Origin of the sequence: Acinetobacter psychrotolerans (assembly GCF_048552595.1) — a bacterium.
Taxonomy (GTDB): Bacteria; Pseudomonadota; Gammaproteobacteria; order Pseudomonadales; family Moraxellaceae; genus Acinetobacter.
Genome location: NZ_JBIMDK010000007.1, coordinates 1 through 57,671, shown reverse-complemented (window position 1 = coordinate 57,671; position 57,671 = coordinate 1). Strand labels below are relative to the sequence as shown.

Here is a 57,671-nt window from a genome sequence, read left to right as displayed (position 1 = left end):
CTGACCATACGCTTACGAAATCTGGGTTTTGTTTGTATCTTATTTTTTAGTGTCAGTAGCATATTAGAGTTCCTTTATCCGTATAAGTTATTATTTTTAATCTATTTATCACTTTCTAGTGCCGCTTTTATTTTAATGGGCGCACTGGGGCAACGCTATGCCACTATTTCATTTGGCACAGTGCTATTATCCATTTATACCATGTTCGGCTTAGGTGAATATTCTGATTGGTATCAGCAACCTACATACTTTGTTATGGGTACATTATGGTATGGATTAAGCTCAATCATTTTCTATTTACTTAAACCGACACAAGCTGTACAGGACAATTTATCGCAAAGTTTCATCTCCCTCTCAGCGCTATTAAAATCTAAGGCACGATTATTCGATCCTGATAATACTCATAATGTAGAACAGCTTTTATTTGATTTATCATTACAAAACAGCATGGTGGTACAAAACTTAAATACCACCAAAGCATCGCTACTCACCCGTTTAAAAGCATCTCGTGCCAATACAAATACCATTTACTGGCTCAATCTCTATTTTTTAGCACAAGATATTCATGAACAAGTCACATCGAATTATTTACATTATGAACAAATCCACCAGAACTTTAGCCGTACCGATTTAGTCTATCGGATTCAAAAAAATGTCCTTTTACAAGCCATTAATTGTCAAAAATTGGCTGAAGCTATTTTAAAACGTCAAATTTTTCAGACCAATATAGAAAATGCAGTCGCACTAGAAAATTTAGAAAGCTCGATGCACGAATGGATTCAACAAAACCCACATAATTTAGAAGTTAAAAATTTACTTTTGGTTTTAAATAATCTAAAAAATCTGCAAGAACAATTCATTAACTTGAGTATTGAACAAGATCATTACCAACAAAGTTATAGCCAACATCGTGATAATTTGAATTTATTGGATGATGATATCCACGGCATTCAAGACTTATGGCTTAAAATCAAGCAGAATTTAACTCCCAATTCAGCACTTTTCCGCCATGCTGTACGAATCGCATTTGTTTTTGCTCTAGGTTATACCATCTCGTTATTACCTTTTGCCAAGAATGGTTATTGGATTTTACTCACCAGTTTATTTGTTTGCCAAATCAGTTATTTTGCAACTAAAAGCCGTTTAAAACTGCGAACTTTAGGTACAGTTTTGGGTGTGATTTTAGGTATTCCAATACTTTATTTTGTCCCAAGTATTGAAGGTCAGTTGGTTTTGACTATTGTTTTTGGAGTCTATTTTTTCTATTTACGCTCTAAAAAATATGCCATGGCAACGTTAATGGCGACACTGATGGTCTTACTGATTTTCAACCTAAAAGGTGCAGGTTATGAGATTATTTTACCTCGAATTATTGACACTATTTTAGGCTGTTTAATTGCATGGTTTGCCGTGAGTTTCATCTGGCCAGATTGGAACTTTCGTAATATTTCCAACAATATTTTAAAGACTACTCAAGCGACTTTAGATTATTTCGATGCTATTGTTGAGCAATATCAACACGGTAAAAACAATAGTGTGGATTACCGCAAGGCTCGACGTTCTGCACACAATGCCCAAATTGAACTATCGAATATGATTTCGAGTCTAAGTACCGAACCCAATCCCAATCAGGATTTAATTCACAATGCTTTCAGGTACTTGGTTTATAGCCATAGCCAACTCAGCTATGTTTCAGCTTTAGGTAGCCATCGTGAGCAAGTATATGAGCAACGAATTTTAGATTTAATGTTGTGGTGTAAACAAACGCTTAACGATGCACTGCTGAATCAACAACCATTAGATGAACAAATAATTCATGCCAAGCTGAATGAAATTAAGCTCTTGAGTAAACAAGATAACTTATCTGATAATTTATTATTAGCACTCAAACAAATCAGCTTATTATTGGAAACCTTACCTGAGTTGTTAAAATTAAAAACAACATTACTCAAATTAGAGATTAAATAAATCTAAATGTGATCAAGAGGATCTCATAAGAATGGCGCGATTGAATACTTTAAAAATATAGCGATGTAAGTTCATGCTGATTATTGAATTTAAAACACGCTTGCTCTCTTTATTTTTGTTCAACTTTTCATCCAATTCAGCTACACTCGATATTCATTCTCATTTGACTAAGTGACCATGAGTATCAAAACGTTACGTATTGTTGGTTTTATGGAAGGTATTTCCTTTCTTCTTCTACTGTTTATTGCGATGCCTTTGAAATATATTTGGGATAATCCTATTTTAGTAAAATATGTCGGCATGGGGCACGGCGTACTTTTCATTGTATTTTTAGCTATTTTATTTGTAGTTTGTGAAAAGCAAAAGTGGTCAATCAAAATGTTTATATTGGGCTTGACCGCTTCTATTTTACCTTTTGGACCCTTTGTTTTTGATCATAAATTGAAAAAAGTTGAGCAAGTCTAAACTGCTTTCTCATCCAATTTTATTTGAACTTTCATCCCAATAAAGATAATGCCAAGCGCCCCCTCCTTCGGGAGGGGATTCTAAGCAGTGAAAAATCTAAAACTCACCTCTCGCCTGTCGTTCTTGCATAATTTTTTTCAAAAATATTCGTGGCAAAGTAAACCACAAGAGAATTAAAACCAAACAAGACAAAGCATAAGCCCAAAGGTGGAAATGTTCATACAGCACACGTACAACTTCTATCACAAAAAAGAAAGTAAACATCATTAACACCGAAACAGCAGCAGCAACCGTACCTTTAGAAACTTCAGATGACATCAAAGCAAAACGATAAAGCACAGAAAAGCTAATCCCCTCACCAAAGCTCACTAAGGTCATACCCAAAATAACGCAGTAGAGAAAATATTCTTGCCAAATCACGCCCAGTGCAACAATCGCTGTGCCCAAGAGCATCAGCGGTAAACCAACCAATACCGTTTTACCCAAAGCATAACGATCAATCACTTTGATCAGGACAATATTACCTACAATCAAGCCGCCCAATACAGGAAATTGCGCTAAGCCATATTGCATACTGGTTAAACCCAGTTCTTCCACCAGCATGACTGGTGACAATGCGATCCAAAGCATTAATGGCATGGCGAGCATAGGTAAACCTAAGGTCATGACCATAAAAGTTTTATTGGTAAAGATATTTTTAAAGTCATCCCAGATATAAATTAAAGGCTGCTTTGCTTTATTGACTTGACGATCGGGCATTTTTGCTTTTAGTCCAAACCAACTTAAAAAGGCTAAAAATGCGATACCAATAAAGCCCCAATGCCATGACACATGATCAATCATGAATGCACCCAATACAGGGCCAAGTAATGGTGCAAGCAGAGAAATATTTGCCATGAGTGCCATGACTTTAATTGCATCTCGTTCTTCAAAAGTCTCTTGAATTGCAGCATAGCCAACAGCAGCAATAACAGATAATCCGAAGCCTTGTAAGAATCTTAATGCCAAGAATGTTTCAATATTGTGGGTAAGTAGAATGAGTAAACAGGTGACCACAAAAAAAATGACACCTGCCAATAAAACTTTTTTACGTCCTAACCGATCTGACAATGGTCCCATGAGCCAAGCGACACATGCTCCGCCCAATAAATAAAAGGACATGGAAGATGGAGCCCAAACACTGTCCACACCAAATTCTTTGGTGATCGCAAGCATGGCAGGTTGCACTAAATCATTACCGATATAGACTGAAAATTCGAATAGAACCAATGCCAATGGAAACATCAGCGTGGCACGACTCAACTTGGTCATTTGTTCTTTTTGCACTAAATTTTGCATTGTTTTCTACATATCATTTTTGGCTTGATAGACTGAACGCTATTTTTCGGGAGATAAACGTCAGCCCAATGACAAGCACTGAGAATTTAAATATTAAATTGTGAGTTTTGCTTTGAAATAAAGCGACTAAACACCGTATTCACAAGGTGTCTAAATCAATAGGTAAAATAATTGCTGAAACTATATTTGTGAGATTTTTAACTTGACCCGATCTATAAGAAAGCTCATAGAAGTACACACAGGGTTAAGTTTGGGTAGTCTAACACAGACAAATTTTCAGGGGAAGTTGAACATTTATTATTCTTCAGCTACTCTAAATACTGGTTAAGCTGATATAAATAATTTAAATGAAAAATAAAAATCCTGTATCAATGATCATTATTGGCCTGATTTTATTGTTGATTAGTGGAGGAATTTATTTTATAAGTTCTTCACCAAATATTAGCGCTGAAGATCAGGCTCGATGTGAGCAATTGGTTCAAAAGAAATATGCGGAAGATTCGAGCTCAGTGATTGAAAGCTGTAAAACAGATACAGGCTTTGTGGCCTTGATGGATGTTCAGGCCAATGGTACTGGGTCGGCTGAAGATACGGCAAAGGCAATTAGTTCAGCCAACCATAAAGAATTGGGTTTTGGTATATTTGGCAAGTTCTTGATGGGATTATGCGTAGGTGTCGGGATTGCGATGCTAATCAAAGGCTTGATTGCACTCAAAAACAAACAACAATCGATAAATTAGCTATCAAAGCAAATTGTAATTTACATAGTTTACTTTATTCATCATGTAGCACTTTTGATTTGATAAATGTGCCACGTTTAATATCGTCATATGCTTCAAGAATTTCAGCGTAGCTGTTCATGACGAATGGGCCATGACCGTTGATGGGTTCTTGAAGCGGTTTGCCTGTCAGCAGCAGCAATTTACACTGTTGTAATGCCGTTATTTCAAAGTCTTGTTCCAAGCTCGACATCACAGCAAGCCCTTGCTCTTCAAATATCTCATCTTCAGCTTTAAACTGTGCCTTACCCGTTCGTAAATAGACCAGTGTGGTTTCTCCTGCGCCTGCGGGCAATCTGACCTTATGCCCTGCTTGGATTTCAATATCCAAAACTTGAAGTGGTGAATGCGTTTTTGCTGGCCCGTGTTGCCCTTGGTAGTCTCCAGCAATCACTCGTACCGTTCCAGCACTATTCGGAAGTTCAATCACTGGAATATTGGCTTTTCGCAAACTCTGATAACGTGGTGGATTCATTTTATCTTTAGCTGGTAAATTCACCCACAGTTGTACCATTTCAAAATAGCCACCCGTTTTTGAAAATGCCTCACTAAATACCTCTTTGTGTTCCACACCTGAGGCTGCGGTCATCCATTGCACATCACCCGCTGAAACAATACCACCACCTGATGAATCACGATGTTCTAATTCACCAGCAAAAATCAGGGTAACCGTTTCAAAACCACGATGAGGATGCTCACTCACCCCTTTGCGTAAATTGGTCGGTTTTAAAACACCAGGTCCTAAATGATCCAGTAACAGAAAGGGAGAAACGGTATTGCCCAATTCATAGTGTGAAAATACAGAAAGTACAGGATAAAAATCCCCTATCGCAAAGCGGGTGTCATTACGATGAATAAAGGCAAGGGTTTTCATAGTGTCACTATTCTCTGATTGAGTAAAAGCATTAGCCATAAAAATGTTGCTTTAAATTAAAGCTATATTCAGTGAGATATTGTTTTAATTTTTCAATATCGTTGGTCGGTTCAATCGCTCTTAGATTTAAGGCCTCAATTTTATCGTCTAACAGTTTTAAGATTTGTGCTTGTTCCGCGACAGGTAATTGCGCTTTTTCTTTCTGCTGTTTTTTGATTTCTAAATAATCTTCTGCCCAATGCCGTAAGGGATCATGGGCGTCGATTTGATCAAACAATTGCGTAATCAGGAGTTCAGGCATAATTTGCTGTGTTGCCAACTCTGCTGACATCAGACCACGAATAGAATAAAACACTTTTTTATAGGTAAAGTTATCTGCAGTTTGCATGACATGCATACCGCCTTTAGCCAGCGACAAGTAATGATAATACAGAGCTTTATAGTCTATTCGTTCAAGTAAGCCATCTCTAAAAATTTCCCATTCAGGAAATTGATTGAAATAGACAATATGTGCACGTACCCACTCTAAAACAGTCGGATTACTTTTTGCCAAAAGTCCAAACATTTTATTTAAGTCGAATGAAACGAAATCAAAGTCTCCATCCATGATCTCGATTAAATCACGGTGTTGGCGATAATCGTAATATTGTGCCTTGGAGGGTAGATGAAAACCACGCACATCGTAGTCGCTGTCTGGACTTGCCATGCCCCATAAACGACTACCGCTTTCGATATAAAACAGTGGATGTTCATCTCGGTTTTGGAATAAGTTTTGAATTTCTTGTTGGATGTTCATTGTGTTCACATTTTGGGTAAATCTATAGGTTTTATATCATCAATTTCAGTGCTTTTTAAATTTTCTTTGAATTCAAGATCGACTCCCCTTTATTTTTAATTCAAAAGCTTTATCAATAATCGCTTTAATTCATTCTGATACTTAGCATTATAATTTGCTTTATAGCCAACCTGTCAGAAACTCAGACACAAGAATAGTATTTCTCTTAATAAATATTTTTAATTAAATCAATTTAATGAAAAAATTGTTTCAATATAAAAAGTTTGCAATGCCATACCTTACAGCCAAAGTTTAAATACCTTTACGTAAGCGATCCTCACTTTTCAGAGATGAAAAGATGACAAAAATCTTCCGCAAGGCGAGGGGTACGTCTTGTACTCCCGCCCAACCGCGACATCCATGTCGCCACTCGATAGAACAGCCCTCTATGATTCAAAAGTAAACCAAACGAATTGATAACCAAAAATTTTAAACGTTCACACAAAAACATAAGCTTTATTGATGATTAATGACTCGATGGAAATCACTTGTATGAATAATGAGGTGGTTTGGCTATAAATTTTATATATTCAACTTCTTGTATCAATCAAAAATGCAAAAGATCAAAACCAATAACTACAATTAAAATATTCATTTATTGTGATTTCCCAAATAAAAAAACGTACCAAATCTGATACGTTTTTATCCAGCACTTCTATCTCTTTTTCAAGCATAAATCAAAAAATCATTAAGGACATTTTGCCTTTTGGAATGTCTTGATGTTCTTACCACGATAACACTGATATTCCTTCTGCATATCTATACGTTTCCACTGACCATCAATATTTTTAAAGCTATATACGCTACGAATAGAACGTACTGAATCATCCATCAAACCCGTTTCAGTCAACTTCACTTCTGCAACAGTAGGTGATTCCACACTATTAAAATATTGGCGCAACTCAACAGTCGCGAGATCCTTACGTAAATCAGGACGTTCATTTAAAACCTGACTTAATGGGGTCTCTGAACCAGTAACTTTACTCACTATGGTTTGCGTTGTCGCACACCCAGATAACATTGCAATACACATTACAGAAATAGACACTAAACGAGACATTGTTATTTTCCCCAAATAAAAAAGGTATCGCATATATCATGCAATACCTTTCCAATTTACACTATGGAAACTATGTTTCCATTACATATAAACTTTATAAATCAAATAGCTTACCAGGGTTCATAATACCATTTGGATCAAATACTTTTTTCAAAGCTCTCATATATTCAATTTCTTCGGCAGAACGTGTGTATTCCAAATATGGTTTTTTGGTCATTCCCACACCATGTTCAGCAGAAATTGAACCATCATATTTTTTCACAGTTTCAAATACATATTTATTCACAACCTGACATTTTGCAAAGAAGTCATCTTTAGATAAATTTTCAGGTTTAAGAATATTTAAGTGTAAATTACCGTCGCCAATGTGACCGAACCAACAGATTTCAAAATCTGGATAATTTGATTCAACAATCTCATTAATTTCCTTAATAAATGCAGGAACATGAGTAATAAGTACAGAAATATCATTCTTATAGGGTGTAAATGGAGCAATCGTTTCAGAAATATCTTCACGTAAACGCCATAAGCTTTGTACTTGCTCAAGGCTTTGGCTCATTACACCATCGAGTACCCAACCTTGTTCCATACAATGCTCGAAGATTTCCATCGCAGCATCCATGATTGGTTCATACGGCGCTTCAAACTCAAGTAAAACGTAGAATGGACATTCGGTTTCAAATGGGCGTTGCACATGACCACGCTCTAAAACTTTTTGCATTGCCAATTCACCAAAGAATTCGAATGCAGTTAAGTCAATTTTATTTTGAAATGCATGTAGAACTGGCATGATTGCATCAAAATCTGGCACGCCCAAGACCATCACCTGTAAATCGTGTGGCGCACGTTCAAGTTTAATTTCAGCTTCTGTGACTAGACCTAATGTACCTTCACCACCAATAAATAAATGCTGCATTGCGTAACCAGTTGCATTTTTAATCATGCCTTTGTTTAAATGCAGTACATCACCTTTACCTGTGACTACGGTTAGACCCAACACCCAATTACGTGTCATACCGTACTTAATCACTTTGATACCACCCGCATTGGTACCAATGTTGCCACCCATTTGTGATGAACCCGCAGATGCAAAATCGACTGGATAATACATGCCTTTATCGGAAGCATAGTTCTGTAATTGTTCAGTTACTACACCTGCTTGAATACGCACCATGCGATCTGCTGGGTAAAATTCCAGAATCTGATTCATTTTGTCGAAGCTAATGACAATTTCACCATTTGCCGCTACAGCACCAGCCGATAAACCTGTACGACCACCCGATGGCGTAATTGCAACATCAAACTGATTCGCAAGTTTAACAATCGCTTGTACTTGTTCTGTGCTAGAAGGAAAAACCACAACGGATGGATTTGGCTCGAAATGCTTAGTATGGTCTTTACCCCAGTTTTCTAAGCTATCAGCATCGGTTTTAATACGGTTTTCACCAACAATTTGCGTCAATTGGGTCAATAATTCAGGTGCTATTGTTACTGGAGCATTCATCGTTTTGCGGACCTAGCAAGAAATAAATAAGGGGGTCTGGTACTCGAATATTCAGAATACATAATCAGGCTTTGAGAATATTTTCAGCATGTTTCCAATGCTCAAATCATCAATATTGCCGATTGCACTACTATTTTACCTAGATGACAGCTTCTGATAAAGCACATATTTGCATAACACTCGCTATACTTTGTACATCGTGCATTGTGCGAGCACTATAAAAATCAATAAATTAGTAATCTATTTGATTTATATATAAAGCTTATCAGAAATCGTAGATAAAATATGCGCTGTACTAGCATAAACGAAATATCTATAGCGCTATGTCTATGTTATCATATCGCGACTAAATTTGGCCTTTGTAGCGGAGCCGTAATGAGCCAACATCTTTCACTACCAAAAGATAAAATTCGTTTCTTGTTGTTAGAAGGCGTTCATCAAAACGCAATTGACACGTTAAATGCTGCTGGATATACCAATATCGATTCCCGTAAAACTGCGCTTGAAGGTGAAGCGTTGAAAGAAGCGGTTAAAGATGCACACTTCATTGGTATTCGTTCCCGTACACAATTAACTGAAGAAATCTTTGAAGCTGCGAATAAACTGATCGCAGTGGGTTGTTTCTGTATCGGAACAAACCAAGTGAATTTAAATGCAGCGATGATTCGTGGTATTCCTGTATTTAACGCACCTTACTCAAATACTCGTTCAGTTGCTGAACTTGTACTTGCAGAAGCGATCCTTTTACTTCGTGGCGTACCTGCTAAATCTGCTTCTACTCACCGTGGTGGTTGGAACAAATCTGCTGTAGGTTCATTTGAAACACGTGGTAAAACATTAGGTATCGTGGGTTATGGCTCAATCGGCTCTCAACTTTCAGTTTTAGCTGAAAGCTTGGGCATGCACGTCATTTATTATGACGCAGTGACTAAATTACCTATGGGTAATGCACGCCAAGTCGGTTCTTTAGATGAACTTCTTGCAAATGCAGACGTTGTAACGCTTCATGTTCCAGATGTTCCTTCTACCCGTAATTTCTTCGGTAAAGTTCAATTTGCGAAAATGAAAGAAGGTTCAATCTTTATCAATGCTGCACGTGGTACGTGTGTCATTATTGAAGACTTGGCTGATGCGATCAAATCTGGTCATGTTGCTGGTGCTGCTGTTGACGTATTCCCGAAAGAACCTAAAGCAAATGGTGAAGAATTCGTTTCTCCACTTCGTGGTTTAGACAACGTGATTTTAACACCGCACGTTGGTGGTTCAACCATGGAAGCGCAAGCAAATATTGGTTTAGAAGTTGCTGAGAAATTTGTAGCATATTCTGATAAAGGTATGACTTTATCTGCTGTGAACTTCCCTGAAATTGCACTTCCATTGACTGAAGGTAAACATCGTTTACTTCACATTCATAAAAATGTTCCGGGCGTGTTGTCTAAAATCAACAACTTGTTTGCAGAACACGGTATCAATATTTCTGGTCAGTCTTTAATGACGAAAGGTGATGTTGGATACTTAGTGATGGATGTTGATGCAACTGCTTCTCAAGAAGCACTTGATACACTTCAGGAAGTTGAAGGTACAATTCGCGTACGTGTATTGTTCTAAGATTTTTTAGATTCAAAAACCACAGGTCAATGCCTGTGGTTTTTTATTTTGGTTCTACGCCAAACACAACCTCTCCTCTAAACTTCGAAAAGAATGCCTAATTTAAAATCTGCGCCACACCTACAAGCCATCGTCCTACTTTTTATCGCCATGATTAGCATACAAAGCAGCGGTGCACTTGCAAAAAGTCTTTTTGATCAATTTCCTGTATTGACCATTTCCGCTATGCGTCTTTTACTCAGTTCATTGATCTTGGCTGTTATTTTCAAAATCTGGCAAGTTAATTTTAAACAGGTGAAATGGTCTGCAATCGCCAGTTATGGCATTGCACTCGCAGGAATGAATGGTCTATTTTATTTGTCGATAGAACGCCTTCCTTTAGGCATTGCAGTATCGTTTGAATTTATTGGACCTTTAAGTGTTGCACTGTTTCATGCACGACAGAAATTTGATTTCGTTTGGGTTGGATTAGCCATTCTCGGATTAATTCTTCTGTTTCCTTTCGATCAAGCTGCTCAAAGTCTTGATCCGATTGGTATTGTATTTGCATTAGGTGCTGGCGCTTGTTGGGCACTGTATATTGTGGCAGGTCAACGACCTTCAGGGGTATCAGGTAATCACACAGTCTGTTTAGGTATGTTTATTGGCATGTTATGTTTAATGCCTATCACCTTATTTTCGGGTATGCCTTCCACCATTTTTGAACCATCAAATTTAGTTTATTTTATTGTATTGGCGATATTAGCAAGTGCTTTACCTTTTTCTTTGGAAATGGTCGCACTTCGAAACTTAACCGCTTTAAGTTTTGGTACATTGATGAGTCTTGAGCCTGCTATTGCAGCTTTTTCAGGGTTTATCTTTTTAGGTGAGCAGTTGTTGTGGACACAATGGTTGGCTTTAATAACGATTATTTGTGCATCCATTGGCTGTACAGTGACTATCCAAAAAGCAAGGCAAAATAAATCGGCAACACCTTCAAATTCACCATGATTCGATAACAAAATTATTGTATTTTTAGTGAATTTTGCTTTATTTCAACCACACTTAATTCACCATTTAGATATGCACCCGTGTCTAAATAATAACAATTGTCTCGCTGAGTCACAGCATCAACCACCGTATGACCAAGAAAAACCTGATCAATTCCTTTTACTGTCCGATACCGCATAAAACCTCGATGTTGAATGCGTCCTCTGCCCCATAAAGCAGCTTCTCTACCTTTAGATCCAAGTGCTATTTTGAAAGCATTCCAATCGTTTAAAGGGATATCTGCATGGACAAAACCATACTTTTTATCTTGATGATGGACTTCTAAAACAACAGGTAAATGACTCAGTTTCTCAATCACGTTTTGCTGTTGATCTACATCTAACTGGTAAAACCAGTCACCACCATGTCGTGCATGCATTTCAGCCATCACAGTCTCTTTACGAGACAATAAACACATCTCTTCATGATTGCCTAAGATGACCTTAAACCATCGCTCGCCGATTAAATTGACACATTTCAAACTATCAGGACCACGATCGACAATATCCCCAACCGCGATCAAAACATCAGTTTGGAAATCAAAATGCGCTTGCTCTAGCTTTTGCATTAACAGGTCATAACAACCATGAATATCACCGACAGCAAAAAGCCGCCCTGAAGAGTGTGTGTAATATTCTATGAAACTTGGCTTCGACATCAATATTTTATCTAGAACTCAATCGCAGCAGCTTCGATATGTAAATTTTGTTTGGCTAGGTTTAAATATTTTTCTGCAATTTCCTTATTTTTTCTAACACCGATACCATCCTTATAAATTTTGAATAATTCAAAAGAAGCATCTGTCTCACCTAAATCTGCTGCTTGTTTATAATATTCAATACTTTGTTCTAAGTCTAAAGGAACATCTTCACCCAATTTAAAAATCTCAGCCAACAGAAAATAGGCTCTTGGGACATTTAAATCTTTGGCTTGATTCAGCCATTTCATTGTACCTTCAAAATTTTTCTGACGTTGCTCATACCTTGCCATACACAAAAGTGCTTGCTCATGTCCTTGTTGCGCTGCAGACGTCAATAATGAAATATGCTGTCTATGCTCAAGCGGTAATAGCATAGACAGCTCAAATTGAGCTGTCGCATCACCAGATTCAGCTTTTTTGAGTAAGCTCTGATCTATATTGTCTAGATTCATCATAATTAATATCCCTACTGACATCTTTTAGAAATTGAATGTGTGTCATGTGTCTGTCACTTATTGCTTCATCATAGCGCAGAAATCTAAATCTCCAAGCAAATATTAAAATTTTAACTATAGACTTTAGGAATGGGAGTTTTCTCATCAAGTGATGATAAAATCTAAAAAGACCGTTTTCTTTTTATTTATTATGCCAAATTCTCAACTTACTGCTGTGCTGTTTATGGTTTTATCCATGGTGGCATATCAAATTAGTGCTTCATTTGCCAAACAGTTATTTACCGTATTAGATCCACTGACCGTAGTGACTTTAAGACTCTGTTTTGCATCTATCTTAATTATTTTAATGTTTAGATCTTGGAAAATAATTAAACGACTTCCTTATTTAAAATGGAAAGATTTACTGCTTTATAGTGGCTCAGTCTGCTTAATGAATGTGTTGTTTTACGCATCACTGGGCAAATTACCACAAGGAATTGCCGTAGGTTTAGAGTTTTTGGGTCCTCTGACTTTAGCGCTTTTCTCAATTAAACAAAAAAGTGATTATCTCTGGGTTCTTCTCGCCGTCATTGGTATAGCTCTGTTAGTCCCTTGGCAAGATGCATCCGCAGATAATTTTTCATATCTTGGGGCAGCTTTTGCTTTAGGCGCAGGTGTCTGTTGGGCAGTTTATATCTATTATGGTCAAAGAGTTGTTCGTCAAAATATTGGCATGCATGCGCTTAGCATCGCCGTTGTATTATCAGCAATGGTAATGTTACCCATTAGTGCGGTGCATAATCCTGAAGCACTCATGAAAACAGAATATTGGCGACAAGCTTTAATTATTGCACTATTGGCAACCGCCATTCCCTATGCTTTAGATCTCATGGCACTTAAGCGATTAAGTAAACTAAGTTACGGCACACTGTCCAGTTTATCCCCTGCAATTGCTGCAATTTCAGGTATGCTTTTATTGAATGAGCATATTAGTTTTTGGCAAAGTATCGCCTTAGTCTGTATCATGGTTGCATCGGTAGGTGTCACTCTACGATCCAAAACCGATCCTGAACTAGCAATAAAAGATCAATAACAATTTCCACATTTGTGCATAGATAAGCTTAGATCAAATCTATAAAAAAACCGAGCACATAACATGGCTCGGTTTTTACGATAATACGGTTAATTTTTAGAACATGACGGAATGTATTATGCCGTCAACATCTGATATGCCAAACGACAAATCAAAATACTCACTAAAATTAAAAACAGAATACGAATAAAGCCACTACCGTATTTTAAAGCCATTTTCACACCGACCAATGAACCTACCACGTTAGCAACTGCCATCATTAAACCCAATTGAAACAACACATGCCCTGTAGGAATAAAGAAACTCAATGCTGCAAAATTAGTCATAAAATTGCCAATTTTAGACAATGCAGAAGCATGTAAAAAATCAACTTTTAAATAACGAATGAAAAAGAAAATAAAGAAACTGCCTGTTCCGGGTCCAAATATTCCGTCATAAAAACCAATCGCTAAACCACCAATACCTGCGATCAATAGCATCTTATTGGTGGTTTCTTGTTGGATATGAACTTGCCCAAATTGCTTTTTAAAAAATGTATAAATCGCAATCACTATCAGCATGAATAATACAAAGGGACGCAAAATTTCTTGTGGAACAAGGGACACACAAGCAGCACCGCCAAAAGAACTGACAAAAGCGGTCACACCAATGACAGCCAAAAGTTTCCATTGCAGTTTGACTTGGCGTAAATACGAAAATGCAGCAGAGGCTGTACCACAAATCGATGCAAGTTTATTGGTGCCAAATACAGTTGCAGTTGCGTAGTTCGGCAAAGCCCCCATCAATGCAGGAATTTGGATCAATCCACCACCTCCGACAGCTGCATCTATCGCACCTGCACAAAAAGCAAAAAAGATCAGACTGAGAATCAGATCAAATTCCATACAACTTACTCTTTGGTTTTCACAATGTGAGAAATAATAACAATATTGCCATTAAAGTGAGTGATTTTTATTAGAGATTAAGCACACGTTTTGGTATTAAACGCTTTTTATCACTAATTTCTGCCAATCCTAAGCATTTTTCACCATCAAATACCAAGACTTCCGCTTCGGCAGGATGATCAATATTACTTTCCATCCCACGGCTAAAAAATTCGGCACGACCTTCTGGGGCTTGAATTTTTAGAAAATGATCAACAGGTGCATAAACAGGAAGCAACAAAGCTTCACGTTCCTGCTCAGTCAAACCTTCCAAATACTCAATGGTATATTCTGGAATTAGATCGAAATGCCCTGTTCGAATCCGATGTAAATAAATTAAGTGCCCATACGTTCCCAATGCTTTGGCAATATCTTCACCTAAAACACGGATATAAGTCCCTTTAGAACTGGTGATATCCAAAGTAATACTCTGTTGTGAAAACTCGATCAGCTGAATCGCTAAAATATGAATTGGACGTGCTTCACGCTCAATTTCTATTCCTTTGCGTGCCAACTCGTATAAAGGACGCCCTTCTTTTTTTAAGGCAGAATACATCGGTGGAACTTGCTGAATATCACCAGTAAATTGTTGTAAAACTTTGAGAATCTTTTCTTCATTCAACTCTGGAACAGGTTGCTCATGCAGTACTTCACCTTCAACATCACCCGTTGTTGTACTGTGTCCCAACTGAATCGTGGTTTGGTAACGTTTGGTCGAGTCCAACAAATAATGTGAAAACTTAGTCGCCTCGCCCAAGCAAATCGGTAAAAGACCTGAAGCTAAAGGATCAAGCGCTCCTGTATGTCCTGCTTTCTGTGCTCGAAAAAGCCAACGTACTTTTTGCAATGCAGCATTTGAACTAATGCCCAAAGGTTTATTCAATAAAAAAACACCACTGAGATGGCGACGCGGTATTTTCTGAGCTTTTGAGGACATATTGGGTCTTTGCACATTGGATGACTACTTATTTTAACAAAAACCATTCATCTATTTTTACAAATTTTATATTTGATACTGCGAATTTTATGTCAAATTATTTTTTCAACAAAAATGCTAAAAAATAGGATGTTAGATGGAATCATCTAGGAAAAAAATGTTTGGGATCGCATTGGGTATTCTCTTAATCATTATTTTAGCACTCATTTTTTGGCTAAAGCCAAGTAAAGAAAGTTCAGAAACATCAACAACTTCAGCCGATGCACTTCAGCAAAACAATGGGCAATTGGCTACAAATCAACTTTCAGCCTCTGAAGCCAATAACTTTGCCAGTAAAAGCCAACAAGATACGCAAATCAATTGCCAAATCAAGGTGGATGCCGCTAACCGCATGATTGTGAATGAGCAAACCAAAGATTGCTTTGAATACTTCATTACCCAATACGGTGAAAAAACCATTCCCCAAATCAAAGCTGACTTTCTAAGTTATGTAAAAATCAGCTACCAAGAGCCTGTACTGTCAAAATTGAGTGATTTATGGACGCGTTATGTCGATTACAGAAGTCAGTTAGGCGACTTGCAAGCGCCGACAGCAGATAAAGATAGCGCAAAGTATTATCAACAAATTGTCGAAAATACCAAAAGTTTAAGACAGAAATTTTTCTCAGACTATGAAATACAAGGCTTATTCGGCACACAAGATATTTATGATCAATACACAGTTGACCGTATAGCAATCATGGATGATAAAAAATTATCAGCCAATGAAAAAGCACAAAAACTCAAAGAACGCTTTGAAAATCTTCCAGAGGATTGGAAAGAAAATTTAAAACAACTCAATCAACTTGAAGACTTAAGAAAACTCACTGCCGAAATTAAAGCTCGTGGTGGCTCTGCGCAAGAGCTACATCAGATGCGTACCAGTCTTGTCGGACCTGAAGCAACACAACGCTTGGAAACGCTGGATGTGCAAAGAAATGACTGGAAAGGCAAAGTCACGCAATATCTATCTGAACGTGACACAATTATGAACAGCAATATGAGTGATTCAGCCAAACAAAGTGCAGTTAACCAATTAAAATCACAACAATTTTCGAATCAACAAGAACAGTTAAGATTACAAACATTCGAAACTGTGCATGATCAAGGAGGACAATTACCTTTCGCAAATTAGGACGTAACGTATTTTTAATAACAGGGAATCTCATGAGAAAACGTAAAACAAAAAATATTTTAGCGTTGAGTTTATGTAGTGCATTATGCCTAGGAATTGGCAGCCAAACTCAAGCTTCACAAGGCCTTTTGCAAATTAAACAAACTGCAAAATCTAACTATGCACAAACCAAATATCCAATCGTCATGGTTCACGGGTGGTTGGGTTGGTCACGAATAGGGAACGATGGCTTTAATATTGATTATTGGTATCAAATTTTACCCGACATGGCTCGCAATGGCTCAACTGTATTTGCCGCACAATTATCACCAACAAATACAACCGCTGTTCGTGGTGAACAACTCATTGCTCAGGTGGAAGAAGTCATTGCTCTTACGGGCAAAGATAAAGTCAACCTGATTGGTCATAGCCATGGTGGTCCAACTGTACAATATGTCGCTACGGTTAAACCACAGTTTGTTGCATCAGCAACAGGCGTGGGTGGAACGTTCCGTGGTTCAAAAGTTGCCGATGTCATTCAGAATAATTCTGGCCTCAAAACCTTTATGAATATTCTGGGGCAATATATTGTTGGTCCTCTAATCGCATGGGCAGAGGCTAATCCCGACACCCCAATTGATTTTGATGGTTCAATGAAATCACTGACTGAAACAGGTTCAGCAGCATTTAATTTTAAACACCCAACAGCAGCACTGGCTACAGACTGTAATAAAAGTGGTGCAACGAGTGAGAAAGGTATTTATTACTACTCATGGGGTGGTACAAAACAAACGACTAACCTCTTGGATATAGACACCATTTTGATGCAACTTGGTCCATTGGCATACGGTAACAATGACAATGACGGCATGGTTGCACGTTGTAGCACCCATTTTGGTAAAGTCATTCGTGATAATTATGCGCTTAATCATACGGATCTCGCCAACATGATGTTTGGATTAAGAGGACTACTCTCTCCTGACCCTGTTGATATGTATCGTCAACATGCAAATCGCCTGAAATTACAAGGGCTTTAATTCCTTACTTCACCTGACAGAAACACACATTCTGTCAGGTTACTTTTCCCAAAAATTAAAACGCAAATAAAAAGAGTAATTGTAATGAAATTTAAAATGAATGCCCTCGGTATTGCTCTAATCCTTGGTCTAAGCACTATGACTGCATCTGCATCGGGTTTACAAACAGTCACGGCAAAATCTAACTCTGATTATGCAAAAACTAAATATCCAATCGTGTTCAATCACGGTATGTTCGGCTTTACTCGCCTAGGACCATCAAGTTTTGGTGTAGATTATTTTTATCAAGTACTACCTGATCTTGCGAGAAACGGTGCAAAAGTTTATGCAACCCAAGTATCACCCTTAGAAACGACAGAATTACGGGGTGAGCAACTGTTACAACAAGTCGATGAAGTCATTGCACTGACAGGTTCACCCAAAGTCAATTTGATTGGGCATAGTCACGGCGGACCAACAATTCGTTATATCGAAATTGTCGCACCTGAAAAAGTTGCATCTTTAACTGCTGTTGCAGGAACAATTAAAGGTTCAAAAGTTGCAGATGATCTATTAAGTAATCAGGGTGCGAATGCACTCTTTACCATCGTTGGACAATACATTCTCGCACCCATCATTACCTTACTCGAGGGTAATCCTTCACTACCCAACAGTTTAGAACATTCCTTCAAAAGTATCAGCGAAAAAGGATCTACTGAATTTAATGCAAAATACCCAAGTGCTGCGATTCCTAAAGATTGTGGTCATGGGCAAAAAGTCACATCAAATGGTGTTTACCACTATTCTTGGACGGGTACCGCTCAATTTACCAATCTATTTGATGTGATCGATACTGCAATTTCACAACTTGCACCATTATCGTATAGAAGTACTGACAATGATGGCTTAGTCAGTCGTTGTAATACACATTTCGGGCAGGTCATTCGTGACAACTATAATCAGACGCATCTCGATGAAGTGAATCAACTTCTTGGTTTAAAAGCCTTATTTGCACCAGATCCTGTTGCACTCTATCGCCAACAAGCCAATCGACTCAAACTAGATGGTCTGTAAGTAGTGTTGATAAAAAGTGAATCATCCAGAAGTGGATAAACAATAAAGATGCTGTAAATGCAGCATCTTTATTCATGTATTTTTAGTTTTATTACCCATTCATATACTGCTCATAATCATAAATATTAGATCAAACCATCTCGAACACTTCACACCAAATACCACCCACAATCATAGCTTTGTCATAATGTTGATGAATATTTATATAAATTTTATAATTTTCAAATAATTAAAAATATCAACTTTGAGAATATAGCGCACTGCTTTTATTGCCAGATATTTTATTATTTTTTATAAAAAAAGCATTTGAACTACAGTGAATATTTACATGTTCATTCATCGATTTTTAGATGCTTTTCTCCCATTTTTCTTTAATATATTTATGACAATTCTAATTGTCAAAATTTAAAGGATATAACAATGAAAACAAAAAATTTACTGGCAAGCTTGCTCACAGCGAGCAGTATGATGAGCTTAACTACACATGCTTCTGAAATCATGAAAGGGACATCCACTTTCGTCACCTCAAACTATGCGACCACAAAATACCCCATTGTTTTTGCACATGGTATGGGTGGTTTTTCTCGTATTGGAACAGATACCTTAGGTGTTGATTATTGGTATCAAATCATTCCTGATTTAGCCCGAAATGGTGGTAATGTTTGGACAACTCGCGTGTCACCTTTTAACTCAACCGAAGTCCGTGGTGAACAACTTTTACAACAAGTTGATGAAATACTTGCAATTACCGGACAGCCAAAAGTGAACTTAATTGGCCATAGTCATGGTGGACCGACGATCCGTTATGTGGGTGGAATTATCCCTGATAAAATTGCATCAATGACTGCGATTGCTTCACCACAAAAAGGCTCACCGATTGCCGATTTAATTTTAAAGGCTGAAGGAACACCTATTCAAAAACCACTTCTTGCAGTGGTGAATTTACTTTCTTCTGCAGTTGTCTGGGCACAAGGATTAGACCAAAATAAATTTCCGAGTGACTCTTTAGCAGGTGCTAAAAGTTTAAATACGGCGGGTTCAACTAATTTTAGTAACAGATTCCCATTAGGTGTCGCAAACTCTAGTTGTGGAGAAGGTGCATACCAAGAAAAAGGAATTTATATGTACTCATTCTTAGGTAATAGAAAACTTACCAATGCTTTAGACCCCGATTCTGCAATGCTACTCACAGGTACACTCATCAACGGCGATAGTGATGGCTTAGTGCCAAAATGTAGTGGTAAGTTTGGTAAGACCATTCGTGATGATTATGCTTGGAACCATTTTGACGAAGTCAATCAAGTTTTAGGTTTACGCGGATTATTTTCACAAGATCCTGTGCAAGTTTATCGTGAACATGCAAATCGTTTGAAACTTCAAGGTTTATAACGGTAGGTTATTCATATCATTTTATAAAACTAAGATATAAAAAATGCGCCATTAGGCGCATTTTTTTAACTCGTGATAAAACTTAAAATTAAGCTTTAACTTTACGAGCTGGTAATTTTTCACGAATACGAGCAGCCTTACCAGACAATTCACGTAGGTAGTAAAGTTTAGCACGACGAACAGCACCACGACGTTTCACTTCAACTTTAGCAACGATTGGTGAGTGAGTTTGGAATACACGCTCAACACCAATACCGTTAGAAATTTTACGAACTGTGAATGCAGAGTTTAAGCCACGGTTTTTGATTGCGATTACTACGCCTTCAAAAGCCTGAAGACGCTCACGATCGCCCTCTTTTACTTTTACAGAAACAATTACAGTATCACCTGATGCAAATGCAGGAAGATCTGTTCTTAATTGTGCATTTTCAATAATTTGTACTAAAGGATGCTTACCGCTCATGGGGTATCTCCAAAGTTGCGAGTCAGAAGAGGTCTGATCATCGCTGGGTATAGAGGCTAAAGCGCATACACCCGATTATCTTTCCCTTCATTGTTGACCATCTCAATCAACAAAGGGCCTATTTAAAGAATACTTAAATTGAATTTAAGTATTTAAATCTTTTAGCCATTTTTTCTGCTGCTTGGTCAATTCCACTTGTTCCACCAACTCTGGGCGGCGCTCAAGTGTACGTTGATAACGCTGCAAAAACCGCCATTTTTCAATGTTTGCATGATGCCCTGATTTTAAAACTTCGGGAACATCCAAACCTTCAAAATGATCTGGCTTAGTGTATTGCGGGCAATCTAAAAGACCATCCACAAATGAGTCTTGTACGTGTGATTGTTCATCAGACATAGCATTCGGCAAACGTCGAATAATACTGTCCAATAAAACCATCGCAGGTAGCTCACCGCCAGATAAAACGTAATCGCCTATTGACCATTCCTGATCAATATATTGTTGGATCAAACGCTCATCGACACCTTCGTAACGTCCACACAACACAATCAATCCATCATATTCGACAAATTTCTGTACCGCAGGTTCATTTAAGGTTTTTCCTTGTGGCGACATATACACCACAGGAACATGAACTACACCTGCTTGCCGTGCAAGCTCTTTGGCATGATTGATCGCTTTTGCCAAGGGCTCAGCCATCATTACCATACCTGGACCACCACCAAATGGACGTTCATCCACTCTTTTGTAGTTGCCCTCAGCAAATTCTCGTGGATTGATACAATGAACTTGTACAATGTCACGTTTTGCTGCACGCCCGCTAATACCGTAGGCTGTAATCGCTTCAAACATTTCAGGAAAAAGCGTTATGACTGCAAAAAACATCGCAGACTCCTCTATTTTCCGAATGCGTTCATCCTTTTCAGGATTAGTAATCTACGCCCCAATTAACGTAAATACGACCAGCTTCTAGATCAACACGCTGCACCACATCTTTATGCCATGGAATCATACGCTCTTCAGCATCAACGCTGTCTGGTGTTGCGTGAACCACCATTACATCGTTAGCACCTGTCTCAAACATTTCATGGATTTTACCGAGATTTACTTCTTGTTCAGCATCATCCAAACCTAACACTGTTAAGCCCTTCAAATCTGTCCAGTAAAACTCATCCATTCCTGCTTTCGGAATTTGCGCTTTTGAAATCCAAACATCTGTACCAACTAAGTTATCTGCCCCAGTGCGATCAATCACACCTTTTAGCGAAACAACCAAGCCTTTACCATGTGGTTTCCAACGTTTTACATCTACACTTTGCCAACCCTCTTTGGTCTCAATGTACCAAGGAAGGTAGTCAAAGATGTTGCTCATAGGTTCTGTATTGGAATAGACCCAGAGCCACCCATTTAATCCATATGCTGAACGTAGCTGTCCAATCTGAATACGATCTTCGGGAACATTCTGTGTTGGTGTCATGGGCTTTCCTACTACTTAATTTAGAATTACGCAGCAGCTACGGCTTTCTTAGCTTGAGCAGCTAAAGAAGCAACGCGTTCAGACGGTTGAGCGCCTTGAGAAACCCAATGTGCAAAACGATCAGCATCTAAACGAAGTTTTTCTGCTTGACCTTGAGCTGTAGGGTTAAAGAAACCAATACGTTCGATGAAACGACCGTCACGTGCATTACGACTATCAGTTACGATAATTTGATAGAACGGACGTTTTTTAGCACCACCGCGTGCAAGACGAATAACAACCATGATAGAACCTTATAGTTTTTACGGATTATCCATGCATCGACCATCGACAACATTTCAAACCCCTTTCATAGAGGGCAATATTTTACGTTATATTTACTGCGAAAGAAAGATCAAAAAGTGTTTATCCACAATTTTGAATTTAATTTACTTGCCGTCCCAGTTGGTAGAGGCTGAAGGCGTGCAAGTAGAGCCTTTAATCCAGCATTTTTGACCTTGGTCATTTAAAACGATAGAGCCGTTATCTTTTTGTAAAGTCCCTGTTTTTGGGGATGCCTTCAAATTCCAAGTTGAAGCGGTAGTTGTTAGATTTAAATCATATAAAGCTTCACCATGAGTAGGAGTAACGTTTCCTCCGTAAACTTGAGTAATTGTTGCATTCGTATAATTATTGTTTGTTGCTTTATATTGGCTCAAACTATGTGCTATAGCCATCATTTCCGCTTGTGTATCGGTTCTATTCACACGTATTTTATAGTTTGTATATGATGGATAAGCTATAGCTGCTAAAATAGCAATAATCGCAACGACAATCATTAATTCAATTAAAGTGAATCCATTTTTGATCATTATTACCACTCCTCCGTACCCGAACCACAAGAGTCATAATCAATATTCTCTTTCGTAAGATTCTTACAACGCACACCTGTACTTGTAAGCAATAAAGAATAATTATTGATATCCTGACTTATCGCTTTAATTGACCAAGCTTGTCCTAGAGCATCACTATCTGTCAATAAAGGGTTCCCTGTCATATTATCAACCAATGTAATCTCATACTTAGAGTTTAAATTTAATACCTGAGTAGTTGTATTAAAATTAGTATTGCTTGGGTATAAATAATTTGCATTAAATCCTTTAAAACTAAAGTTTCTAGACTTATATCGTTGCAACTGCTCAGCTATTTTACTCACTTCCTGCTGAGCTTGTGCAACATTGCCACGTCTCACAAAGTGCTGATAACTCGGAATAGCAATTGCAGTAAAAATAGCAATAATAACAACAATGACCATCAATTCAATCAAGGTAAAACCTTGATTGAATTGATTTTTATCAGTTTTCCCGGCAGGATTATTTTTCATATTATTCCGCCTTGGCATAGCGTTCATACCAACGATTAGGGATAAATCGAATCGAACCACCAGCAGTAATAAACTTTGATCCAGATTGACATTCAGTACCAACACAGCCTGCACCAATATCTTCCGGGTCAGGAACAACGATTGTTTTCTTCCCATCATCGCCATAAGGGCCTACATTTAAGTTCACAATGCCAGCACCAAGATTGTATACATAATTTGCATTTTGCGGACATACACCAGTAGGTAAACATAGACGTTGAGTAAAACTATGCCCTTTTACACCAGCACCGCAACTTGAGGATGTACCATTATTCGAAGCATCATATTGAGTAACATATAAATTACCCTCCATTGCCACAAGTGGTGTTAACCCTTTAATAATACTTGCACCAGCATCTTCACGGCTTGTTAAGGTTTTACTAAATTTTTTCTTAAATGGATAATACCACCCACCCCACCCACTCTCAGAATTTGCTGTCGCTCCCAAAACAAGCGTTTCAGCACTATCAGCACGTACAACATTATCATTACTAATATATTTAAGTTCACTTGTTAACGCTGTCGTACTTGTTTCTGTTGCTAGAGTACGTGCACCGATATGTGTTTGTGGATAAAAAGACCCATCAGGATGAATATCATAATCATAGACTGCGTAGACTGCATCATACTGTAGACCTAAAGGATCTTTTTTCCCTGTAGCAGATGGTGAATCATCTGTAGCAAGTAATGGTGAACTTTTGTTTCCAGAGACAAAACTAACCACAACAATGTTAGCTCCTTCTTTTTTCCCTGCACTATGGTGCGCAGTAAACACTGGTGCCATATAGAAACGAGGGCTTGTACCTCCAGTTTTTTGGTGCAAATTTAAAACCTGAGTCACTTGTGAGTCAAAACTATCACTATCACCATCATTTTGAAAATCAACACGGAAAGCTTGGCCAGCTAAATCTGCAAAATAAATATGATCTACAACACCATCATTGTTACGATCAATCGTTTTAATATCACTTGCAATACTATACGCTAGGTTTGCATTGGTTGAATGTTCGACACCAGTATCACTTGATGTTGTTGCAGAGTCCGCATACCAAAGCAAATCACCATTGTCTGCATCGAACATGTATACACCTGAACCTTTTTTATTGTTCTGTGCATAATTATAGTGCTCATATCCTGCATAGCCTGTACGAATATTGTTTGCAAACAGCCCATCACCATGATCACCACCAGCATCGTAACCACCACCAACAAACATGACTAACTTACGCTGACCTTTCCAATTGACATAATCGAGCTTTGGTTTTGACCAACTTTGCGCCATATTTTCAATCGCTTTATATGCTTTACCAGTTGAATTTTCTTTGGAATAAACTTTACCTGTATTGGGATCAATATGAAACTTCAGTTTCGGGCTATCAATATCTGTAAGATCTAGGGAATAATAACTACGCCCCCCCATACGCATCCCACCGTAAACCCATTGTTTACCACTTAAGTTTTCAACTTCATCTTTAGCACCACCAACAACATCACGTACTGCACCATTAACTGTCAATGTTCCGTCAGACTTGGTGACATATACTGTGTGAGCAACCCACTCACCATCTATACCGTAATATAAGGCATCTTTACCACCAGCAAGATTACCTGCATTTTCTCTAAAAGTTTCAGCTTGATTTTCAACCATCTCTTTCGGAACAAAACTAAATTTTTCTATACCATCAGCATCTACAACACTTAATAGACCTTGAGTAGTCCCAAACATCACATAATCTTTACGTCCAACAGAACTAATCTCAACTTTATTAGTTGTCGCATTGCGTTTTGCAACGGCCTTACCTTCTTGCGTCAATAAAACAGGTAATGAATGGTAAACACTACCCATTTGTCGGACATTTGCAGTCACAGCAGTCAAATTTAAATTATTGGTCTCTGTTTCAGTACTAATGTTATAGCCGAGTAAAGTCATTAGACCTCTAACACGAGCCGCATCATCAGTTTTTGTTTTAGCATCAGTTGTATAAGTATAATCAATACGTCTTAAATCGAAGTCTTGGCTAATACGCTCAGCTTCTGTTGTCTTAGTACCATCATAAGCATAATTAGTAAGTAGTTTTCGACCAGCTGAAGTTACGGTCTTTCCTTCATCATTAGTACTCGTTATAACTCCTAAATTTAACTGACTAAGAACTCCACCCTTCTTATAAATTGGTGTGGTTTCAGAATAATTAACTCCTGACTTAGCCCACATATCAGAAAGGTCTTGTAGCTTGCTTTTCAATACAACGGTTTGGCTTGCTGTTCCATTCGCATCCGCATAAACACCACCATTAACAACATAGTATTTCTTTAAATTCCCAAACCACAATTGACGTGTATCAGCTGGATCAACTTTTGGCTCAAATTGAGGGAAGTATGCATATTTTTGGATAATTTCAGGATTTAAGGCATCCATAGGTACAGTCGAAGAACCAGTACTCATTGATGGAATATCTTTACTAATTTCGTCAATAAAGTTATTGATACTATCTACAACACTTTGGGAGTTTGTACCGACATACCATTTACCACCACCAATAGTCCCCCAATCCTTAGCATCTTGTACATCTACATTGCTATTACTACTGAACCCATTACTAAACCCAACTACAGCAGTTTTAATTTTTAACCCTAGTGGGTTTTTATTAGGATCTAAGAGTGCTTCTGCATAATTACCTATACAAGACCAAGCATTATTCGAATTTTTATAACCTGACCGCTTCCCCAGCTGACTATTTGCACAACTAAACAAATTACCTTTATCAGCTAAAGCAGTACTCATAAGTTCATAAGCTGTACCTGTTTTCCCAGTACTACCTGGAGCAGTACCTCCTGGTTCAGGCTCACCATCAGTTAAAAAATAAATTCCTTGTCCACTACATTCTCTTTTATTTTTAGCAGCTTCTGATGTTCCTAATTGCGCTATGATGGAGCTGGGCGTGTTATAAACATTACCCTTTTTAGAACTTATAACTGATGAATTCCAACCTGAATATGCACTTACTGCACTATTTAAAGGAGTAGATTTATAAAATAATTTACGACCAGCATCTGTGTAAAAAACATTATATCCATAATTTAAAACACTAGATGGTACAGACTTTCCTGTGCCTGTTTCTGTTGCACACCAATCTATATTAATTGTTTGTCCTTGATGAACACCACTACCATTAACTGTTCTAATATTTCGTCCATTTATGCTATCACATCGCCAATAATCAGAATTATCAGCTTTTGAATTCCCAACCAACTCATAATAAGTGGAAGTATTAACTGTAGTTGTACCCATCATATATGCAGCTGCCTCAGCATAAGCATATGGAGTTGGAGTACCGCCACCTGCAGATAATGCATTAATTGATGTAAGTAAAGTATCTCGATGTGTCTCATCTCTGTATTTTTTTATTTCATCATAAACAAAGCGGCAGTCACTTCTATTTCCATAAGTGCAATCACTATTTGTAGTGTATTTATAAGGACTAGAATCTGAATAACCTGTGGAAGAAGTCGTATCACCTTTCCACGTTAAACAGTTGTAATTATTAGAGTCCCAAGTTGTACACTGATTATAATTAGTAGTCGTTTTACCACTCACTCTATTACTATATTTTATCCAAATTGGTTTTTTATACGTGGCTTCTAATACTTCATTACCCGTTTTATTCCCTAATGCTTGAGCTGGAACCAATATACGACCATTATTCGTACTAAAGTCCGACAAGCCAATAACAACTTTATCATCAACCCTAGGTATAGTTGCTGTACCTGAAAGCACATCATTTAAACCTTGTTTTAGAATAGTTAGGCGCTTTAATGAGTTATTGGACGTAGTTCCCCCAGCCATGGTCCAATCCATACTTCCAGAAGTATCTAACATCAACAGCAATGTTGCAGTACCAGTGCTATCTTCTGGAATCTTATAAATTTCCAGATCTGCCGCAAGTGTAGGAACACTCGCACAAATTAATGCAGTAATACTAGCCGCAACCATACTGACTTTAAATTGATTTAACCCATTCTTCAAATGCACTTTTTGCTCAAGTGCATCTAGGTCAGATTTTTTCATTTGATACTTTTTCATGATTCATTCTCCTATTACGATGCACGTACAGCTTTCATGGTGTATTCCATTTCTTGCGTACTATATGGAACATTTTTTGAAGATAAACAATCCGTTACCGTTTCATTTTTAATAACATCATCTACAAAACTGGTATAACCCTTTAAACAAGCATTAATCTCAGCTTTAGAACTATCACTTAAATTAGGAAGAATAGATGTCGCAGTAATTGCAACTTTTTGAATTCCTGTACTTTTTGAACTTTCTTTATCATCGCCTTCCATCATATGCTCCCAATCTCTGTTATTTTCAGAAGCACGTACAGTCACTTGTGTTAGAACCGCATTTCTTCCACTTAAAAAATCAGTTAATCGCTCTAATTTACAAAAACCATTTGTACCCATTTCAGTATTCTTAATGGTAGAACCTTGCCAATACACCACACTCGCTAAGCGACTTCCTTCAAAATTATCTTTTGTCTCACCACGAATACAAAATACCAATTCTTTACCTTTATTCTCAGGACGTAAAGTGTAGTTCAACATCCCATCTCCAATACGCATATTCGTAAAAACCAACTCATCATCTGTTTTATTTTCTAAAGTAAAAAATACAGAATCACTGGTTTGTTTTAACAACGCTTGAGCTTGAGCATTCGTGGAAATTTTTAACGATGTGATACTCCCACGTATCGCCCACGTCCCTACCAAAGTCAGTAGTACTAACATCACTAAAACAACGATTAACACAGAACCATGTTGAGAACTTTTGAAATTAATAGTTTTCATCTTATGCCCTCACTCCACACCAAAGCCATTTCTAAATGCGATCGTTTGAGTAATCACACTACGTAAATACAACGAGTTCCGGTCACTTTTAGTTAATTTCGTATCTACATTTAAAACACGGTAAGAATGATTTTCATCGAAATATTTATTAGTTCCCGTTGTATCTGTTGACCGAACCAACAAACCAATTTGTACCCCTACAATTTGTGGCTTAGTGATAGTTAAATTACGGTAATCTTCAATATTCATATAACTAAAACAATCAAGCTTAGAATCTGGCTCAAAATTAGTTATAACGTCTACATCATCTTTTTTTTCTGTTTTCGTAATGCTTGAGCAATCTGCACTTGCACCATCAAAAGCAACCGCTAAACGTACACTAAAATGATCAACACGAGGAATAACAACAACACCATCCCCTTCTAAGTCAGCCAATGAAGTATTTGTCTTTGCAGTCTCTTCAGTATATCGCGCTGCTTTACAGGCTAAAACTAAAGGTTTATTTGGATCATTTTTACTCGCAGTATTCTCATCATCTTCTTCTCGAATAAAATAACGCTCAACAACATAATCATTTGCTGTTAAGCCCATACCCTCACAATCAAATTGATTTGCAGTATTTACACGATATTGAATTACTAACTGATCACTACTTTTACCATCTAGATTTGAACCACCAATTCCACCTCGAGTCAGCAATTCATCATCTACATTAAAATTAGACGTACCATCTGTTACATTATTTGAAATATTATTAGCTGATAGTACAACGCCACCATATAAAACTTTGTCATCTATATATGGCTGAGAAGAATTTAAATTGGCTAATCGAATTGAATCTACCATTCCCCCAAGCCCAAACAAGGTTGAGTTCTGTAAGTTCATCATTCCTTGTTGCACTGTTGTACTCTTTTGGCTTGTTAAAAAAAGTTGCAAAGCTATAGCACTTACCAAAAGACCTAAAACTAAGGAAATCATTAATTCCAATAAGGTAAAACCTTTCTGTTTTATTATGAGTTTCATTTAAAATGCCTCCAAAACTAAACATTTTGAGTCCACCAAATAAGTGCCTGTCGTTGTATCTACACATTGACTCACATCATCTGCTGAAATCTCTGTTTTGCCCCATGAAACATAAATACAACTCATTTCACTTTTTACACAGTCATCAACCACGATTGTTTGTCCATTGGCTGTAGCTTTTTCTAAAATCTCTCCCGCATCTTGCTGAGCAAAATCTGCTTCATTGCATTTTGGTATAGCTAACGCTTTAGGAGAGGTAATATTATTTGTACCAATGCATGTATCTATTGATTTCTTTGTATTTATCGCTGTCTTATAATCCGACAATGCTGTCCGATTAATTCTCATACGTTCAGCAAGGTCTCTTGCTGTATTCATCGCCACAGTTTGTTCTGTCGCTTCTTGTGCAGCATCTAATGCTCTTAATTGCAATGCAGCAAAGCCCAAGACTCCTAGAGCTAAAATAACCAAAGCAACCAATACTTCAATCAACCCCACCCCTTTTTGATTAAGCCTATTCATCAGCAAGCCTCCTTCATTACACTCTCAACAGCCCCATTTTTTGCAATCGTTATTGTTCTACTTTCAGAAATTTTTGAATTACATAATGTGAATGTAAGCGGAAGTATTTCTTCAATTTTTTCAGGATTTACTGGCGGGGTTTTGGTAATATCTGTGTCTTGATTTACATCATAATTCGGATTATCTATCAACTTTGTTCTTTGTTTAGCATTGCCTAGTCCTGAAAATACAACATCGACAGGATCACTTGTTAGAGTGATGTCGGGTTTCGTTGATACCCATGTCATTGTTGTTGCCTTATCGAGTGGACATTCTATTTTTCCATTCGTTATAGGGCAGGATAATTTAATAGTTATATTCTTTCTCAAAGAAATTGCTTGCCCTCTTGCATCACCAAAAACGAGTACAAAATCTTGAGTCAGAGTATCTAGTTGCTTACGTGCAACCAAATTCCCAAAAGAAGGGGCCGCCATCATCGCGATAACTGCAAGAACAGTGATCGCGACCATTAACTCAATTAAGGTGAAGCCTTTGACAAGTCGCATGAAATTGTCCAAATTACAAAAGGATACAATTACAATACTATTCATTAATTTTTAAAATACAAATTATAGCGAGATAAACGGAAGATTTAAGCGACACTCGGATTAACACAATGTTTTTATTAAGATTAACTAACAATATATTATTCAAAACAACAAAAATAATGATGCTTAATTATCTAAATACAATAATAATAAGTCTTAATTAACGTTAATAATGAAATATAACCATTATAAAGCTCTCTTAATACAAATATGCAAATTGATACTCAAGAATACTTGGCATGATTTATTTTGTTTGAACTGATATATTTAGGAGTAGGAGCTAAAAATACAAAGCACCTTGAATTACACATTTTTACAAGGCAGATTCAACTAGCAAGTGCGACAGTTAAAAAACCATCCATAACGTCATTGGGTGTATACCATCCAAGGTATTTACATGTTAGCTACATAGAATATCCAAAGAAAAAACTTCAGCACACATTAACTTCGATGAAATTACCTACAAAAAATTACAATTATTCACATTAAAAAACTTTAGGAACTAAATTAGCATTTATTAAAATGTTTGCTTTAATCAAAATTCAAGCAGTCACGATTTTTAATTTATAAGGTCTCATAGGAAGGGAAAATAACAAAAACTATTTATGCAAAAATTCCAATTATTAAACTAAGGTCTTAGAAAATAAATTCATTTTTATAACTTTGACAACTTGTAAATAACTTACACTACCTTCCATCCCAACTTGATATTAAAGAAAGATTACAAACTGTAACTCCTTTAGCCCAGTATTTTTGACCATCATCATTTAAACAAACTACACCATTATTTTTTTGAAGACTTGTCGATATAGGTATTGCTGTTAATCGCCATGATTGTGTACTAAATCCTACTGTATCGTTACCATCATTATTTTTTGGATCCTTACCACTGCCATCTGTTAGCTCTATGGTATATAACGCAGTTCCTGTAATAGGAAAAGTCATAGAACGGCCCACTCCTCCTACTGTTGTAAAATCTAATGTCGCATAGCTATTATTAGTGACTTTATAGGATTGAAATCTATGAGCGATTTCCATCATTTTTGTTTGTAACTCAATTCTATTTGTTCTAATTTTATATTGCGCATATGAAGGGTATGCAATTGCGGCAAGAATCGCAATAATTGCAACAACGACCATTAATTCAATTAAATTAAAGCCTTTTATATTTTTTTTAAAAACTACCATCCCATAACCCCACCTGCACCACAATCACTATATGACATGACTGTAAAACTTTTATTTTTACACTTAAAACCATCATTTGTTAAAATGAAATTAAATTTATTCGAATAAGGATCATTTGAATTAGCTTTCATTGACCATTTTTGACCTACAGCCGCCGCGACAGTCAATGTGGTTGTGCCAGATATTCCATCTATAATCGTTATCGTATAGCTTGTATTCGGAATACTATAAATTGTTGCCCCTTTAGCAAATCCAATATAAGTAAAATTCCTGCTCCTATGTCTTTCTAATTCTTGCGAAATTTTTAACATTTCTTGATTAACTTTTGATGCTTCGGCTCTCCGTATATATTCTTGATAACTTGGAATGGCTATTGCTGCTAAAACAGCAATAACCATTGTCACAATCATGAGCTCAATTAGAGTAAAACCCTTTCGAATAGATTTTTTCATCTTGTATTCCTAGGAGTTTTTCTCAGACCACTTTAATGGTTCAAACCTTAAAGGTGTTTTATATTGTGCTGAAACAGCTCCAGCTTTCCCTGCTAAAGGACCAATGGCAGTGCCACCTGATGTATTCATCCCACCAATAATAACGGGTATCACTCCAGCCCCTACATCACTCCCAATTGCAGTTGCACCAGAATACAATCTCCCATCCATTGCCACACCGCAATTCATGCCATCTGCCCCCATACTCCCAAAAGGCAGACAATAATTTTTGATATAAGACCGTCCTTTAATACCAGCACTACAGCTCGTAGAAGAACCATTATCTGCTGCGTCAAAATAGCTTGTAAACAATGTATTCTTAATTGCAGTGAACTTACTTAGTACTTTAAAACGAGCAATACCTCCTGTTAATGCAGGATCTAAATTGCTTGTTGCTGTGGTACCCAATGTACTACCTGCAAGGGTATTAAACCAACCCTTTGTCTCTGCGAGTTGCATATTTGCTAATGTTGCTGCACCCGTAGTAGCTGCTGTGGTCACGGCTAAATCCAGCATATTTGACACTTCTGCTGTGCCCGTCAATAACCCTTTACTTGTTGTATCAGCATCTAACATGCTATATAGATCTTCACGCCCTATATCTTTATCAAAAATACCATAAACCCGATCTGGCATTCCGTTTAAATCATTTAAACTATTTAACACTGGATTACTTTGGTCTCCAGAACCAACACTAATAACAGCAAAACGAGTCGCATTAATGACACCTGCTAAATCGCCAATACGATGAACTGTAAATATTGGCATTGAATAAAATCTTGGCGCCGTTTTCACTGCCCGTTCTGTATCTGCTACAAAATTACCAATTCGGACAATTCGCTTGACATCGAACAAGGTAGTCGTTGTTGATGTTAGATTGTTAATGTCTGCCCTAAATACTTGACCACCTAAATCTCCAAAATATAAATTATCTATAAAACCATCACTATCTCTATCTATAGCTTTAATTTCACTTACAACACTATATTTAAGATTTGAATTTGTCGTTTTTGCAGCTTCAGTATCTGTAGCTGCAGTTGCAGTTGCACTACTACTCCCCCACCACATTAAAGCACCTGCTGTTAACCCTGTATCTGTATTGGTGTTGGCTGCAAACATATATACGCCATTACCTTTTGTTGCAGTGGTATCCGATTTATAGCTATTCGTATCATAGACAGGATCATACCCCCCTCCAACAATCATCACGAGCTGAGGTTTACCTTTCCATTTTACCCAGCCGATTGTAGGTTTTGACCAACTTTGCCCCATGCAAGTCAATGGAGTTGTATTACTACAAGCACCTGTAGGAATACCTGTAATCGGATCTATAGCAGTTGTTCCCAAGGTTTTAAACAATATTTTAGGGCTACCAGTTTCAATATTCTTTAAATCAAGCCCATAGTAATTTGCACCACCACGGCGCAACCCACCGTAGACGTTTAAGGTGTCCGCTTTTAAGCTATTACTTTCATCGTTTGTTACATAGTTGGCATAAACTGACCATGCACCATCAATTCCTGAATAAAAATTTGGCAAAGTTGACTGAAGTGATTTAGCAATGAATCCTTGTTTTTGACGATCTATCATTTCTTTAGGTAAAAATGAAAACTTTTCCTCACCAGTTGACGAATCTACAACCTGAAGTAAGCCCTGAGCGGTTCCAAATAAAATATAGTCTTTACGATTGATATAATCCCCAACATTGAGCAGTGTCGCACCAGAACCCGAAGCCTTGGTGGCTATTTTACTTTGTGTCGTAAATGCGACAGGGGTCGAATTAATTGTAGCCCCCATTTGGCGCAACTGAGTCGCATTTGTCAGTGCCGCTGGCACTGATGAAGTCGATATTCCAAAACCTAATAAATTAAGTAAATATGCTTTATCTGGGTCTGAGCTTGCACTTAGTACTTCAGCTGTTCCTGTTGTAGCAGTCGTATTATTTGAAGCTATCAGTGTTAAAGCGGTATCAGCTGCAGTTATTTCAGAAACAGTACTACCAGTAACTGATCTGTTTGTATAAATTTTTCTTCCAACTACTGTTTGCACAGGTAACTTAGCAGAAACCCCGCCACTTATAGCATTTGCACCATCGGTACTTATACTCCAAAAATCGGTCGTAGAAGCCAAGTTACCATTGGTGTCAATAATATTATTCGAATTTTTATCTTTAAAGGTATTATTAAAAGCTTGGAATTTTTTAATATTTCCAACCCAAATTCCCACAGCCTGACTAGATCGTGTATCTGATTGGAATTGTGAATAATATGCAAAAGGAAGTTGCTGTGTTGTATTTAAGGTGTCAGTTGGTATTGCGGGAAGACCGCTATTTAAAGAAGGTATGCTTGTTTGAAGATCTGCTACAAAACTTTTGATGCTATTAACTAATTCTTCTGGCGAGACTATTGGATAAAAACCTCCTTCTCCAAAACCACCAACAATACCACCATCATTAAGACCCGCATTATTATTCGCTTTTTCACCTAAATTACATGCATTAACAGTATCTTGTGTCAATATTGATGACACTCCATTAACGGTATAAGATTGCCCAACGGTTAGGTTATTACATTTATAATATTTTCTTAGATTACCATTGGAATCTGAATATTGAGCTGATGCTGTTGCCCCCATATAAGGCATAAAATTATTACCAAATCCCGCCACAGCAACTTTAATATTACTTCCACTATTCTTAAGTCGTTTAGCAAACTCTCCCATGCATGTCCATGCATAATCCTTACCTTCAGAAGTAACGCTTTTTAATACTGTACCACCACTACTAACAGGGCATGTAAAGTTAGGATCGAATAATGCATTCCTCATCAGACCTTGTGCTACAACAGACTCCGTTTGAGATGGAGCTGCATTTGTTAAAAGAAAAATACCATTACTGTTACAAGATGCCGTATTGCTTGTAATTGGAGATTGATAATTACTTCCACTTTTAGAAGTATCTATTGATGAATTAAAACCACTCGCTTGGAATGCTGTCGTAGAATTACTTGAAGCACTATTCGACTTTGACTGCCCTGTTAGCACAGTTCCTCCAGGACTCGTCCCATCACTATTTAATGTCGTTCTCCCCAGCATATATGCTCCTGATTCAGCTAATGCAGCAGCTAGAGGTGTTCTACTGCCACTATTTAGTGCATTAACTGCTACCCGCATTTTCCACCTTTGATCCAAACTTAAAGGTGCAGCAGGTAAAAGAATTTTTGCTGAAGCACCATCTCCACCACCCAAGCCTTTATATCCATCATTTTGTGTATAAAAGTATTGCGTAACACTTGGTAAAGAACCTGTATTATTATTCTGTGCTGTTTTCGCTGAATCAATAACGTACTGTTTTGAAGTTTGGGTAGAAAATTGCCCCATTCCCATAACGACATCATCCGAAATATCTGTACTACTTAAAAGTTTTGTCATCGCTACTTTCATACGATCCATCCGACTATATTTAAATTCAGATGTACCATCATCACAATATGGCATTGGATATACAAAAGTTGGCTTAACCCTCCCACTACTATCTTTTAATGTATTGCTAAATTGATATTTACTATCCAAAGATGTCACTGATTCAGATTTTAAATTACGAGTTACGCAAGTTGGATAATCTTTTGCAATAGATCTAGTTGGCTTACCACTCTGTTCATCATCCATTCCTGCTGTACTATCTATCATTAAAAGTAAATTGGTTTTACCTAATGTAGGCTGTTTATACATATTTAAATCATTTGGGACTGCACTACCAACACCCGTTGAAAAGCCTCCGCCTAAAATCACATACCCAATAGCTATACACAGTGTTTTTTTATTGAAGTTGATACTTTTATTGTCAAATTGATTCATTGCTTATCTCCAACTTACACACTATAGAGGTGAATTACTCTGCTTGTATTCGGCAACTTGGGCGTTATAGGGAATATTATTTGTATTCAAACAACTCGTTTTCGTTACCACCCCACTTGCAGCTTCTGCTGGATTGTCTTTTAAGCAACTTACAATGATTGTATTCGTCACATTTGCCATTACAGGTATGAGCGATAAGACATTTATTTTTATACGCATAGCAGGGTTGACCAACTCTGTATCCGTTCCTTCAATAAAATTTTCCAGCGGTGCACTTGGTTTATTTTCAACTTTTATTGTCACTTGCGTCATCACAGCTTTACGACCACTGGTAAAACTATTTGCATTGGAAGGATCGCAATACCCTTTACTTAATCCAGTTCCAGAAATAAATAATCCGACTGTATTTGTATCAAAAGCCTGTTCATTATTTTTAGTAAAACAATAGGAGATTTCCTGCCCAATATTCTGTGTCTGAGAAGCGTAACCAATAGGTCCAAATTTACTTGCATTTAGAACTTTTTGAGCAGCATTGGCAGCCTCAAGTTTAAAAAAATACGCATCAGTATTTTGCAGGAGTAACGACTGCGCTTGGCTATTGGTCGCAATTTTCAAACTAATCACCCCCTGACGTATAGCCAAAGTCCCAACAATTGTAATAATCACCAATAAAACTAATATAACAACAAGTGTATTTCCAGCTTGTCCCAAAGATCGCTTTATCATGATGCAGCCCCCATCGCATTCCGTAATGCAATTGTTTGCGCAACAACCTGATGCAAAAATATTGTATCTTTAGTTTTTAAAGTCACATCGGTATCCAATACACGAAAAGTTGCTTTATTTTTATTTGCCAACTCGGTAGTGGATGAAACACTCTCATTTGCTCTCATCAATATACCCAGTTGCACACCTCTAATTCGTGGCAAAGAACCAGTCTTGGGATAATCACCTATTCCAATATAACGTAAGTTTTTTTGAGCCAGCCCATCTACAGGCAAATTAGACTGACTTCCTGTTGCAGTATCGTTATCTTCACTTACGGCAAGGAGAATACGCATATATTCAACATTTTTTAAAATAGTTTGTGCATTCGAACCAAATCCAGTCAACGCATATGTTACTGTTACAGCAGGTTTATCTTTCAAGTACTGGCCAGAATCACACTTTAAATTACCACTATCAATAAAATATCGTTGAACAATAAAATTACCTGCAAGAACATTATTCCCTTCACAATCTATTGTATTTTCTGGAGTATAATATTGCACAACCAATTGATCGCTAGCCGTACTCGTAAGCGCTGAACTTGCTTCTTCTACAGCTGCTTTTGACAACAATGTCACTCTCGGTTTACCTGCTAAATCATTTGGAAAATTATCAGTACTTAATACAATTCCACCATTTTTTGTCGTACTGTTTATAATAGGTTGGTCAGCACCATAATTTGCTTTCCTTAGATCAGAAGCTATAAAATTTATTCCAAAATTGGAATTATCTTGAATATCAGCCATCGCTTTTTGTAGGTTTAAACTTACCTGTCCAGTGATAAATAATTGTGTAGCTGCTGCAACAATTAATAACCCCAGAGCTATAGCAACCATTAACTCAACTAAAGTAAATCCTTTTAAATTTGATTTCTTCATTTAATATGCCTCCAAAACTACACATTTAGAGTCATCTTTATAAATTCCATATTGGGTACAATCATCTGCTCCCGAACCATCTACTGGCAGTGTTTTATCCCAAGCAACATAAATACACTTACGGCTATTCGCAATAGCTAAAGCTGAAGTGGTTTGCGTTACATTACCTGCTGCATCATTTGAACTATTCGTTATCGAACTTTGGCAATTTATTAGATTCATTTTCATGCCATTTTGAGCAGCCTTATAAGTGACTTGTAAAACATCCTCAACAGCCATTTCAGCACTCGTACATGTTTTTGTTTCATAGCATTTGTCCCAAACGTATACCGAGACAGCATCTTTATTATCAGCAACAGCTTCTATATATGCAGACTGATCAGTATCAGTTGAAATCGCTGTATTGTCTTTTTTTAATACCGATAATGCATAAGGATTAATTCGAATACGTTCCGCAAAATCACGAGCTACAACCATTGCTTGAATACGATTAAATGCTTCACTAGTTGCTTCAACTGCTCTCAATTGCAAGGCTGTGAAGCCCAAAACACCAATTGCAAGAAGAACTAAAGCAACTAATATCTCAATCATGCCTGTCCCTTTTTGTTTTTTTAATATTTGCATTAGCAACTACCCTCAGCTCCTAGAGTTATTGTGCCAACCCTTGTTAAAGTCACTGTTTTTGAAAAATTCATACTACATATAATAAAATTTGTATCTGTAAATTTCGTATTTTTAGTTGTGTTTTTTAAAGTACCATCAGATTGAAAGACAATACTTGGGATTGTTGTTGGAGCAACCAAACTTCCTCTACCTTCCATGCTCCAATAATAATTAATTTCGGTATTCTTGTTCGTATTATTCAAAATTACAGTTACATCTTTTCTTAACAGTATTGATTGACTACGTGCATCCGAAAATGTAGCTAACAATGTTCTAATATTCGAATTTAGATTTTGTTTTACCAATAAATTAGTAAATGAAGGTGCAGCTAACATCACAATAATGACCAAAATACTAACAGTCACCATCAGCTCGATTAACGTAAACCCCTTTTTTATTCTCATTGCGACATCCTAATCACAGAGACTTTTTAATAAATACTAGAACACATATTATTTAGTAAAACTTACAAAAGCACTCAACTCCTGATAAAAGGCACAAAAAAACCGACAACTGATTAACAGAGTCGGCTTTTAGTTTGAGGAAAAACTACTTTTTAAAATTAACTGAAGATCTTAACTCTTTAGGTAAGCTAAACGTGATATTTTCCTCACGACCATTCAATTCTTGTGGTGCAGTAGCCCCCCAGTCTTGTAAACGCTGAATCACTTGCTTAATTAATATCTCCGGAGCAGAAGCACCCGCAGTAACACCAATTTTATCTGTAGACTTAAACCACTCCTGCTGCAACTCATCCGCGTTATCTACAAGATAGGCATGTTTTCCCATACGCTCTGCTAGTTCACGTAAGCGATTAGAATTGGATGAATTCGGAGAACCTACCACTAAAACAACATCACATTGCGTTGCTAAATCTCGAACTGCATCTTGACGATTTTGCGTTGCATAGCAAATATCATCCTTACGAGGCCCTTGAATTTTTGGATATTTCTCACGTAAAGCATCAATTACTTTTGCAGTATCATCAATTGAAAGTGTCGTTTGAGTGACAAAGGCAACTTTTTCAGGATCGTGTACGGTCAGAGAAGCAACATCACCCTCATCTTCTACTAAGTAAATTTCACCACCACGCTTCTTATCATATTGCCCCATTGTTCCTTCAACTTCTGGGTGACCTTCATGCCCGATCAAAATAGCCTCAGTGCCTTCGCGCGCATATTTGGTCACTTCTATATGTACTTTTGTGACCAATGGACAAGTGGCATCAAATACTTTTAGACCACGGCGGTCAGCTTCTTGCTGCACCGCTTTTGATACACCGTGTGCACTAAAAATAACAATATTACCATCTGGAACTTCATCCAGTTCTTCAACAAAGATAGCGCCGCGCTGACGTAAATCATCGACCACAAATTTATTGTGTACTACTTCATGGCGCACATAAATGGGCGGATTAAAACATTCAAGTGCACGATTGACGATGGCAATTGCACGGTCTACGCCTGCACAAAATCCACGTGGATTAGCCAATACAATTTCCATAAAATCCTCAATAGTCACTTTAATGGTCGAATAATTTTATCGTGAAAACACAAACAATCTACAAAAACCATTAAAAACTGTTTTGTTTGTGTTCCGTCTACTCTAAAATAGAGAAGATATTTTATCATATCAGGAAAAATATCATGTCGGGTCTATTGTTTGTCGTTTCTGCGGCATCTGGAACAGGCAAAACATCTCTCGTTAAAGCGCTCCTTGAACGTGTAAGCAATTTGCATGTTTCTGTGTCTCATACGACTCGCGGTCAACGACCTGGCGAACTCGACGGTGTTCACTATCATTTTACTTCTAAAGAGAACTTCCTAGATCAAGTGAATCAAGGTGGTTTTATTGAATTTGCAGAAGTTTTTGGTAATTATTATGGCACAGCTCAAGCCACTGTAAGAGAGCAACTCGCCAAAGGGCATGATGTTCTTTTAGAAATTGACTGGCAAGGTGCTGAGCAAGTTCGTAAACTTTTTCCTGAATCTAAACAGATATTTATCCTTCCTCCTACTCAATTTGATTTACGTCAGCGTTTGTCTAATCGTGGCACAGATTCGGTTGAAGTGATTGAACATCGTTTAGGTTGCGCTGTAGCAGATATGCAGCAATATGTTAATTTTGAATATATTATTATCAATGATGACTTTAATAAAGCGTTGCATGATTTAGAGTCAGTCATTAACGCAAATCGTTTAAAGTTAGATCAACAAGCAAATCGTCATCAAGTTTTAATTGAAAAATTAATTACACCACAATCTTAATTACGCTGCTTTCTAAATAAGCGTCGATTAAAACTTGAGTCTGGACTGAAAGCATTTTATACTGGACAGTCTGTTTAAAAAATTTATATTCAATCGAGAATTCTTATGGCACGCGTAACCGTTGAAGATTGTTTAGACCATGTAGACAACCGCTTTGAGCTTGTACTAGTGGCAAGCAAACGCGCGCGTCAATTGGCACGTCAAGGCATTGAGCCTACTGTAGAGTGGGATAATGACAAACCAACTGTTGTTGCTTTACGTGAAATTGCGGTTGGTCATGTAACGAAAGATATCTTGAAACAACGTGATCAAGACTATCAAACTTCGAGTCTTGACCTTGCACTTTCTGCAAACAATCTTAACCTTGAAGGCTTCTCTTTCCAATAAGTTGAATCTTCTTAAAAAAGCCTAGTGACCACACTAGGCTTTTTTATTGCAAATTTATATGAAATAGTTATGCCAACACATCGACAAACTGTTAAATATTTGTTAAAAAAATAGATATTTTTTATTTCTAGAAATTGACAAGTGACTCAATATGCTTTTCATTAAGGTATTAGGAAAAATCGTTCAACTTCGCAATTTATTATAGGTGTTCTATGCCAGGCCAAGAGGTCAGCCAAGCTAAGCAGCAGCTCAATATCATAGTCGATGCATACTTAAAACCAAGTGATGTCGAACGGGTTCTTGCAGCTTGTGATTATGCCGATATTGCACACGATGGTATTACTCGTAAGAGTGGCGAACCTTATATCCTACATCCGATCGCTGTGAGTTGCATTTTGGCGCATATGCGAATGGATGCAGAAACACTCATGGCTGCCTTGCTGCATGATGTGATCGAAGATACTGATTTTACTAAAGAAGATATTATTGAGAAATTTGGACGTACTGTTGCCGAGCTGGTAGATGGTGTGACCAAGCTCAGCCATTCCAGTGATAAAGAATACAATAAAGCAGCGTCTTTCCGTAAAATTCTGCAAGCCACCCTGCAAGACCCACGCGTAATCATTATCAAACTGGCAGATCGTTATCACAATATGACCACTTTGGGCGCATTACGTCCAGACAAGCGTGCTCGTATCGCTCAGGAAACGTTTGATATTTTCGTGCCCATGGCGCGTTTGGTCGGCATGAATGAAATGGGCGATAACCTTGAACATTTGTGTTATCAAAATCTTGATTTGGATATGTATAACAACGTGCAAGAGTCGTTGTTAAAAACCAAACCTGAACGCTGTAAATATCAATCAGTTTGGGAACAGAATTTAGCTGAGTTATTGAATAATTACCATATTCAAGGCCGTATCAAAAAGAAAAATAATAATATTGAGTTGTTACGCCACTTTGTCAAAAATGAAATTGATTTACAAGAACTAACCAATAGTCATGCTTTTGAAATCATTTTACAAAGCATTGCGGATTGTGACCGTCTTGTAGATGCCTTACGTGAAAATTTTCAAGTATTGAGCTATGACGACCATATTCGTCGCCCGCTACCAGGTGGCAACCAATCTTTAATGATTCGTTTGAAAGGTGAAAAGACCACATTATCACTCACCATCCAAACAGAATTGATGCGTAAAGCTGCACGCTTTGGCGTGGTTTTGGGTGAAAATGCGCCGCAAGCCTGTCGCTCTGCGATTCAAGCATCGATGAAAAACCTCAATATTCTTGTCGGTGGTGATTGTGCCAAAACGACTTTCAGCGACTTATTAGATTATTTACATCAAGAAAAAATTTGGGTTTACACGCCACATGGTCAGTTGCATGAGCTTCCTCAAGGTGCGACTGCTGTAGATTTTGCTTATTCAGCCAGTTTATTTTTAGGCAACCATGCTGTAGGCGTTAAAATCAATGGTGAAAGTAAACCTTTATCCACCCCTCTTGTAAGCGGTCAAGTGGTTGAAGTCATTACCGATGTTTTAGCTACACCAAATCCAGACTGGTTGAGCTTCATTAATACCCAAAAAGCCCGTAGAGCCATTCAAAACATTTTGCGTGAACAAGATATAGAGGAACAACGGTTAGTCGGGCAGCAAGCGCTAAATCGTGCATTAAAATTATTTAATCGCTCTGTGTCAGATCTATCTGAAGCCGATTGGGTAGATTTACTGCAATGGCGTCATATTCAAGATAAAAATACTTTATTTGAGCAAATCGCGGTAGGTGATTTACTGCCTCAATTGGTTGCAAACCATTTATTTGCACAGTCGCAACCGACAGATCATGCTGTTTCTGAGCGCTTAATTCAAGGTACGGAAGGTGTCGACGTTAAATATGCACATTGTTGCAACCCTGTGCTTGGCGATCAAATTCAAGGGCATTTATCTCGACGTGGTTTAATCGTTCACCGTGCTCGTTGCCACAACTTGATTCATGAACAACATTCACACCCTGAAAATATCATGTCTTTGAATTGGACGTCTGAGCAAGAAGATGATGTCAATTTCAATGCTTATTTGAGTATTGACCTTATTTTGAATGATGAACAAATCTCTGAACTAATCTACTTGTGTCGTAAAGCAAAAACTGGTGTTGAATCTGTTCGCTCACATGAAGGAAAAACCTACGTCAATATCGTAGTGAATAATCGTAAGAAAATTGCTCAGATCATTCGTGAATTACGTATGCAATTTGGTTTCCCTCGTATTGAACGCCTTGCTATGCCAGTTGAGATTAATGACAACATCAAAGCAAAAGCGTGCTAAGGTATATTCGATTAGATTGAAAATGCGACACGCCCTTGCATGTAGCACATTCATATATCTGACGAAGAAAAGCCAAAACCTAGGAGAAATCGATGTCCCGCCAAGTAATCCATACTGAAAATGCCCCTGCTGCAATAGGCACCTATTCTCAAGCTATTTTAGCGGGCAATACATTATATCTTTCAGGGCAAATTGGTTTAGATCCTTATAGCATGGAACTTGTAGAAGGTTTTGAAGCACAAGTTCGTCGTGTTTTTGATAATTTAAAAGCCGTTTGTGAAGCTGCTGGTGGTTCTTTAGCAGATATCGCAAAACTGAATATCTTCTTAATTGACCTTTCACACTTTCAACTCGTCAACCAAATTATGGGCGAATACTTTGCTCAACCTTATCCAGCTCGTGCGGCATTAGGCGTTGCGGCATTGCCAAAAAATGCTTTAGTGGAAATGGATGGCATTGTCATCATTGATAAATAGTGCTTTGAGCAAAATTAGGTAAATTGTTAATTTCTAAGATGTTTAAAAATTAACCATCAGTACCACCGATCAGGTGGTATTTTTTATTCAAAAAGCCAATCAAAATAAATGCGAATTTAAATGAATTCCATTGACAAATGATAACAATTATCACTAATATTAGATATCCCATTTAACCTCATGGTTGATTTTCATGTACGTTTGTTTATGTCGTGGTATTACAGATCAAGATATTAAAGATGCGATGGAAAATGGTGCGGAAAGCTATCGTGAAGTTCGTGATCTCTTAGATTTAGGTACTTGCTGCGGTCGCTGCGTACCAGAAGCAAAAAGTATCATCAATGAAGAGCTGGCAGAAATTGCTGCACGTATCTCGATTGCTGCCTAACAAATATGCTTAGAATATTCCAAATATAACGATAATAATTTTTTAATGATCTGCGGATCATTTTCCTCCCCCGCTTCGACTCAGAGCGGGTTATTTTTGTCTAAACTTCCACTCTGTTAAATGTAGCCCAATTGTTTTTGATTGCGATTTTCATTTGCCGTTCTATAAATCACTCGAAACTATTGATAAATTTGATTAAGATAGTGCTATGGATTGCCTTACCGTTTTTAAGGCACACAACTGAATGGAGCTTTGACCATGAAAGGCAATCGAGACGTTATCAATCAACTTAATCAAGTTCTTTACCACCATCTAACTGCAATCAACCAATATTTCCTTCACTCACGTATGTTTAATGATTGGGGCATTGAGCAACTCGGTTCTGCCGAATATAAAGAATCCATTCGTCAAATGAAGCACGCTGATAAGATCATTTCACGTATTCTGTTTCTAGAAGGCTTACCAAATTTACAGCATTTAGGAAAGCTTTATATTGGGCAACACACTGTTGAAGTTTTAAATTGCGATATTCGTAAAGTAAAAGAAAATATCGAAGCACTTAAAGCTACTGTTGCACTTGCAGAGACACATTTAGATTACGTTACACGCGATCTTGTGCAAGAGATTCTAGAAAAAGAAGAAGAATATTGGGATTGGACAACGACGCAAATCGATTTAACAGAAAGTATCGGAATTGAAAATTATATTCAAAGCCAAATGTAATCTTAAATTTCTTATTTCAGACCAATAAAAAATCCCCAAAAGAATGGGGATTTTTTGTGTATATCGATTATTTTCCAGCAGATGTTACCAATAAATCTTGATAGCTATTTTCTTGCCCATGTAATATTTTCAATATCCACAACTGATGTTCTGCTTCAGTTTTTTTACCATTAAAAGCCAAAACTTGCGCATATTTATAAATATCGTATTTAGAGGCTAAGTTTGCCACCATTTTTCCAATGTGTGCGAGCTGCTGATCAGATACATTGCTATGCGGATTAAAACCAATCCACCACACACGTTCTTTAAACTGGGTCAGGATTAAAATATCCTGATTCATGATCTGTTGTTCTGATGCTGATAATGATGTTTTCTGTTTAATCAAAACACTTTGTTCACGATATAGAATATAGTCACGGTAAATCACCCCAATCAAAACTAAACCAATAACAACGATACTCACCGTTATTGCAGGTTTTAAATTTACTGTAGGTAATTGTGCGTATTGTGCTTGAATAATCCCGAGTAAAAACCCAAGTGGTAAAAGGAAATACGCATAATGAATTGGGTATTCCAATAAAGCATGAATGAGAACTGCGCAAACCATTAAAATTGCAGCAATAGAAACAGGCTCTTTAGCACCACGATTTAACCAAAACAACCAGCATATGACATAAAGAATAATGATTATCGCAATAGGTATACCATTCCAAATGGTTAAATCTAAAACAACATTGTGCGCTGTCTTATACCACTCATGAGAAGGATAGAGATCAAAAGCAGCGATTTGCGCCATCCCAGTTTGATTCCAACCATAGCCCAACCAAGGATGCTGTGTAATCGCGATTAATGCTTGATTCCACATATCTAAACGTAAGTAACCTGTTGATGCTCTTTCAACAACTGAAGCCGTCTGGGCTACATCTTGAATAGCAACAGCAGCAATCCATTGGTTAATCATTGGCAAAGTTGCAATAATAGCAATAAATACGCCGACCCAAGCCAATAATTTAGTAAAACTAAAACGCTTTACTTGTCCAAATTGCTTTATTACTAAATAAACCAGTGTAAATAAACAGACCACCCATGCGGTACGTGACTGTGTTAGCGCAATTGTGAATAGAAAAATAAGTACGGAAGGTGTAATGATATAACTGGGTAAAATCCGTTTTTCATAGAAATATAAGCAAGCAAATACTCCCATGCACATAAATGTCGCTAAGTTATTCGGTTGTGCAAAGTTAGCGTAAGGACGATTACCACGCAGTAAATTCATTAAAGGACTGAAATATTCATTCACTGTGAGCCATTGACTCAATGCGATCAAACTTGAAAAGATTGCACCTATAAAAATAATCAAACAGAAAATTTTAAAAACTTGCTCTCGCTGCCCTTTTTCTCCAACTCCTAAGTTATAGCCAACGACTACCATAAGCCAAAACATGCCGATATAAGCCGTACACAGCAGAGCATTACTAAAATATAAAACTTGACCAAACCCCCATTGAATTAAAGGAATCACCAAGATTGGCAAGATCAGTAATTGCGGCTTTGCAATATTTAGGTTTTTATTGATAAATGTTGAAAGCAATACTAATGCTGAAAGAAATGTCAGCACTTCACTACCAAACGTTGTCCATGGCATTTTATGGAATGGAAAAAGCCATGCAAGTAAAAGCAAGATGGCTGAAAGGATGTATGGGATGACTTTCATTAGATTAGGAATAGAAAAACTAAATTATCATATAGTTAATCTATAAAAAGATACATTATTTTTTACTGATTTGTGAATTATAATGAGTATTCACCTTATAATAGATATCTCCAAATTTTTTATGGTTTTCATTATTTAACAAAGTTAGAACTTGTATTGTATATGGGCATTTTTGATAAAAATCATAATGACAAGCCATATCAAAATATAACAATGATTTTTCTTTTTGATTATCAAATGCTAAAAACGCTCCTTGTTTAATAAGAAACCTATAATCAGGCGAATATTCAACTAACCTCTCTCCTATGATAAGCTTATCATTCAAAAGAAACTCATCACGATCAGCTGCTTCAAAAAAAAGAAGATCTTGAAAATAGCTAAACCCAAAAATAGGGTCAAGATTTACTGTAGCAAGCATCTTATTTCTTTGATTTTCATTTTGATCAAAAACGATATCATTAATATATGCAACTTTTCTATATTGCATCGTGTAATAGACAGATGAAATCATTAAAAATAAGCAAGGAACATATATTAAATAATCTTTATCAACTTTATATTCATATGCTTCACTTTTATCAAGCAATGATAAAAATATTGAAAAAACAAATAAATATCTAAAATACCACAATGGATATTCAAAACAAGAATACAGAATAAAAATACATAAGATTGTAAAAACAAAAATATCTTGAATATTTTTTAATTTTTTTAAGTTCTTAATAACAATATAAGTAAATAAAATGAATATCAAACCTCCTAAGACACCAAATTCTGCTAGAAGTTGACCTATAATAAAATGTGAGTGATCTGTGAAGCTCACCCACTCTAATTGATTATAGTAAATAAAATTACTGCTTGCAAAATTTTTCCAACCAATTCCTGTTAGTGGTTGATTCACAAAACTCAACCATGACTGACTCAAAAGAGATAACCTTGGATCATCTAAGCTTTGTGAAATTCGACCAACAATACCATTTACTGCTAGCTTATTGTAATAATAATTCCCTATAATAAAGGACATTAAAGCAAAATAAAACTCATATATTTTTAATAAACTATTTTTTTTATCATAATTTTTATATAAATTAAAAAATAAAGTCATTGATAATAATATAATTAACCCTGATCGACTTGCTGTAAATGCAATTCCAACACTCAAAATAAAAATACATATGTAGTTAAAGACTTTTTTATTTTCATCAAAGATAAACATTGATGAAATTATTCCTAGTGAAAAAATAAATGCAGCTTGATTAGGTTGAAATATATTACCTGAAAACCTTTGTACTTGTAATGGTAACCGCATTAATTCAACTAGAGGTAAAATTTTTAAAATATGAATAAGTTGCGTAAGGAATAACAGCAAAGATGATAAAATAAAAATATAACCAAAAAAATAAATTACTCTTCTTTTATTATCATAATTTGAAATACTTATTGAAACTAAAGTTATCAATAAAATTATAGCTATAGGAAATATCAATGAATCAGTATAAATAATTTTATTGATGAAAGGTTGAATTAAAAACACACACAATACAAATAACCAAAAAATATTATTTATATATAGTCTTGTTTTATTTTTTATAAAAAATAAAACAAGAGCAAAAGCAACTAATATATAACAAATTGAATTGATATAAAAATCATGCTGACTAGGACTGTAATGTTGAAAACTTAATACACCAAAACAATATCCTATACCTAAAATTAGAAGATACAAATTATTTTTTATACAAATATTCATAATACTACTTTCAGTCAATAAAAAAGCCAATCTTGATTAGATTGGCTTTTAAAATAAATCAATTAGTTACGACATTCAGCTGGCGCATATTTAGCAAGAAGCGTACCATTACTTACATTCGCAACAGTAGGGCTGCCTGCACTAGCACACTTCCAATTAATTGAACCATTAGTAGGAATAGTACTTGTAGTAGCAGTACCAACTAAAGCAGCTGTACCGTCTAAAGGAGTTAAAATTAATGTATGACCACTATCAATATTACTAGCATATGTAATTGTGATTGCACCATTAGTTGAAGAAATCCCAACACTTGCTACATTTTTTGAAGGAGCTGGTGCATTCCAACCTGAACTGAAAGGAGCACCATTCGCAGCATTTTCAGACACAGCAGTTTTAGCTGATGAAGCTAGTGATAAACCTTCTGTTACTTTTGCACGTACCGTGTAATCTTGATAAGCAGGGATTGCAACAGCAGCAAGAATACCGATAATCGCAACAACGATCATTAATTCGATAAGAGTAAAACCCTTTTGAACTGATTTCATAACATTTCTCCAATGTTTTTAAAAATTTTTATAGCTTTTTACAGCAATTTAAGAATCTGTTTATTATGTGGAAAAACAACAGACCTTTAGTACAGTCTGATTCTAAAGAGAATGTAACGCTTTACAAGTCTTTTTTTTCATCATATTTTTTTAAGTAATTAAACGTAAAAAAGTGACACTTCTTGTCACTTTAAAATAAAACAAATCTAAAATTTTTCTTAATTAATTCAATATTATGGGTTGATTTGCCAACTCGTTCATCATATCAGGTTTTTGCAAACTCTGCTGTTGATTATAAAATAAATTCAACACTTTACCTATTTCAACAACACCATTTTCCACAGCCATACGATATTGCTTATTTTTTAGCTGTAAAATCATTTCATCACAAATTTGTTGCCAAATATCTGATGTAACTGCTTGATCTATTCCTCGATCCACCATAATTTCTACAGTCTGTTCGCACAAATTTAAATATAACAAAACACCACTATTATACTCTGTATCCCAGACACCAAGTTCAGCAAAAAGCTGCTGGGCTCTCAAACGAGTACTTTGGTGATAAGCTTGATTGCTTGGAATATGTCCTTCAATCACCACTTGAATTTCCCCGACATGACCTTGCTCCGCAACTGTAACAGCTTGTGTGATAGCATTTTGATCTTGCTTAGAGAAATAACGTTTAGATGCAGGCATATATAAAAAATGCTTTAACCATCGCTTAAAGCTTGGTTGCACTTTTTCCTGTAATTTTGGTTCTGTCAAAATTTCTGTTGTTTCAGTTATTGTTACCATGAGCCTGATGCACCTCCACCGCCAAAACCGCCACCTCCGCCACTATAACCGCCTCCCCCACCAAAACCACCACCGCCGCCTCCACGCCCACCACCCGATAGAAACATTTGAAAAATCAGTTGTGCAAGCGAGGTAATTAATAAGAAGAATATTCCAAACCCCATGATTAGGCTCATTATTATACCAGAGCCATAAATCATTCCCGCTGCTGCTGCCGTGACACCTGCAACAGCAGCACTCAAACGATTACCAATGATAAATGATGCGAATATTCCCACAATCAAAATTACCATTGCAGCTGTTAGTGTTCGGTCTTTCGCTTCCTGCTCTTTCTCCGCTTGAGCTTGTCTCTCCTTCAGCTCATCGGCAGCTTGTTTGGCTATTGCAGGATCTAAATTGAGAATACGTTCAATTTCAGTCACACCCGCTTGTAAGCCTTGCCCATATTGTCCCAGCTTAAAATCTGGTGCAATTTGATTACGGATAATTCGATTGACTAAAATATCAGGTAGTACACCTTCTAAACCATAACCTGTTGCAATATGAATTTTATGATCATTTACTGCAACAGCAATTAACATACCATTATCTTGCTTCGCCGAACCTAGTTTCCATTGTTCTGCTACACGCATGGCAAAATCGAAAATATCTTCATTTCCAGTGGTTGGTACAATAATTATCCCAATTTGTGCCTTACCTTGATTATAGATATTTCGAATTTGCTGCTCTAAATTTTGTTTCTCACTTACAGAAAGAACATTCGCTTGATCAACAATGGGTTGGTTCAATGTGGGAATATTGCGTGTGGTCTGCCCTTCTGCCATATCATTCGCAACTTGGGGTACATTCGGCGCTTGATTATTCTTAGGATTTGGAGCAGTTTGTTGTGGATTAGCCGCCTTTGGATTTAAAATATTCGGTAAATTTGCATTTGGTACAACTTTACCCAACACCACAGCATCTTGAACCTCTTGCTCATCCGATGCCGTCGCAACCTCAGCCCACACAGTGGATTGAATAGAAAAAATCAGTCCAAATAGCACACATAAAAATGTACTCATTTTTTTTAAAACTGATTTTTTATTCCACTCAATCATAATTCACCTTGTTTTCATGCTTAGCCATTTTCAAACTGTTCCAATAACAGCCATCTATGAGCGTTAATTTGATTGATTAAAATTTACTGTTGGTGCTTTTGCCGCACCAGCTTCTGCACTAAAGTTTGGCTTCGCTTTCATACCAATCACTTTAGCCGTCATTGCTTGAGGGAATTGACGCACGTAAGTATTGTAATCTTGAACCGATTCTACATAACGTGTACGTGCGGTACTAATACGGTTTTCCGTACCTTCTAATTGCACTTGCAAATCTCGGAACTGTTCATTGGCTTTTAAATCTGGGTAGTTTTCAGTGACCGCCAATAAGCGTGATAATGCGCCCGTCATTTGCGACTGTGCTTCTTGGTATTTTTTAAATAGTTCAGGATCGTTTAAAACTTCTTTATCAACCTTTAACCCCGCAACATTTGCACGTGCTTCAGTCACTTCAGTTAATACTTTTTCTTCATGTGTCGCATAACCTTTTACCACATTTACAAGGTTCGGCACTAAATCTGCACGACGTTGATATTGGTTTTCAACTTCAGACCATGCAGCAGTCACAGACTCATCTTTCGCTTGTAAGGTATTATAACCACAGCCTGAAAATACCAATGTGCTTGCAAGTGTTAACGCTAATAAACCTTTTTTCATTGAATTCATCATGTTTTCCTCAAAGATATTTATTTGTATTTGTTCATATAAAAATCATTCTATAAGATTTTTTTTAATTTTTTGTTGAGTTTATGAAAATGAAACAATCATATAAGTTTGAGTATTAGCCTAAATAATGAGTTGTATCAATATTCAATACACGTTTGATAAATACATTGATAATGTTTCAATTTATTTTGGAATTTGAATAGATTAGTTATATTGAGGTGTCCCAATTAGCAAAATACAGCTATTAGATATTTAAATTTAAACGCATTTTCAAGACACAAAAAAAGCCACCCAAAGGTGGCTTCATTTTATAACAACTTATTCGTTATCTTGCTTTTCTTCTGAAGGAGGTAAATCCTTCACTGCTTCTGCAATCAAACCGAACATGTAGTTACCATAGGCATTGGTTTTATCATAATGAAAACGCAAACGCGGTGTGACACGAGTTTTGATCCGACGACCTAATTCATGACGCAAGAATCCAGATGCCTTATTTAAGACATCTAAAGTTTCTTTGTTTGCAGATTCACTTTGATCATCACCTAATTCACGGCCCATAACAGTAACGTAAACTTCGGCATAACCTAAATCTGGGCTAACTTTCACCGCAGAGATGGTCACTAGACCACCTAAGCGTGGATCTTTCAGCTCTTGGCGAATCAGTTCTGACAACTCACGTTGTACAGTATCACCCATACGCTTTAGACGTTGACTACCCGCCATTAAAGACTCCGTTTAATCAACTGAACATCATAAACTTCGATTTTGTCGAGCGCTTTAATGTCTTTATAACCTTTAACCGCAAGACCACATTCCATACCAGCACGGACTTCTTCAACCACTTCTTTAAAGCGACGAAGAGACTCAAGCTCACCTTGGAATACAACCACATCATCACGTAATACGCGAATTGGTTTGTTACGATGTAATACGCCTTCAAGTACCATACAACCTGCAGCTGCACCGAATTTGCTTGAGTGGAATACTTCACGAACTTGCGCAACACCCAGAATCGTTTCACGATGTTCAGGTGCAAGCTTACCGCTCATTGCCGCTTTAACATCATCAATCAATTGATAGATAATGCTGTAATAACGGATATCCATGCCATCAGCATCAGCTTTTTGACGCGCAGTTGTATCAGCACGAACGTTAAAGCCAAGAAGCACTGCTTCAGAAGATTCTGCAAGCGTTACATCAGACTCAGTAATTGCACCAACACCCGAACCAATCACACGTACACGAACTTCATCTGTTGAAAGATCAGAAAGGGCAACAGTCAAGGCTTCCAAAGTACCGCGTACATCAGTCTTAAGCACAACATTCACATAAGGCACATCTTTTTTGCCCATAGATGCCATGATGTTTTCAAGACGCATTGCACTTTGACGCTCAAGACGTTTTTGACGTTCACGATCCATACGCGCATCGGCAACTTCACGTGCTTTCTTCTCATCGCTTACAACAAGAACTTCGTCACCTGCCATTGGCGCTTCAGGAAGACCTAAGATTTCCACTGGAATCGAAGGACCTGCAGATTGGATACGCTGACCATTCTCATCAGTCATCGCACGGACACGACCGTAAGATGCACCAGCAAGAACAAGGTCACCTACTTTCAATGTACCATTTTGCACAAGAATAGACGTTACTGCACCACGACTGTTGTCAACACGTGCTTCAATAACAACACCTTGCGCAGCACCTTCTTCAGATGCTTTCAACTCAAGCAATTCTGCTTGGATTGAAATAAGATCTAGAAGCTCATCGATACCTTGACCAGAGTGTGCTGAAACCATTGCAACAGGTACGTCACCGCCCCATTGTTCAGGCACGATTTCTTTCACTGTCAATTCATTCAATACGCGATCTGGGTCAGCAGATTCTTTATCCATTTTGTTGATAGCAACAATAATTGGCGTACCCGCTGCACGTGCATGATCAATTGCTTCCGCAGTTTGTGGCATAACACCATCATCTGCTGCTACAACAAGAACCACGATATCAGTCGCTTTCGCACCACGTGAACGCATTGCAGTAAATGCAGCATGTCCAGGAGTATCAAGGAAAGTGATCATACCTTTGTCAGTTGTAACGTGGTAAGCACCAATATGCTGTGTGATACCGCCCGCTTCGCCTTGAGCAACTTTTGCACGACGAATACGATCAAGAAGCGAAGTTTTACCATGGTCAACGTGCCCCATGATTGTAACCACTGGCGCACGTGTAGATTGAGCACCACGCGCTTCTTCAGCTGCTTCAAGTAAGTTATCTTCAGCTTGCGTATCAGAAACTAGAACTGGGTTATGACCCATTTCTTCTACGATCAATGCAGCAATTTCTTGTTCAATCGCTTGGTTCTGAGTAACAAGCTCACCCATTTTCATGAGTGCTTTAATTACTTCACGAACTTTAATCGCCATTTTCGCTGCAAGATCTGCAACAACAATAGTTTCACCAATTTCAACATCATAAACTTGTTTTTTAACAGGTTTTTCAAAACCGTGTTTACCTGCCTGACTTGTTTTCAGACCACGTTTAGGTTGTTTGCTGAAGCTTTGCTCTTCCTGACCACGACGACCACCTTTTTTCGGTGCACGTGCAGTTGGCGTATTGGTACCACGTTTGATGTCACGGTCTTCTTTCGCAAATGAATCTTCATATGCTTGACCAACCAAACCTGCTGCCAATGGAGAATCATCTACAACACGAATCGTTGCAGTTGCTTCTTCACCAGAGTATTTAGTCGCCATCTGACGCATTTGCTCAAGCGTACGCTGTTGCGATTCTTCAGCCGACTTACGACGAGCTGCTTCTTCAGTCGCTTTCAACTGCGCCGATTGCGCTTCACGCAGACGTTTTTGCTCAGGCGTTTCTATCGCCTTAACAGTCGCTTTAGTAATTGGTTTATTCGTAGATTTACGCTTAACCACAACTGCAGCTTTCGGTGTTTCTTTCGCAGCGGTCTGCTGTTTCGCAGCAGCACGCATTTTTTCAAGATTGGCTTTTGCTGAACTTTCTACTTTTACTGTTTCAACTTTCGTTTCACCAGATGTAGTAGTCTGCGCATTTGTCGCTTTTGCCAATGCTTCAGCTTTAATCTGCTCAGGATTAGGCTTAGTAAACGTATGCTTCTTGCGAACTTCTACGTTTATCGTTTTTGCCTTACCTGAAGTACTCGCAACTTTCGCTGTACTGGTTGTTTTACGTTTCAACGTGATTTGTCCTGCTTGCCCTACGTCTTGACCATGTGATTTTTTCAAATGGTTGACGAGCGCATCTTGCTGTTCAGTAGAAATTTTATCTTCAGCCTGCTTTTGTGGCAATCCAGCTTCACGCACCTGATCAAGGAGCTTTGCAACAGGAAGTCCTACGCTGACCGCTAACTCTTGAATTGACTTATCCGTCATGTATTACCTCCTAGTTAAACCATGATTCACGCGCTTTCATAATCAATTGACCAGCTTTTTCAGCGCCTAAACCTTCAATATCAGAGATATCGTCAGTGGCTTGATCTGCTAAATCATCGACTGTGATTACACCACGAGCGGCTAAAGCATACGCAATTTCAGAAGTCATTCCTTCCATCGCAACAAGTTCTGGACTCGGGTCCTGAATATTTTCTTGTTGTTTCAATGCATCTGCTAAAGCTGCGTCTTTTGCACGACTTTGTAGTAACTCTACTGTATCTGCATCTAATTCGATTTCATCGAAAGTTTCCGCAGGTACATAAGCGATTTCCTCAAGCGAGGTAAAGCCCATTTCTACTAAAGCCATTGCAAGATCTTCTTCAATATCTAAACGTGAAACAAACATGTCTAAATATTGTTGAGCTTCATTTTGTTGACGAGCACGATACTCATCTTCAAGCATCATATTAAGCTTAAAGCCTGTCAATTCTGATGCAAGACGTACGTTTTGACCTTGTGAGCCAATTGCACGTGCAAGCTGATCACTCGTTGCAAAAATAATATCCGCTGTATGTTCTTCTTCGTCAAGTACGATACCCGATACATCTGCAGGCTCTAAAGCACTTGCGATATATTGAGCAGGATCATCAGACCACACCACAACGTCAATACGTTCACCGTTTAACTCTGACTGTACCGCTTGAATACGTGTACCACGCATACCAATACATGCACCCACAGGGTCAATACGATGATCATTGGTTTTCACTGCAATTTTTGCACGAACACCAGGCTGACGCGCTGCTGCTTTAATTTCGATGATTTCTTCAGAAATTTCAGGAATTTCTTTCGTCATCAAAGCAATTAACATATCAGGTTTAGCACGAGACAATAATAACTGTGCGCCACGACCTTCACGATTTACATTATATAAAATCGCTGTCACACGTTGTTTTGGACGAAGAATTTCTTTAGGAATCATTTCTTCACGTGCCAAATACGCTTCCGCATTGTCACCCAAGTCGATAATAAAGCCATCTTTGGTTTGTTTTTTCACTTCACCGTAGATTAACTCACCGACTTTAGACTCATATGCATCTGCAACAAGTGCACGCTCAGCTTCACGAATTTTTTGCACAATGACTTGTTTAGCAATTTGTGCAGCAATACGACCGAAATCGATTGAAGGCACTTCGAGTTCACGAATATCACCAATTGACCATTGTTCAGGATCTAAATCAGAAATAGCATCTTGGCATGCAGGCATTTCATGATCTTCATCGGCAACCACTTCCCATTGACGGAAAGTACTATATTCACCTGTTTTACGATCAATCTCTACACGTAACTGAGCTTCTTCCGAATTCGTTCCTTCGTAGTATTTCTTTTTTGTCGCCGCAACCAAAGCCTGTTCAAGCGCCTCAAAGATTGCTTCGCGACTTACACCTTTTTCATTACTAACCGTTTCAACGACGGTGAGAATTTCACGTGCCATACGTCACCTATTTATTCAGATTTCTATTTCTGGATTAACCCTGAAAGATCAAATTCGCTTTGTCTATATTGTTGCTATCAATCTCAAGTACCTGTTGATTCTCAACTTCGACTTGAATGAATTCACTTTCTAAATCTACAGCAACCAATTTTGCTTGGAATTTACGACGATTTTCAACCGCAGAAATTAAACGCAATGCAACTTGTTGACCAATATAGTTTTGTAATTGTGCCAATTGGAAAAATGGTCGATCCCAACCTGGTGATGATACTTCTAAAGCATACTCACCTGAAATTGGATCATGAACATCCAAAGTCGCACCTACCTGCTGGGTCACACGTACACAATCTTGTACGCCAATCCCACGACCTTGCTCAAGCTCGCCATCTTCACCGTGCACAGCTTCAGCTTCTCCAGCAACATCTTTATCAATATAAATACGCAATAAAGATCGTTTACCCTGAGGAACAAATTCAATTCCCCAAAGTTCTACATCACAAGCTTGCACTGCAGGAGTGATTAAATCTTGAAGTGCTTGAGTTTTATTTGATAGCTTCATTTACTCTCGTCATATTTGTGCGATTCAATCGCTCATCGGACCAATTCAAACTTTCTATAGTGAAGCATGTCTTTTTGACCAATTGATGTACACACCACACGATAGCCAATAAAAAAGGGCGTAATCGCCCCTATTATCGCACAGTAAACCTTAGTTCACTATGCAAAAAAGACCCACCTATTTGTGAGCCCTTTTAGAAACTTGGTAGCGGGAGCTGGATTTGAACCAACGACCTTCGGGTTATGAGCCCGACGAGCTACCAGACTGCTCCATCCCGCATCAACGTTGCAAATTATACTCAAATATGAATTAAATTTCAACCAAAATGATTCATATTTAAGCTTAGTTAAGTTTGCATCCTAACTAAAATGGTAGCGGGAGCTGGATTTGAACCAACGACCTTCGGGTTATGAGCCCGACGAGCTACCAGACTGCTCCATCCCGCAATTACACTGCAATTTTATAGACAACATTTAAAATGTTGTTTTTAACCAAGTTGCATCTTAGTTAAAATGGTAGCGGGAGCTGGATTTGAACCAACGACCTTCGGGTTATGAGCCCGACGAGCTACCAGACTGCTCCATCCCGCAACTATACTGCAATTTTATAGACAACATCTAAAATGTTGCTTTTAACTAAGTTGCATCTTAGTTAAAATGGTAGCGGGAGCTGGATTTGAACCAACGACCTTCGGGTTATGAGCCCGACGAGCTACCAGACTGCTCCATCCCGCA

The 57,671-nt window shown here is 37.5% G+C and carries 54 protein-coding genes and 4 tRNA genes (1 of these 58 running past the window's edge); 16 read left to right on the top strand and 42 right to left on the bottom strand.

Annotated features, from left to right (window positions below; all coding sequences use genetic code 11):
* Nucleotides 1–1,968 carry the 3' portion of a YccS family putative transporter gene (yccS, locus tag ACG94X_RS08330; RefSeq protein ID WP_419383261.1) on the top strand. 183 nt of this gene lie to the left of the window's left edge, so 1,968 of the gene's 2,151 nt are visible here — the last part of the coding sequence; its start codon lies beyond the left edge, outside the window; the stop codon is at nt 1,966–1,968.
* Nucleotides 1,969–2,145: 177 nt separating this feature from the next.
* Complete coding sequence (locus ACG94X_RS08325) at nt 2,146–2,433, top strand: DUF3817 domain-containing protein (RefSeq protein ID WP_419383260.1); 288 nt, start codon at nt 2,146–2,148, stop codon at nt 2,431–2,433.
* Nucleotides 2,434–2,529: 96 nt separating this feature from the next.
* Here ACG94X_RS08325 and craA read toward each other — a convergent pair whose 3' ends face one another.
* Nucleotides 2,530–3,771 (bottom strand): chloramphenicol efflux MFS transporter CraA, encoded by a 1,242-nt coding sequence (craA, locus tag ACG94X_RS08320; RefSeq protein ID WP_419383259.1) that lies wholly within the window; start codon nt 3,769–3,771, stop codon nt 2,530–2,532.
* Nucleotides 3,772–4,118: 347 nt separating this feature from the next.
* Here craA and ACG94X_RS08315 point away from each other — a divergent pair, with 347 nt between their 5' ends.
* Nucleotides 4,119–4,511, top strand: coding sequence for a hypothetical protein (locus ACG94X_RS08315; RefSeq protein WP_419383258.1), 393 nt, complete (start codon nt 4,119–4,121; stop codon nt 4,509–4,511).
* 34 nt (nt 4,512–4,545) lie between these two features.
* On the opposite strand, the gene ACG94X_RS08310 is transcribed toward ACG94X_RS08315, so the two are convergent.
* The 4 genes from ACG94X_RS08310 to ACG94X_RS08295 form a co-directional block, all read right to left on the bottom strand.
* Entirely contained in the window at nt 4,546–5,424 is an 879-nt protein-coding gene (locus ACG94X_RS08310; protein WP_419383366.1) for a pirin family protein, read from the bottom strand.
* A 31-nt stretch (nt 5,425–5,455) separates the two neighbouring features.
* On the bottom strand, nt 5,456–6,220 hold the full coding sequence (locus ACG94X_RS08305) for a nucleotidyltransferase domain-containing protein (RefSeq protein WP_419383257.1): 765 nt from the start codon (nt 6,218–6,220) through the stop codon (nt 5,456–5,458).
* A 727-nt stretch (nt 6,221–6,947) separates the two neighbouring features.
* Nucleotides 6,948–7,319 carry a hypothetical protein gene (locus tag ACG94X_RS08300; protein ID WP_419383256.1) on the bottom strand — a complete coding sequence of 124 codons (372 nt, stop codon included), beginning with the start codon at nt 7,317–7,319 and terminating at the stop codon, nt 6,948–6,950.
* A 94-nt stretch (nt 7,320–7,413) separates the two neighbouring features.
* Entirely contained in the window at nt 7,414–8,823 is a 1,410-nt protein-coding gene (locus ACG94X_RS08295) for a D-2-hydroxyglutarate dehydrogenase (protein ID WP_419383255.1), read from the bottom strand.
* Between the two features lie 375 nt (nt 8,824–9,198).
* Here ACG94X_RS08295 and serA point away from each other — a divergent pair, with 375 nt between their 5' ends.
* Both serA and ACG94X_RS08285 read left to right on the top strand, forming a co-directional pair.
* Complete coding sequence (gene serA, locus ACG94X_RS08290) at nt 9,199–10,431, top strand: phosphoglycerate dehydrogenase (protein WP_419383254.1); 1,233 nt, start codon at nt 9,199–9,201, stop codon at nt 10,429–10,431.
* 93 nt (nt 10,432–10,524) lie between these two features.
* A complete protein-coding gene (locus ACG94X_RS08285; protein ID WP_419383253.1) occupies nt 10,525–11,421 on the top strand; it encodes an EamA family transporter in 897 nt (298 codons plus the stop codon).
* Nucleotides 11,422–11,434: 13 nt separating this feature from the next.
* On the opposite strand, the gene ACG94X_RS08280 is transcribed toward ACG94X_RS08285, so the two are convergent.
* Together ACG94X_RS08280 and ACG94X_RS08275 are read right to left on the bottom strand one after the other, a co-directional pair.
* Nucleotides 11,435–12,118, bottom strand: coding sequence for a metallophosphoesterase (locus ACG94X_RS08280; protein ID WP_419383252.1), 684 nt, complete (start codon nt 12,116–12,118; stop codon nt 11,435–11,437).
* Nucleotides 12,119–12,129: 11 nt separating this feature from the next.
* Entirely contained in the window at nt 12,130–12,615 is a 486-nt protein-coding gene (locus tag ACG94X_RS08275; RefSeq protein WP_419383251.1) for a tetratricopeptide repeat protein, read from the bottom strand.
* 190 nt (nt 12,616–12,805) lie between these two features.
* On the opposite strand from ACG94X_RS08275, the gene ACG94X_RS08270 reads away from it, so the two are divergent.
* A complete protein-coding gene (locus ACG94X_RS08270; RefSeq protein WP_419383365.1) occupies nt 12,806–13,687 on the top strand; it encodes an EamA family transporter in 882 nt (293 codons plus the stop codon).
* 116 nt (nt 13,688–13,803) lie between these two features.
* Here the strand turns inward: ACG94X_RS08270 and ACG94X_RS08265 are convergent, their stop codons facing one another.
* Nucleotides 13,804–14,571 (bottom strand): sulfite exporter TauE/SafE family protein, encoded by a 768-nt coding sequence (locus ACG94X_RS08265; protein WP_419383250.1) that lies wholly within the window; start codon nt 14,569–14,571, stop codon nt 13,804–13,806.
* A 70-nt stretch (nt 14,572–14,641) separates the two neighbouring features.
* On the bottom strand, nt 14,642–15,547 hold the full coding sequence (gene truB, locus ACG94X_RS08260) for a tRNA pseudouridine(55) synthase TruB (RefSeq protein WP_419383249.1): 906 nt from the start codon (nt 15,545–15,547) through the stop codon (nt 14,642–14,644).
* A gap of 136 nt (nt 15,548–15,683) precedes the next feature.
* On the opposite strand from truB, the gene ACG94X_RS08255 reads away from it, so the two are divergent.
* The 4 genes from ACG94X_RS08255 to ACG94X_RS08240 all read left to right on the top strand — a co-directional run bounded on the left by ACG94X_RS08255 (nt 15,684) and on the right by ACG94X_RS08240 (nt 20,179).
* Nucleotides 15,684–16,721 (top strand): lipase secretion chaperone, encoded by a 1,038-nt coding sequence (locus ACG94X_RS08255; RefSeq protein WP_419383248.1) that lies wholly within the window; start codon nt 15,684–15,686, stop codon nt 16,719–16,721.
* 32 nt (nt 16,722–16,753) lie between these two features.
* On the top strand, nt 16,754–17,737 hold the full coding sequence (locus ACG94X_RS08250) for an esterase/lipase family protein (protein ID WP_419383247.1): 984 nt from the start codon (nt 16,754–16,756) through the stop codon (nt 17,735–17,737).
* Nucleotides 17,738–17,821: 84 nt separating this feature from the next.
* The gene (locus tag ACG94X_RS08245; RefSeq protein ID WP_419383246.1) at nt 17,822–18,790 is read left to right on the top strand and encodes an esterase/lipase family protein; all 969 of its coding nucleotides are present in this window, start codon (nt 17,822–17,824) and stop codon (nt 18,788–18,790) included.
* A 420-nt stretch (nt 18,791–19,210) separates the two neighbouring features.
* Nucleotides 19,211–20,179 carry a lipase family alpha/beta hydrolase gene (locus ACG94X_RS08240; RefSeq protein ID WP_419383245.1) on the top strand — a complete coding sequence of 323 codons (969 nt, stop codon included), beginning with the start codon at nt 19,211–19,213 and terminating at the stop codon, nt 20,177–20,179.
* An 88-nt stretch (nt 20,180–20,267) separates the two neighbouring features.
* On the opposite strand, the gene rplS is transcribed toward ACG94X_RS08240, so the two are convergent.
* The 19 genes from rplS to ispH form a co-directional block, all read right to left on the bottom strand.
* Nucleotides 20,268–20,642, bottom strand: a complete 375-nt coding sequence (gene rplS / locus ACG94X_RS08235) for a 50S ribosomal protein L19 (protein WP_419383244.1) — start codon at nt 20,640–20,642, stop codon at nt 20,268–20,270.
* A gap of 144 nt (nt 20,643–20,786) precedes the next feature.
* Nucleotides 20,787–21,527: a tRNA (guanosine(37)-N1)-methyltransferase TrmD gene (trmD, locus tag ACG94X_RS08230; protein ID WP_419383243.1), complete on the bottom strand. Its 741-nt coding sequence runs from the start codon at nt 21,525–21,527 to the stop codon at nt 20,787–20,789.
* A 43-nt stretch (nt 21,528–21,570) separates the two neighbouring features.
* On the bottom strand, nt 21,571–22,119 hold the full coding sequence (rimM, locus tag ACG94X_RS08225) for a ribosome maturation factor RimM (RefSeq protein ID WP_419383242.1): 549 nt from the start codon (nt 22,117–22,119) through the stop codon (nt 21,571–21,573).
* A 26-nt stretch (nt 22,120–22,145) separates the two neighbouring features.
* Nucleotides 22,146–22,403 (bottom strand): 30S ribosomal protein S16, encoded by a 258-nt coding sequence (rpsP, locus tag ACG94X_RS08220; RefSeq protein WP_419383241.1) that lies wholly within the window; start codon nt 22,401–22,403, stop codon nt 22,146–22,148.
* A 144-nt stretch (nt 22,404–22,547) separates the two neighbouring features.
* Nucleotides 22,548–22,970: a type IV pilin protein gene (locus tag ACG94X_RS08215; protein ID WP_419383240.1), complete on the bottom strand. Its 423-nt coding sequence runs from the start codon at nt 22,968–22,970 to the stop codon at nt 22,548–22,550.
* A 2-nt stretch (nt 22,971–22,972) separates the two neighbouring features.
* The gene (locus ACG94X_RS08210; protein ID WP_419383239.1) at nt 22,973–23,482 is read right to left on the bottom strand and encodes a type IV pilin protein; all 510 of its coding nucleotides are present in this window, start codon (nt 23,480–23,482) and stop codon (nt 22,973–22,975) included.
* A gap of 1 nt (nt 23,483) precedes the next feature.
* Nucleotides 23,484–27,602 carry a pilus assembly protein gene (locus tag ACG94X_RS08205; RefSeq protein ID WP_419383238.1) on the bottom strand — a complete coding sequence of 1,373 codons (4,119 nt, stop codon included), beginning with the start codon at nt 27,600–27,602 and terminating at the stop codon, nt 23,484–23,486.
* Between the two features lie 14 nt (nt 27,603–27,616).
* A complete protein-coding gene (locus tag ACG94X_RS08200; RefSeq protein ID WP_419383237.1) occupies nt 27,617–28,369 on the bottom strand; it encodes a PilX N-terminal domain-containing pilus assembly protein in 753 nt (250 codons plus the stop codon).
* Between the two features lie 9 nt (nt 28,370–28,378).
* Complete coding sequence (locus ACG94X_RS08195; RefSeq protein WP_419383236.1) at nt 28,379–29,392, bottom strand: prepilin-type N-terminal cleavage/methylation domain-containing protein; 1,014 nt, start codon at nt 29,390–29,392, stop codon at nt 28,379–28,381.
* A complete protein-coding gene (gene pilV / locus ACG94X_RS08190) occupies nt 29,393–29,914 on the bottom strand; it encodes a type IV pilus modification protein PilV (protein WP_419383235.1) in 522 nt (173 codons plus the stop codon).
* Nucleotides 29,914–30,459, bottom strand: a complete 546-nt coding sequence (locus ACG94X_RS08185; RefSeq protein WP_419383234.1) for a pilus assembly FimT family protein — start codon at nt 30,457–30,459, stop codon at nt 29,914–29,916. The genes pilV (ACG94X_RS08190) and ACG94X_RS08185 overlap by 1 nt, the downstream gene beginning before the upstream one ends.
* A 729-nt stretch (nt 30,460–31,188) precedes the next feature.
* A complete protein-coding gene (locus tag ACG94X_RS08180; protein WP_419383233.1) occupies nt 31,189–31,689 on the bottom strand; it encodes a type IV pilin protein in 501 nt (166 codons plus the stop codon).
* On the bottom strand, nt 31,683–32,141 hold the full coding sequence (locus ACG94X_RS08175; RefSeq protein ID WP_419383232.1) for a type IV pilin protein: 459 nt from the start codon (nt 32,139–32,141) through the stop codon (nt 31,683–31,685). Before ACG94X_RS08175 ends, ACG94X_RS08180 begins: the two co-directional genes overlap by 7 nt.
* 9 nt (nt 32,142–32,150) lie before the next feature.
* On the bottom strand, nt 32,151–36,035 hold the full coding sequence (locus ACG94X_RS08170; RefSeq protein WP_419383231.1) for a pilus assembly protein: 3,885 nt from the start codon (nt 36,033–36,035) through the stop codon (nt 32,151–32,153).
* Between the two features lie 21 nt (nt 36,036–36,056).
* Nucleotides 36,057–36,761, bottom strand: coding sequence for a hypothetical protein (locus tag ACG94X_RS08165; RefSeq protein WP_419383230.1), 705 nt, complete (start codon nt 36,759–36,761; stop codon nt 36,057–36,059).
* A complete protein-coding gene (locus ACG94X_RS08160; RefSeq protein WP_419383229.1) occupies nt 36,758–37,681 on the bottom strand; it encodes a PilW family protein in 924 nt (307 codons plus the stop codon). The genes ACG94X_RS08165 and ACG94X_RS08160 overlap by 4 nt, the downstream gene beginning before the upstream one ends.
* A complete protein-coding gene (pilV, locus tag ACG94X_RS08155; protein WP_419383228.1) occupies nt 37,682–38,305 on the bottom strand; it encodes a type IV pilus modification protein PilV in 624 nt (207 codons plus the stop codon).
* On the bottom strand, nt 38,305–38,748 hold the full coding sequence (locus tag ACG94X_RS08150; RefSeq protein WP_419383227.1) for a prepilin-type N-terminal cleavage/methylation domain-containing protein: 444 nt from the start codon (nt 38,746–38,748) through the stop codon (nt 38,305–38,307). Before ACG94X_RS08150 ends, pilV (ACG94X_RS08155) begins: the two co-directional genes overlap by 1 nt.
* A gap of 145 nt (nt 38,749–38,893) precedes the next feature.
* On the bottom strand, nt 38,894–39,847 hold the full coding sequence (gene ispH, locus ACG94X_RS08145; protein ID WP_419383226.1) for a 4-hydroxy-3-methylbut-2-enyl diphosphate reductase: 954 nt from the start codon (nt 39,845–39,847) through the stop codon (nt 38,894–38,896).
* 143 nt (nt 39,848–39,990) lie between these two features.
* On the opposite strand from ispH, the gene gmk reads away from it, so the two are divergent.
* The 6 genes from gmk (at nt 39,991) to bfr (ending at nt 44,909) form a co-directional block, all read left to right on the top strand.
* Nucleotides 39,991–40,611 (top strand): guanylate kinase, encoded by a 621-nt coding sequence (gene gmk, locus ACG94X_RS08140; protein WP_419383225.1) that lies wholly within the window; start codon nt 39,991–39,993, stop codon nt 40,609–40,611.
* A gap of 105 nt (nt 40,612–40,716) precedes the next feature.
* Nucleotides 40,717–40,998, top strand: a complete 282-nt coding sequence (gene rpoZ / locus ACG94X_RS08135; RefSeq protein WP_196075745.1) for a DNA-directed RNA polymerase subunit omega — start codon at nt 40,717–40,719, stop codon at nt 40,996–40,998.
* A 212-nt stretch (nt 40,999–41,210) separates the two neighbouring features.
* Nucleotides 41,211–43,322 (top strand): RelA/SpoT family protein, encoded by a 2,112-nt coding sequence (locus ACG94X_RS08130; protein WP_419383224.1) that lies wholly within the window; start codon nt 41,211–41,213, stop codon nt 43,320–43,322.
* A 92-nt stretch (nt 43,323–43,414) separates the two neighbouring features.
* Nucleotides 43,415–43,798, top strand: a complete 384-nt coding sequence (gene ridA / locus ACG94X_RS08125) for a deaminase RidA (protein WP_419383223.1) — start codon at nt 43,415–43,417, stop codon at nt 43,796–43,798.
* A gap of 193 nt (nt 43,799–43,991) precedes the next feature.
* On the top strand, nt 43,992–44,186 hold the full coding sequence (locus ACG94X_RS08120; RefSeq protein WP_419383222.1) for a bacterioferritin-associated ferredoxin: 195 nt from the start codon (nt 43,992–43,994) through the stop codon (nt 44,184–44,186).
* 258 nt (nt 44,187–44,444) lie between these two features.
* Nucleotides 44,445–44,909: a heteropolymeric bacterioferritin subunit Bfr gene (gene bfr / locus ACG94X_RS08115; protein WP_419383221.1), complete on the top strand. Its 465-nt coding sequence runs from the start codon at nt 44,445–44,447 to the stop codon at nt 44,907–44,909.
* Nucleotides 44,910–44,976: 67 nt separating this feature from the next.
* On the opposite strand, the gene ACG94X_RS08110 is transcribed toward bfr, so the two are convergent.
* From ACG94X_RS08110 to ACG94X_RS08045, 14 genes are all read right to left on the bottom strand, one after another.
* Nucleotides 44,977–46,623 (bottom strand): O-antigen ligase family protein, encoded by a 1,647-nt coding sequence (locus tag ACG94X_RS08110; RefSeq protein ID WP_419383220.1) that lies wholly within the window; start codon nt 46,621–46,623, stop codon nt 44,977–44,979.
* 55 nt (nt 46,624–46,678) lie between these two features.
* Entirely contained in the window at nt 46,679–48,391 is a 1,713-nt protein-coding gene (locus tag ACG94X_RS08105; protein ID WP_419383219.1) for an O-antigen ligase family protein, read from the bottom strand.
* A gap of 44 nt (nt 48,392–48,435) precedes the next feature.
* Nucleotides 48,436–48,918 carry a pilin gene (locus ACG94X_RS08100; protein WP_419383218.1) on the bottom strand — a complete coding sequence of 161 codons (483 nt, stop codon included), beginning with the start codon at nt 48,916–48,918 and terminating at the stop codon, nt 48,436–48,438.
* 222 nt (nt 48,919–49,140) lie between these two features.
* Nucleotides 49,141–49,713 carry a TPM domain-containing protein gene (locus tag ACG94X_RS08095; protein WP_419383217.1) on the bottom strand — a complete coding sequence of 191 codons (573 nt, stop codon included), beginning with the start codon at nt 49,711–49,713 and terminating at the stop codon, nt 49,141–49,143.
* Nucleotides 49,707–50,810 carry a TPM domain-containing protein gene (locus tag ACG94X_RS08090; protein WP_419383216.1) on the bottom strand — a complete coding sequence of 368 codons (1,104 nt, stop codon included), beginning with the start codon at nt 50,808–50,810 and terminating at the stop codon, nt 49,707–49,709. Before ACG94X_RS08090 ends, ACG94X_RS08095 begins: the two co-directional genes overlap by 7 nt.
* A 63-nt stretch (nt 50,811–50,873) precedes the next feature.
* On the bottom strand, nt 50,874–51,473 hold the full coding sequence (locus ACG94X_RS08085; protein ID WP_419383215.1) for a LemA family protein: 600 nt from the start codon (nt 51,471–51,473) through the stop codon (nt 50,874–50,876).
* A gap of 318 nt (nt 51,474–51,791) precedes the next feature.
* The gene (locus tag ACG94X_RS08080) at nt 51,792–52,196 is read right to left on the bottom strand and encodes a ribosome-binding factor A (RefSeq protein WP_419383214.1); all 405 of its coding nucleotides are present in this window, start codon (nt 52,194–52,196) and stop codon (nt 51,792–51,794) included.
* Nucleotides 52,196–54,883, bottom strand: a complete 2,688-nt coding sequence (gene infB, locus ACG94X_RS08075) for a translation initiation factor IF-2 (protein WP_419383213.1) — start codon at nt 54,881–54,883, stop codon at nt 52,196–52,198. The genes ACG94X_RS08080 and infB overlap by 1 nt, the downstream gene beginning before the upstream one ends.
* A 10-nt stretch (nt 54,884–54,893) precedes the next feature.
* Nucleotides 54,894–56,378 (bottom strand): transcription termination factor NusA, encoded by a 1,485-nt coding sequence (nusA, locus tag ACG94X_RS08070; protein ID WP_419383212.1) that lies wholly within the window; start codon nt 56,376–56,378, stop codon nt 54,894–54,896.
* Between the two features lie 34 nt (nt 56,379–56,412).
* The gene (gene rimP / locus ACG94X_RS08065) at nt 56,413–56,937 is read right to left on the bottom strand and encodes a ribosome maturation factor RimP (protein WP_419383211.1); all 525 of its coding nucleotides are present in this window, start codon (nt 56,935–56,937) and stop codon (nt 56,413–56,415) included.
* Between the two features lie 202 nt (nt 56,938–57,139).
* Nucleotides 57,140–57,216 (bottom strand) — tRNA-Met (locus tag ACG94X_RS08060).
* 90 nt (nt 57,217–57,306) lie between these two features.
* A tRNA-Met gene (locus ACG94X_RS08055) sits at nt 57,307–57,383 on the bottom strand.
* Between the two features lie 67 nt (nt 57,384–57,450).
* Nucleotides 57,451–57,527 (bottom strand) — tRNA-Met (locus tag ACG94X_RS08050).
* A gap of 67 nt (nt 57,528–57,594) precedes the next feature.
* A tRNA-Met gene (locus ACG94X_RS08045) sits at nt 57,595–57,671 on the bottom strand.

Bases quoted from the DNA above. Each gene is read 5' to 3' on its own strand.
- ACG94X_RS08325 (WP_419383260.1), top strand. From the start codon at position 2,146: ATGAGTATCAAAACGTTACGTATTGTTGGTTTTATGGAAGGTATTTCC.
- craA (WP_419383259.1), bottom strand. From the start codon at position 3,771: ATGCAAAATTTAGTGCAAAAAGAACAAATGACCAAGTTGAGTCGTGCC.
- ACG94X_RS08315 (WP_419383258.1), top strand. From the start codon at position 4,119: ATGAAAAATAAAAATCCTGTATCAATGATCATTATTGGCCTGATTTTA.
- ACG94X_RS08310 (WP_419383366.1), bottom strand. From the start codon at position 5,424: ATGAAAACCCTTGCCTTTATTCATCGTAATGACACCCGCTTTGCGATA.
- ACG94X_RS08305 (WP_419383257.1), bottom strand. From the start codon at position 6,220: ATGAACATCCAACAAGAAATTCAAAACTTATTCCAAAACCGAGATGAA.
- ACG94X_RS08300 (WP_419383256.1), bottom strand. From the start codon at position 7,319: ATGTCTCGTTTAGTGTCTATTTCTGTAATGTGTATTGCAATGTTATCT.
- ACG94X_RS08295 (WP_419383255.1), bottom strand. From the start codon at position 8,823: ATGAATGCTCCAGTAACAATAGCACCTGAATTATTGACCCAATTGACG.
- serA (WP_419383254.1), top strand. From the start codon at position 9,199: ATGAGCCAACATCTTTCACTACCAAAAGATAAAATTCGTTTCTTGTTG.
- ACG94X_RS08285 (WP_419383253.1), top strand. From the start codon at position 10,525: ATGCCTAATTTAAAATCTGCGCCACACCTACAAGCCATCGTCCTACTT.
- ACG94X_RS08280 (WP_419383252.1), bottom strand. From the start codon at position 12,118: ATGTCGAAGCCAAGTTTCATAGAATATTACACACACTCTTCAGGGCGG.
- ACG94X_RS08275 (WP_419383251.1), bottom strand. From the start codon at position 12,615: ATGATGAATCTAGACAATATAGATCAGAGCTTACTCAAAAAAGCTGAA.
- ACG94X_RS08270 (WP_419383365.1), top strand. From the start codon at position 12,806: ATGCCAAATTCTCAACTTACTGCTGTGCTGTTTATGGTTTTATCCATG.
- ACG94X_RS08265 (WP_419383250.1), bottom strand. From the start codon at position 14,571: ATGGAATTTGATCTGATTCTCAGTCTGATCTTTTTTGCTTTTTGTGCA.
- truB (WP_419383249.1), bottom strand. From the start codon at position 15,547: ATGTCCTCAAAAGCTCAGAAAATACCGCGTCGCCATCTCAGTGGTGTT.
- ACG94X_RS08255 (WP_419383248.1), top strand. From the start codon at position 15,684: ATGGAATCATCTAGGAAAAAAATGTTTGGGATCGCATTGGGTATTCTC.
- ACG94X_RS08250 (WP_419383247.1), top strand. From the start codon at position 16,754: ATGAGAAAACGTAAAACAAAAAATATTTTAGCGTTGAGTTTATGTAGT.
- ACG94X_RS08245 (WP_419383246.1), top strand. From the start codon at position 17,822: ATGAAATTTAAAATGAATGCCCTCGGTATTGCTCTAATCCTTGGTCTA.
- ACG94X_RS08240 (WP_419383245.1), top strand. From the start codon at position 19,211: ATGAAAACAAAAAATTTACTGGCAAGCTTGCTCACAGCGAGCAGTATG.
- rplS (WP_419383244.1), bottom strand. From the start codon at position 20,642: ATGAGCGGTAAGCATCCTTTAGTACAAATTATTGAAAATGCACAATTA.
- trmD (WP_419383243.1), bottom strand. From the start codon at position 21,527: ATGTTTTTTGCAGTCATAACGCTTTTTCCTGAAATGTTTGAAGCGATT.
- rimM (WP_419383242.1), bottom strand. From the start codon at position 22,119: ATGACACCAACACAGAATGTTCCCGAAGATCGTATTCAGATTGGACAG.
- rpsP (WP_419383241.1), bottom strand. From the start codon at position 22,403: ATGGTTGTTATTCGTCTTGCACGCGGTGGTGCTAAAAAACGTCCGTTC.
- ACG94X_RS08215 (WP_419383240.1), bottom strand. From the start codon at position 22,970: ATGATCAAAAATGGATTCACTTTAATTGAATTAATGATTGTCGTTGCG.
- ACG94X_RS08210 (WP_419383239.1), bottom strand. From the start codon at position 23,482: ATGAAAAATAATCCTGCCGGGAAAACTGATAAAAATCAATTCAATCAA.
- ACG94X_RS08205 (WP_419383238.1), bottom strand. From the start codon at position 27,602: ATGAAAAAGTATCAAATGAAAAAATCTGACCTAGATGCACTTGAGCAA.
- ACG94X_RS08200 (WP_419383237.1), bottom strand. From the start codon at position 28,369: ATGAAAACTATTAATTTCAAAAGTTCTCAACATGGTTCTGTGTTAATC.
- ACG94X_RS08195 (WP_419383236.1), bottom strand. From the start codon at position 29,392: ATGAAACTCATAATAAAACAGAAAGGTTTTACCTTATTGGAATTAATG.
- pilV (WP_419383235.1), bottom strand. From the start codon at position 29,914: ATGAATAGGCTTAATCAAAAAGGGGTGGGGTTGATTGAAGTATTGGTT.
- ACG94X_RS08185 (WP_419383234.1), bottom strand. From the start codon at position 30,459: ATGCGACTTGTCAAAGGCTTCACCTTAATTGAGTTAATGGTCGCGATC.
- ACG94X_RS08180 (WP_419383233.1), bottom strand. From the start codon at position 31,689: ATGGTAGTTTTTAAAAAAAATATAAAAGGCTTTAATTTAATTGAATTA.
- ACG94X_RS08175 (WP_419383232.1), bottom strand. From the start codon at position 32,141: ATGAAAAAATCTATTCGAAAGGGTTTTACTCTAATTGAGCTCATGATT.
- ACG94X_RS08170 (WP_419383231.1), bottom strand. From the start codon at position 36,035: ATGAATCAATTTGACAATAAAAGTATCAACTTCAATAAAAAAACACTG.
- ACG94X_RS08165 (WP_419383230.1), bottom strand. From the start codon at position 36,761: ATGATAAAGCGATCTTTGGGACAAGCTGGAAATACACTTGTTGTTATA.
- ACG94X_RS08160 (WP_419383229.1), bottom strand. From the start codon at position 37,681: ATGAAGAAATCAAATTTAAAAGGATTTACTTTAGTTGAGTTAATGGTT.
- pilV (WP_419383228.1), bottom strand. From the start codon at position 38,305: ATGCAAATATTAAAAAAACAAAAAGGGACAGGCATGATTGAGATATTA.
- ACG94X_RS08150 (WP_419383227.1), bottom strand. From the start codon at position 38,748: ATGAGAATAAAAAAGGGGTTTACGTTAATCGAGCTGATGGTGACTGTT.
- ispH (WP_419383226.1), bottom strand. From the start codon at position 39,847: ATGGAAATTGTATTGGCTAATCCACGTGGATTTTGTGCAGGCGTAGAC.
- gmk (WP_419383225.1), top strand. From the start codon at position 39,991: ATGTCGGGTCTATTGTTTGTCGTTTCTGCGGCATCTGGAACAGGCAAA.
- rpoZ (WP_196075745.1), top strand. From the start codon at position 40,717: ATGGCACGCGTAACCGTTGAAGATTGTTTAGACCATGTAGACAACCGC.
- ACG94X_RS08130 (WP_419383224.1), top strand. From the start codon at position 41,211: ATGCCAGGCCAAGAGGTCAGCCAAGCTAAGCAGCAGCTCAATATCATA.
- ridA (WP_419383223.1), top strand. From the start codon at position 43,415: ATGTCCCGCCAAGTAATCCATACTGAAAATGCCCCTGCTGCAATAGGC.
- ACG94X_RS08120 (WP_419383222.1), top strand. From the start codon at position 43,992: ATGTACGTTTGTTTATGTCGTGGTATTACAGATCAAGATATTAAAGAT.
- bfr (WP_419383221.1), top strand. From the start codon at position 44,445: ATGAAAGGCAATCGAGACGTTATCAATCAACTTAATCAAGTTCTTTAC.
- ACG94X_RS08110 (WP_419383220.1), bottom strand. From the start codon at position 46,623: ATGAAAGTCATCCCATACATCCTTTCAGCCATCTTGCTTTTACTTGCA.
- ACG94X_RS08100 (WP_419383218.1), bottom strand. From the start codon at position 48,918: ATGAAATCAGTTCAAAAGGGTTTTACTCTTATCGAATTAATGATCGTT.
- ACG94X_RS08095 (WP_419383217.1), bottom strand. From the start codon at position 49,713: ATGGTAACAATAACTGAAACAACAGAAATTTTGACAGAACCAAAATTA.
- ACG94X_RS08090 (WP_419383216.1), bottom strand. From the start codon at position 50,810: ATGATTGAGTGGAATAAAAAATCAGTTTTAAAAAAAATGAGTACATTT.
- ACG94X_RS08085 (WP_419383215.1), bottom strand. From the start codon at position 51,473: ATGAATTCAATGAAAAAAGGTTTATTAGCGTTAACACTTGCAAGCACA.
- ACG94X_RS08080 (WP_419383214.1), bottom strand. From the start codon at position 52,196: ATGGCGGGTAGTCAACGTCTAAAGCGTATGGGTGATACTGTACAACGT.
- infB (WP_419383213.1), bottom strand. From the start codon at position 54,883: ATGACGGATAAGTCAATTCAAGAGTTAGCGGTCAGCGTAGGACTTCCT.
- nusA (WP_419383212.1), bottom strand. From the start codon at position 56,378: ATGGCACGTGAAATTCTCACCGTCGTTGAAACGGTTAGTAATGAAAAA.
- rimP (WP_419383211.1), bottom strand. From the start codon at position 56,937: ATGAAGCTATCAAATAAAACTCAAGCACTTCAAGATTTAATCACTCCT.